This window comes from Micromonospora sp. NPDC049230 (genome assembly GCF_040647875.1).
In the GTDB taxonomy this organism is placed as follows: domain Bacteria; phylum Actinomycetota; class Actinomycetes; order Mycobacteriales; family Micromonosporaceae; genus Micromonospora.
Genome location: NZ_JBEZCZ010000037.1, coordinates 1 through 56,768, shown reverse-complemented (window position 1 = coordinate 56,768; position 56,768 = coordinate 1). Strand labels below are relative to the sequence as shown.

The window sequence follows — 56,768 nt, the reverse complement described above, 5'->3', positions numbered from 1 at the left end:
TGGCGCAACGTATTTCCTGCTCAGTGCGGCCCGCGTCGACCGTTTTATGATCATTTTTCAAGTATCGGCGACGTGGCGGGCAACTAACGGCTTGATAACGGCACCTTCACGGAAGAGGCCAGTTGGTGTCACAGTGGCAGCACCTCACCATCGGTGTGTGGCACTCCGTACGGCCCATGGCCATGTCCCCGCCCTTCGCGGCGGCTCGTGGTCGTGCCTTCTGCGTCGTGTCGCGCCTCGTTGGCGGGGAGCCCGGCGGATCGGAACATCAGGGGTGTCCCCAACTTCCCTGTGGTCCCGGCGACCCGCGCCCCGGGGTGGTCGGGCGGTGTCACCCCCAAACGTGCGTGAAACCCACGACGGAACCTGGTTAGAAAGAGGAGGCCCCTCGGAATGAGAGTCTCGAAGCGGGCGACGAGCGCGATCGCGCTCAGCGCGGCTGCCGCGCTTGTCGCGAGCGGTTGCTCGAGCGGTGGCGACGGCGACAATGCCGCCAGCGGCGACGGCGCGATTGTCATCCACGGTGTCCAGCCGGAGAACCCGCTGGTCCCGTCGAACACCACGGAGACCGGCGGCGGCAAGGTCGTCGACTGGCTGTGGACCGGCCTGGTCGAGTACCCGAACGACGGTGGGGCCCCGCGTAACGCTCTTGCGGAGTCCATCAACACCACGGACTCCAAGGTCTTCACCATCAAGATCAAGAAGGGTACCAAGTTCCACGACGATACCGAGGTGAAGGCGAAGAACTTCGTCGACGCCTGGAACTGGGCCGCCTACTCGCCGAACGGCGCGCAGAACGGCAGCTTCTTCTCCGACATCCAGGGCTTCGACCAGACCTACACGACGGACCCGGATGGCGCGGACGGCCCGAAGAAGGCCCCCGCCCCGACCGCCGAGAAGATGTCCGGCCTGAAGGTCATCGACGAGCAGACCTTCGAGGTCACCCTGGCGGCGCCGACCGCGGTCTTCCCGACCAAGCTCGGCTACGCGGCCTTCATGCCGCTGCCGGACGCCTTCTTCACCATGAAGGCCGACGAGTTCGGCAAGAAGCCGATCGGCAACGGCCCGGTGAAGTTCGTGTCGTGGGATGACAACGTCCTCATCAAGCTGACGCGCTTCGACGACTACAACCTTCGCGACAAGATGAAGGTCAAGGACGTCGACGTCAAGCTGTACCAGGACGAGACGGCCGCCTACGCCGACCTGCTGTCGAACACGCTCGACTTCATGGAGGTCATCCCCACCTCGGCGCTCGCCGGCGACAAGTGGAAGACCGACCTCGGTGAGCGGGGCCGCAACACGGTCACGCCGTCGACCGCGCTCATCGCGTTCCCGCTCTACGACAAGCGCTTCCAGAACCCGAAGCTGCGTCGCGCCGTGTCCCTGTCGATCAACCGGCAGGAAATCTCGGACAAGATCTTCTTCGGCACCCGTAAGCCGGCCGACAGCTGGGCGAACCCGCTGACCCCGGGCGCCAAGCCGGGCAACTGCACCGCCTGCAAGTTCGACGTCGCCACGGCCAAGACGCTGCTGACCGAGGCCGGTGGCTTCTCCGGTGAGATGGTCTTCTACTACAACTCGGACTCCAGCCACAAGGACTGGATGGACGCCGTTGCGCAGCAGATCAAGACCAACCTCGGCATCAACGCTCGGGCCGAGGGCGTGCCGACCTTCGCGGTCTTCCGCCAGAACGTGAACGCCCACTCGATGAAGGGCCCGTACCGCGCTGCCTGGCAGCAGGACTACCCGGACGTCGAGAACTGGATCAACCCGCTGTACGTCACGGGTGGCTCCTCGAACGACGGCCTCTACAGCAACAAGGAGGTCGACGCCCTGGCGAAGCAGGCCAGCGCCGCGCCGAGCCTGGAGGCTTCGCACGAGGCGTTCGTCAAGGCCGTCGAGAAGGTCGACCAGGACGTCCCGAGCATCCCGATCTACTTCTACGGCCAGCAGTCCGGCCACTCGGAGAAGATCAAGAAGCTCGAGCTGAACAACGTCGGCGAACTCGACATCACCTCGGTCGAGCTCTGATCCGAACGGTCTGACCCCGGGTCGGGCTCGCCACATCCGGTGAGCCCGACCCGGGGCCGTTCCGCGATCGGGTGTTACAACATCCGATGCGCACGTTGTCACCACCGTGTCGGCCGTCCGACGCGCCCCCTGTCTGGAGGACCACCCCATGGGCCGTTATCTGTTGAGACGGCTGCTCCAACTCGTGCCCGTCTTCATCGGTACGACGTTCTTGATCTACTGGCTCGTCTGGGCCGTCCCCGGCGATCCGTTCGCCGGCAAGTGCGGTGAGCGCCGCTGCCCGGACCAGTACATCGCCTTCATGACCGAGAAGTACCACCTCGACCAGAACGTCTTCGTGCAGTACGGCAACTACATGAAGAATCTGCTCCAGGGTGACTTCGGTCAGACGTTCTCGCAACGCGACATCGGCGACATCATCGCCACGGCGTACCCGAACACGCTGAAGCTGGCCCTGGTGGCGCTCGCCATCGAAGCCGTGATCGGCCTGGGCGCCGGCGTGCTGACCGGTCTGCGCCGCAACGGCTTCCTGGACAACCTTGTCCTGGTCTCCACGCTCTTCCTGATCGCGCTGCCGGTCTTCGTCGTCGGCTTCGTGCTCCAGTGGCTGCTGGGCGTGCAGTGGGGCATCGTCAAGCCGACCGTCTCCTCCGAGATGCGGTTGTCCGAGCTGATCGTGCCGGGCTTCGTGCTCGGCAGTGCGTCGGTCGCCTACATCGCCCGCGTGGCGCGAACCAGCATCGCGGAGAACCGCCGCGCCGACTATGTGCGCACCGCGATCGCCAAGGGTCTGCCGATGCGTCGGGTGGTGGGCGTGCACCTGCTGCGCAACTCGCTCATCCCGGTGGTCACCCTGCTCGGCACCGACCTCGGTGCCCTGATGGGCGGCGCGATCGTCACCGAGGGGATCTTCGGCATCAACGGTATCGGCCGTGCGGTCTACCGCGCGATCGTCACCAAGGAGAGCGCTACCGTGGTAGGGATCGTGGTCGTCCTCGTGCTGGTCTATCTCGTGATGAACCTGCTGGTTGACCTGCTCTACGCCGCCCTGGACCCGAGGATCCGTTATGAGTGACCCAAGCACCGCATCGATCGTCAGTACCCCTGGCGCGCACCCGACCGACTCCGCCGCCCCCGCCACCGCGGGCGCGCCGCAGAGTAACGAGAAGCCCCGGGGTCTGCTCGGCGACGCCTGGCGGGACCTCCGGCGCAAGCCGCTGTTCTGGATCTCGTCCACGCTGATCGTGGTCTTCGTGCTGATGGCACTCTTCCCGGCCCTGTTCGCGCCGGGCGACCCGATCAACGGGTCGCTGTCCCGCAGCCTGGGCAAGGCGTCCGGGGACGCCTGGTTCGGGTACGACCTACAGGGCCGCGACGTCTACGCCCGGGTCATCTACGGCGCCAGCGCCTCCATCCAGGTTGCCGTGCTCGCCGTGCTCGGCACCCTGCTGGTGGGCGGCACCATGGGCATCATCTCCGGCTACCGTGGTGGCTGGGTGGACGGGCTGCTGAGCCGGATCGCCGACGTGTTCTTCGGCCTGCCGTTCGTGCTCGGCGCGATCGTCATCCTGACCACGTTCAACGGCTCGGGCTCCGGCAACAGCAAAGTCAAGATCATGGGCCTGGTGACCATCTCCCTGATCGTGCTGAGCTGGCCGGTCGTGATGCGACTCATGCGTTCCTCGGTGCTCGCCACCAAGGAGGCCGACTACATCGTCGCGGCCCGCGCGCTGGGTGCCGGCACCGGCCGCATCATCCTCAAGCACCTGCTGCCGAACTCCCTGGCGCCACTGCTGGTCTACGGCACGATCATGGTCGGCTCGTTCATCGGCGCCGAGGCCACCCTGTCCTTCCTGGGCGTCGGCCTGAAGTCGCCGGTGGTCTCCTGGGGCATCATGATCAGCGACGGTAAGGACTTCCTCCGGGTCGCGCCAGGGCTGGTCTTCTTCCCCGCCGCGTTCCTCGTCACCGCAGTGCTGAGCTTCGTGATGCTCGGTGAGGCGGTCCGCGAGGCCCTCGATCCGAAACTCCGCTAGGGGATATCCAGTGTCCGACATTCTCGTGTCCGAGCAGTCCGCGCCGGGACCCGGCGGGTCCGGTCGCCCCTCCGGCCGCCTGCTCGAGGTCGACGACCTGCGGGTGGAGTTCCGCACCCGGGACGGCGTCGCAAAGGTCATCAACGGAGTCACGTACCACGTCGACGCGGGGGAGACCCTCGCCGTGCTCGGCGAGTCCGGCTCCGGCAAGAGCGTCACCGCGCAGACCATCATGGGCATCCTCGACACGCCGCCCGGGTTCGTCACCGGCGGTCAGGTGCGCTTCCACGGCAAGGACATGCTCACCATGTCCGACGAGGCGCGTCGCCGCATCCGTGGCGAGGGCATCGCGATGATCTTCCAGGACGCGCTCTCCGCCCTGAACCCCGTCTTCACCGTCGGGTTCCAGATCGCCGAGCAGTTCCGGGTCCGGCGGGGTATGGGTCGCGCCGAGGCCAAGAAGCGCGCGATCGACATGCTCGACCAGGTCAAGATCCCGAACGCCAAGGGCCGGTTCAACAACTACCCGCACCAGTTCTCCGGTGGTATGCGGCAGCGCGCGATGATCGCGATGTCGCTGGCACTCGACCCGGAGGTGCTGATCGCGGACGAGCCGACCACCGCGCTCGACGTGACAGTGCAGGCCCAGATCATGGACCTGCTCGCCGAGCTCCAGCGGGAGCGGCAGATGGGCATGATCCTGATCACCCACGACCTCGGCGTGGTCGCCGACGTCGCGGACCGGATCGCGGTCATGTACGCGGGCCGGATCGTCGAGGAAGCCGACGTGTACGAGCTGTACGCCAAGCCGGCGCACCCGTACACGATCGGTTTGATCGACTCGATCCCGCGCCTGGACGAGAAGGGGCAGCAGCTCCGGACGATCAAGGGCCTCCCGCCGAACCTGATGAACATCCCGCCGGGCTGCCCGTTCAACCCGCGCTGCCCCATGGCTCAGCCGGTGTGCCGGGAGAAGGTCCCGCCGCTGCTGCAGGTGGGTCCCGCCCGGGCCAGCGCCTGCCACTTCGCCGAGGAGCTGGTGAACCGTGTCTGAGAACATCCTCGAGGTCCGTGACCTGGTCAAGCACTACCCCGTCACGCAGGGCGTGGTGTTCAAGAAGACAGTTGGTCAGGTCAAGGCGGTGGACGGCGTCTCGTTCGGTCTGCGCGCCGGTGAGACGCTCGGCGTGGTCGGCGAGTCCGGCTGCGGCAAGTCGACCCTCGCCCGGGTTCTGATGAACCTGGAGAAGCCGACCGCCGGCAGCGTGATGTACAAGGGCCAGGACACCTCGAAGCTGTCCGGCGGGGCGCTGCGGCGTCTGCGTCGGCAGATCCAGCTGGTCATGCAGGACCCGTACACGTCGCTGAACCCGCGGATGACGGTCGGTGACCTGCTCGGTGAGCCGTTCGAGATCCACCCGGAGGTGGCGCCGAAGGGCAGCCGTCGGGCCAAGGTCCGGGAGTTGCTGGACCTGGTCGGGCTCAACCCGGAGCACATCAACAGGTACCCGCACCAGTTCTCCGGCGGTCAGCGGCAGCGCATCGGCATCGCCCGCGCGCTCGCCCTGCGGCCCGAGATCATCGTCTGCGACGAGCCGGTGTCGGCCCTGGACGTCTCCATCCAGGCCCAGGTGATGAACCTGCTGGAAAAGCTCCAGAGCGAGTTCGGGCTCTCGTACGTCTTCATCGCGCACGACCTGTCAGTGGTGCGCCACCTCTCGGACCGGGTCGCGGTCATGTACCTCGGCAAGGTCGTCGAGATCGGCACCGAGGACGAGATCTACGAGCGGCCGACCCACCCGTACACCCAGGCTCTGCTCTCCGCGGTGCCGGTGCCGGACCCGACGCAGCGGAACAACAAGACGATCATCCGGCTCACGGGTGACGTGCCGTCGCCGATCAGCCCGCCCTCGGGCTGCCGGTTCCGGACCCGCTGCTGGAAGGCACAGGACATCTGCGCCGAGCAGGTGCCGCTGCTGGAGGTCCGACGGGACTCGGACCACCCGAGCGCCTGCCACTTCGCGGAGCGGCGCGAGATCGTCGCCACCCACGAGGCCTGAGTCACCCGAGACCGCCTGCCGACGTCACCACGACGACGGCAGGCGGTCTCGTCTGTGCGTGACCGGCCGGGCCGGCTCGGGCTCGCCAGCAGTCAGACGGCTCAGAGCGGGCCGCGGCCCGCTCTGAGCAGCAGCAGGGCCAACTGGGTGCCGTCGGCCCCGAGCGCGACCCGGAACCGCTCCAGGATCTTCCGCTCGCGCGAGAGCACCAGGCGCGTTCCGCCGGAGGCCATCCGGGTCGCCCCGACCTCCTGGGACAACGCGGCCCGTTCCTGCCAGAGCGCGATCATCGCGTTGTCGATCTCGTCGATCCGTTGCCTGATCTGCACGATCCGCGCGGAGGCGGTTGGTTCCTCGGTGCCGGTCCGTGCCTCGACCGGCCCGGCGTCGACCATCGGGGGTGCGGACACCGCCGGCTCGGTCCGGTTCGGCACAGGCCGCTCCGCCTCGGGTCGGGTCGGGCCGCCGCTCTGCTCCATCACGTCTGTCATCATCGGGTACCTCTCGCACTGTGGTGCCCGGTGCCCGGAACCCGGGACGGAAAAAGCCCCGGACTCCAGGAGCCCGGGGCTTTTACAGGTCTGAACCGATCAGGCGCGACCCACGGCAGCCGGACTCCCGGTGCCATAGTAAAAGTGGTAGCGCGCAGCGATCACGTTGACGAGTATGCCCACGTGCGCACCCGCCGCGCAAGGATCCAGCGGCTCTTCCTCGCGTCGCGGCGCAGCGGGGCGGGGCAGTGTCTGACCGGCGGCATAGACTTGTCGGGCGATGCATCCTCTCTTCGACATTCCCGCGTCCCCGCCTGCGCCGGAGTCCGCGCCGGCCCGCCCGCACCGACCCGGGCCGGCCCCCGCGCGCCTCGATCCGCAGCAGCTGCTCGCCGGGCTGAACGGGCCACAGCGCGACGCGGTCAGCCACGCCGGCTCGCCGCTGCTGATCGTTGCCGGCGCCGGGTCCGGCAAGACCCGGGTGCTCACGCACCGGATCGCCTACCTGCTCGCCGCACGGGACGTCCATCCCGGTGAGATCATCGCGATCACCTTCACCAACAAGGCCGCCGGCGAGATGAAGGAGCGCGTCGCCGCTCTGGTGGGCCCCCGGGCCCGCCTGATGTGGGTGTCGACGTTCCACTCCGCGTGCGTCCGGATCCTGCGCGCCGAGCACGAGCACGCCGGCCTCAAGTCGACGTTCTCGATCTACGACGCGGACGACTCCCGCCGGCTGATGCAGCTTGTCACCCGCGAGCTCGATCTCGACCCGAAGCGCTACCCGGCGCGCGGGCTTGCCGCCCAGGTCTCCAACCTCAAGAACGAGCTGGTCGACCCGGAGCAGTTCGCGGCGCGGGCCACCGGGCCCAACGAGCGGGCGTTGGCCGAGGCGTACACGCTCTACCAACGCCGGCTGCGTGAGGCGCACGCACTGGACTTCGACGACCTGATCATGACCACTGTGCACCTGCTCCAGTCGCACCCGCACGTCGCGGAGAGCTACCGGCGGCGGTTCCGGCACGTGCTGGTCGACGAATACCAGGACACCAACCACGCCCAGTACGTGCTGATCAAGGAGCTGGTGTCCGGCACCGACGGGTTGGAGCCCGCCGAGCTGTGCGTGGTCGGCGACGCCGACCAGTCGATCTACGCGTTCCGGGGCGCGACGATCCGCAACATCCTGGAGTTCGAACGGGACTTCACCGACGCGCGGACGATCCTGCTGGAGCAGAACTACCGCTCCACCCAGACCATCCTCAACGCCGCCAACGCGGTGATCGACCGCAACACCTCCCGCAAGCCCAAGCGGCTGTGGAGCGAGGCCGGGGCCGGCGAGCAGATCGTCGGCTACGTGGCCGACACCGAGCACGCCGAGGCCGACTGGGTGGCCCGGGAGATCGACAGGCTCGTCGACGCCGACGAGACGCGCCCCGGCGACGTCGCGGTCTTCTACCGCACCAACGCCCAGTCCCGCGTCTTCGAAGAGGTGTTCATCCGCGTCGGCCTGCCCTACAAGGTGGTCGGCGGGGTGCGCTTCTACGAGCGCAAGGAGGTCCGCGACGCCCTGGCGTACCTGCGTTCGGTGGTCAACGACGACGACACGGTGAGCCTGCGGCGGGTCCTCAACACCCCCCGCCGGGGCATCGGCGACCGGGCCGAGGCGTGTGTCGAGGCGCTCTCCAGCCGCGACCGGATCTCGTTCGGCGCGGCGCTGCGCCGGGCCCGGGAGGCGCCGGGCATCTCCAGCCGGGCGGCCAACGGCATCGGCGACTTCGTGGCGCTGCTCGACGAGGCCCGGGAGTTGGCCGAGACCGGCACCCCGGAGGAGGTGCTGGAGGCGCTGCTGACCCGCTCGGGCTATCTCACCGAGCTGGAGGAGAGCCTGGACCCGCAGGACGCCGGCCGGGTGGACAACCTCCAGGAGCTGGTCAGCGTCGCCCGGGAGTACACCGAGCGGATCGAGGCGCTGGGCGAGGAGGGGGAGCGGGCCACCCTCGCCGGCTTCCTGGAGCAGGTGGCGCTTGTCGCCGACGCCGACCAGATCCCCTCCGACGACCCCGACCACCAGGGGGTGGTCACGCTGATGACGCTGCACACCGCCAAGGGCCTGGAGTTCCCGGTGGTGTTCCTGACCGGGCTGGAGGACGGCGTCTTCCCGCACCTACGCTCGCTCGGCGACACCCGCGAGTTGGAGGAGGAGCGCCGACTGGCGTACGTGGGCATCACCCGCGCCCGACAGCGGCTCTACCTCTCCCGGGCGGTGACCCGCTCGGCCTGGGGGCAACCGTCCTACAACCCGCCGTCGCGGTTCCTGGAGGAGCTGCCGACCGAGCTGGTGCACTGGGAGCGCACCGAGGGGTCGTACACCTCGTGGGCTGGCGGGGGCGGCGGCGTCGGCGGCCGCGCGGACCGCGCGCCCGGCGCGCGTGGCAACTTCACCGGGGGTACGCCGAAGGCGGCCCAGTTGGCCCAGCGGCTCGGTGTGGACGCCAGCCGGCTGACCACGGCCAGTGAGCTGCCGCAGGGGCCGAAGGTGTCGGCCGGCGACCGGGTCAACCACCAGCGGTACGGGCTGGGGCGGGTGCTGGCCGTGGAGGGGCACGGCCCGGGTGCCCGTGCGCAGATCGACTTCGGCGACCAGACCATGTGGCTGGTGCTCCGGCACGCCCCGGTCGACAAGCTCTGACCGGCCCCGGGTGAGGTCAAGGGTGGCCTCCGGCGCACCGGAGACCACCCTTGACCGGATGTCGCGCTGGCTCAGCAGCCCAGGTCCACGCCGTGCGCCCGCATGAACGGGGCCGGGTCGATCTGGTTCCACATGCCCTGGTGCACCTCGAAGTGGAGGTGCGGGCCGGTGGCATCGCCGGTGGCACCCTCGTACCCGATGACCTGGCCGGCCTTGACCTTCTGGCCGACGGTGACCGCGATGCGGCTCTGGTGGGCGTAGTGGGTCAGGTACCCGTTGCCGTGGTCGATGAAGACGGAGTTGCCGTACCCGTCGGCGGCGTCACCGGCCTGGGTCACGGTGCCGGCGGCCGCGGCGCGGATCGGCGTGCCGGAGGGCAGCGCCAGGTCGATGCCGGCGTGCAGGGTCCCCCAGCGTTGCCCGTAGCAGGAGGTGACGGCGGCGCCCGGCATCGGGTTGACCCAGGCGGGCGTGGGCCTAGTGGTCTTCTTCGGCTTCGGCTTGGCCTTCGCGGCGGCCGTTTTCGCGGGTGCCGGGCTGGCGCTTGTCGCGGCCGGGCTCGGCGTGGGGCTGACCGAGGGGGTGACCGGCGTGCTCGACTCGCGAGTGGAGCGGTCGGCCCGGCTGGCGGCCTCGTCGCGGGCCTGCGCGTCGAGGGAGACGGCGGCGGGTGTCGGGCGGTCGCTTCCGGTGGTGGCGACGACGACGCCACCGAGGCCGAGGGCTACCAGAGCGGCGGCACCGACCACGATGAGGCGGTTGCGCCGGCCGGAGCGCCGCGGCTGCTCGGCCTGGGCGGTGTCGGGGGTGTTCTCGTTCTGGACGGGGCTGTCTTCCTGCACGGCGGACCTTCACAGTCGAGGGGCACTTGACCTCGAAATACTGGTGTCGCGCCGGGTCGGGGGCGGGATGGGGATCTGGTGGCCCGGCGTTGGGCGGCGACTTACCTGCCCGGATATGACCGGCTCTGCGGCAGTACGACCGGAAAAGTGATCATGCGGCGTGGTGGCGCCGCTCACAATCTCCGCTGTGACCTGGAAGACATCGGCTCACGAAAAACCGCCCGGATCGACAGATCCGGGCGGTCAACGGTCGGTACGCAGCGTCAGGAGCCGGCTACCTCGCTGTAGATTGCCTCGACTTGCAGCTTGATGTCCACTCCGCGGTCCTGGAGGAACGGCACCGGGTCGATCGGCTTGCCCTTGACATGGATCTCGAGGTGCAGGTGGGTGCCGTAGGCGTGACCGGTCTGGCCGACGAGGCCGAGCTGGTCGCCGGCCTTGATCTGCTGGCCTTCCTTCACACTGACCGCGGAGGAGTGGCCGTAGATGGCCTCGCTGCCGTCGGCGTGCTGCACGATCACGGCGTTGCCGTACCCACCGAACCAGCCGGCCTTGGTGACCAGGCCGTCGTGGATCGCGACGTAGGGCGTGCCCTCGCCGGCGACGAGGTCCACGCCGGTGTGCATCTTGCCCCAGCGCATCCCGTAGGGGGAGTTGAAGTCGTAGCCCTGGAGCGGCAGCAGCCACACCTCGGGCTCGGCGCTGTCCTTGTTGCGGCTGTCCCGCGAGGCGCGCTCGGCGTTGTCGGCACGGGCCGCGGCGTCCTGGCTGGTGACCGACGCCTGCTTGAGCTCGTCGAGCACCGTCGGGCTGACGTCCTTGGCGTCCGGCAGGGCGCTCGCGCCGAGCGCGACGATGCCGGCTCCGACGAAGGCGGTGGTGACGACAGCGGCGTAACGGCTGCGCGGCGGGGTGGGCACGCGGCGACGACCGCGATATCGATCGGGCTCAGACGACAGGCGCTGGCGCACGCACACCCTCCGTTGTCGGGGTTCCGAAGCGGCCGGTGGACGTTCGTGAAGCTCCAGTGAACGTCCGCTGACCGCGTCGTCACCCGTCCATGGACCTGATGACAACCGTGGACACGTTAGCCAACCACCAGGCGAGTCACAAGCTAGAGCGAGAAATTGGCGTGTCGATCTGTCCGTTTGCGTCCGTGATTGTCATGCATCGTGACGCCGAACGGTGCCCCCGTTGCTGCCCGTTCGTCGCCGAGCGTGACCGGTCCGGCGGAGTCGTCCGACTTGACTGCGGGCCGTGCCGCAACGCGCCGGGTGGCGTCGAATCGCCACGTCGCGCGGCATCGCGTGGCCGTGCCGGACGGTTGTCGGCTCGCCGTGCCGGGCGGTGCCGGATCGCCGCGGCGGGCCTCTTCGGGCTGCGCGGTGATCGCGCTGCGTGATCGACTGGTCACGGAGCCGGGTTCCGGCCCGGATTTCCCGGGCCGGGCCCGCCGGGTTACCGTTCGTTCAGGTGAAAGCCGTGGAGCCGGTGAAAGGTGTGCGCTGATGAGCTCTCGTATTCGGGTCGTCGTCGCCAAGCCCGGCCTGGACGGCCACGACCGGGGCGCGAAGGTCGTCGCGCGTGCCCTGCGCGACGCCGGGATGGAGGTCGTCTACACCGGCCTGCACCAGACCCCCGAGCAGATCGTGGAGACGGCCATCCAGGAGGACGCCGACGCGGTCGGCCTGTCCGTCCTCTCCGGTGCGCACATGACGCTCTTCCGGCGGGTGCTGGAGCTGCTCGGTGAGCGGGACGCCCGCGACATCGTCGTGTTCGGTGGCGGCATCATCCCGAACGGCGACATCCCCGAGTTGGAGAAGCTGGGCGTCGCCAAGATCTTTACGCCGGGCGCCACCACCCAGGCGATCGTCGAGTGGGTCCGCGAGAACGTGGCGCAGCCGGTTTCCTGAGTCGCGCCGCGGTTCGGCGCGACGGCCTCTTCGGCGACTGGATTTGGGCACGGGGGAGGGGCCGGACGCACCCCTCACACGTCCGGCCCCTCTATGCACGATGCCCCGCCGCCACCCCTCGACCGACAGGGCATCGGCCGTCTCCCGTCTTTGCGCTGTTCAGCGCTCCGACATCTGACTCAACGAGGCCCCTACGACCGGGTTACGCAACCAGGGCAACATCGCCCGGACGGTGGATGCGGCAGGCGTGACGGCCGGAAACCGTCTGCTGGAGATGGGCGGTTGTGTATTACCGCACACCGCGCACCCGCTCGGTTGCCGGCGGTGCCGACCTCGCTAGGCTGCGGCCAATGGCCTGTTTCAACTGATGACAGGCGTCAAACTGTTTTTCGAACGCTGGTGGCGGCGCGACGGCGCGCCGCGGAGACGGGACGGGACGCGCAATCGTGGACCTGTACGAGTACCAGGGGCGGGACCTGTTCGAGCGGCACGGCTTGCCCGTGTTGGCCGGCGGCGTCGCCACTACCCCGGAAGAGGCCCGTGCGATCGCCGAACGCCTCGGCGGTCGCGTGGTCGTCAAGGCGCAGGTGAAGGTCGGCGGCCGAGGTAAGGCCGGCGGCGTCAAGCTGGCCGAGGGCGCCGAGGAGACGGTGGCCCGCGCCACCGACATCCTTGGCATGGACATCAAGGGCCACACCGTCCACAAGGTCATGATCACGGTGACCGCGGACGTGGCCGAGGAGTACTACTTCTCGTACCTGCTCGACCGGGCCAACCGCACCTTCCTCTGCATCGCCAGCGTTGCCGGCGGCATGGACATCGAGCAGGTCGCCGCCGACACCCCCGACCAGGTGGTGAAGGCCCCGATCGACGCCGTGCAGGGCGTGGACGAGGCCAAGGCCCGCGAGATCGTGACCGCCGCCGGTTTCCCGGCCGAGGTCGCCGACCAGGTGGTCGAGATCGCCGTGGGCCTGTGGCAGGCGTTCGTCGCCGAGGACGCCACACTGGTCGAGGTCAACCCGCTCGCCAAGAACGGCGACGGCCGGATGCTGCTGCTCGACGCCAAGATCAGCCTCGACGAGAACGCCGCGTTCCGGCACCCGGACCACGAGGCGCTGGTCGACCAGGCCGCTGTGGACCCGCTGGAGCAGGCCGCCAAGGCCAAGGACCTCAACTACGTCAAGCTCGACGGCGAGGTCGGCATCATCGGCAACGGCGCGGGTCTGGTCATGTCGACCCTCGACGTCGTCGCGTACGCCGGTGAGCGGCACGGCAACGTCAAGCCGGCGAACTTCCTCGACATCGGCGGCGGCGCGAGCGCCGCGGTGATGGCGAACGGGTTGGAGATCGTGCTCTCCGACCCGGCCGTGAAGAGCGTCTTCGTCAACGTCTTCGGCGGCATCACCGCCTGCGACGAGGTCGCCAACGGCATCATCCAGGCGATGGCCCTGCTGGAGCAGCGCGGCGAGCAGGTCACCAAGCCGCTCGTCGTCCGTCTCGACGGCAACAACGCCGAGGCCGGCCGGGCGATCCTGGACCGCGCGAACAACCCGCTCGTGCAGCGGGTGGACACCATGGACGGTGCGGCCGAGCGGGCCGCCGAGCTGGCAGCTGCGGGGGTCTGAGCATGGCTATCTGGCTGACCAAGGACTCGAAGGTCATCGTTCAGGGGATGACCGGTTCCGAGGGTTCCAAGCACACCCGGCGGATGCTGGCCGCCGGCACCAACGTGGTGGGTGGCGTCAACCCGCGCAAGGCGGGCCAGACTGTCGACTTCGACGGCACCGAGCTGCCGGTCTTCGCCTCCGTCGCGGACGCGATGGCCGAGACCGGGGCCGACGTCACTGTCATCTTCGTGCCGCCGCAGTTCACCAAGGCCGCCGTGGTCGAGGCGATCGACGCCGCCATCCCGCTGGCCGTGGTGATCACCGAGGGTGTCCCGGTGCACGACACCGCGTCGTTCTGGGCGTACAACGTGGCGAAGGGTGAGCAGACCCGGATCATCGGGCCGAACTGCCCCGGCATCGCCTCGCCCGGCGCGTCCAACGCCGGCATCATCCCGGCCGACATCACCGGCTCCGGCCGCATCGGCCTGGTCAGCAAGAGCGGCACGCTGACCTACCAGATGATGTACGAGCTGCGTGACATCGGCTTCTCCACCTGCGTCGGCATCGGCGGTGACCCGATCATCGGGACCACCCACATCGACGCGCTGGCGGCCTTCGAGGCCGACCCGGAGACCGACGCCATCGTGATGATCGGTGAGATCGGTGGTGACGCCGAGGAGCGGGCCGCCGAGTTCATCAAGACCAACGTCACCAAGCCGGTGGTCGGCTACATCGCCGGCTTCACCGCTCCTCCCGGCAAGACCATGGGTCACGCCGGGGCGATCATCTCCGGCTCGGCCGGCACCGCCGATGCGAAGCAGGCGGCGCTGGAGGCGGTCGGCGTCAAGGTCGGCAAGACGCCGACCGAGACGGCGAAGCTGATGCGGGAGATCATGTCCGGCAGCTGAGCCGGCCAGGCAACACCGAAGGGGGTCGACCGCAGCCGGTCGGCCCCCTTCGGCGTACGCGTGGCGGGTTGGTCAGTCGTTGTTCCAGAACGGGTAGTTGCCGGTGGCGCGCAGGATCGCCCCGCCGATGATGTTGATCACGCCGAACACGATGGCGAGGTAGCCCAGCACCGGTGACTGCCCGTTGCGCCGGGCGTCGCGGATGGACAGGTAGCCGAAGATGATGCCCAGGATGCCGCAGCAGATCAGCCCCAGCACGATGCCCAGCACGCCCCAGAGCGTGGTCCGGTCCCGTCCCCGGGCCGGTGGTGGCGGTGGTGGCGGGTATGGCGTCGTCACAGCGCCCTCCGGGCGTTCGTCGGCGATGGGCCGGCCGGACCGCGACCGGCGGACCCGACCCGGGCGGCGGCGACTCGCGCCCCCTTCGGCCGAGGCTAGACCGGACGGGGTGGCCGGGGCCCGGGTTCGGTCAACTCGCCGCCCTTCGGGCGGGTTATCGGACTGCCACGGCCCGCGCGACGTGCCAGAGTAGAGCGGATGTCCCCCGTCACCCCTGACCGTCCCAGCCGTCCCGGCGGTGTGCCCGCCGACGACCGGCCGGCGGATCGTGCCGCACCGGCCCGACGGGTGCCCGCGCCCCGCGCGGCTGGGTCGCCACGCGGGCGAGCGCCGTTGCCCGTGGCCGCCGGGGTGGCAGCCGGTTGGGCTGCCCTCACCTCCTACCTGCCGGTCGCCATCGTCCTCGGCCTGGTGCACCTCGGCACGGATTCCAGCACCCTGACCAGCACTCTGCGCACGGCGCTTGCCGGCTGGCTGCTCGGGCACGGCGTGGGGCTGCACACCGAGTCCGGTCCGCTCGGGCTCGCCCCGCTGGCGCTGACCGTGCTCGCGCTCTGGCGGCTGACCCGGGCCGGCGTGCACGTCAGCCGCGCGATCGGCGCCCGCGACACCCGCTCACCGCGTCGGGCGCTGCTCGCCGCGGGCGCGGTCGGCATCGCGTACGCGCTGCTCGGCGCGCTCGCGGCGGTGCTGATCGGCGCCGACGGGCCGGACGTGTCGGTGCTCCGGGCGGGAGCGACCTTCGCGGTTGTCGGCACACTCGCCGCACTGGTCGGCGCCACCCGCATCACCGCCGTGACCCAGGTTGCCGTCGGCTGGCTGCCGGGCCCGGTGCGCGACGGCGTGCGCAGCGGTCTGGTGGCCGGGCTGCTGCTGCTCGGCGCGGGTGCCGGCGCGGCCGGCCTGGCGGTAGCCACCGGCGGCGGCGACGCGGCCGACATGATCGGCGCGTACCGGACCGGGGTCGCCGGGCAGGCCGGGGTCACCCTGGTCAGCGCCGCGTACGCGCCGAACGCGGCGGTCTGGTCGGCCAGCTACCTGCTCGGGCCGGGCTTCGCGGTGGGCACCGACACCGCGGTCCGCACCAGCGAGGTGTCGGTCGGCGCGTTGCCGGCCGTGCCATTGCTCGCCGGCCTGCCGCGAGGCCCGGTGGACGGCTTCGGTGCTCTCCTGCTCGCGGTGCCGGTGCTGGCCGGGATGGTCGCCGGCTGGTTACTCGCACGCCGGCTGGCTCGACTGGCCGGGTCGGAGCGGGCCCCGCAGCGCTGGGCCGAGGTGTTGGTGCCGGCGGCGCTGGCCGGGCCGGTGGCCGGGGTGCTGCTCGGCGTGGCCGCCGCGGTGTCCGGGGGGCCGCTCGGTGCCGGTCGGCTGGCGCAGGTCGGGCCGGTGGGCTGGCAGGTCGGTGCGGTGGCGGCAGGTGTCATAGCGGCCGGCGCGCTGCTCGGTGCCGCGGCCACCCGAGCACTCACCCGCGCCCCCACCCAGCAGACCGCGATGCCACCGCGTGTGCCCTCGCGCTGAACGAGCGCGGGACACCGCGCGGGTTGCCCCGGAGCGTGTCCTCGCGCTGGACGAGCGCGAGGCTCCGCACTGGACGAGCCCTGGACGAGCGCGGGGCGCCCCGGACGAATCCGGAGCGCCCCGTGGACAACCGCCCGGTCAGGGCTGGGTGGGCAGGCTGACCTGTGCCACCACGAACAGGATGATCAGCAGGATGCCGAGCGCGACGCCGACGGCACCGCAGATCAGGCCGGCCTTGGCCTGCCCGGCGTTGTTGGCCAGGCCCTGGGCGACCTTCTGCTTGCCGAGGTAGCCGGTGACCACTGCCGCGATGCCGACCGGGATGCCCAGGTAGAAGCAGCACAGCAGCGGGATCGACGCGATACCGAGGATCATCGACACCAGGCCGAGGGTGTTGTTCTGCCCCTGCGCCTGCGGGTACCCGGCGTTCGGGTACGTCGGGCCGCTGCCGTACTGCGGCTGCTGGCCGTACGGGTCCTGGTACGCCGGCTGCTGACCGTACGGCTGACCCGAGGTGGGCTGCTGGCCGTACGGGGCCTGCGGTGCCGCGTACGGGTCCTGCTGGCCGTACGGCTGGCCGGAGGTGGGCTGCTGGCCGTACGGGGCGGCGGGCGGCGGGGGGGCGGTCGGGTCCTGGTTGGGCTGCTGGCCGTACGGGTCCTGACCGGGGTTACCGGGCTGCATTCGAAAAGCTCCTTGGACTGGTTCCGTCAGTTACTGCTGTTGTTTCCATCCATGATCGCGGTCAGTCCTCCCAAAGCCCAGTGCCGCAGCCGGAGGACATCTCTCCCAAAGCGCGGGAAAGGGCCCTTCATTGCCAGTTCCGCGTGTCGGGACGGTGACGGGCGTGGGTCGTGACGACGTTCGGCCCGAGCGAGCGGCAGCGTACCGGGTCGATGCTCGTCAGCACCGTCGACGATCGGCGCACCGCCCAGCGGAAGGGCATCCTGACCTGCCCGATAGGGTGGCCCGGTGACCGAGCCCGCGCCTGTCGCCCGCATCGTCGTCCTCGTCTCCGGCTCCGGAAGCAACCTCCAGTCGTTGCTGGATGCCGCCGCCGATCCCGCGTACGGCGCACAGGTCGTCGCGGTCGGCGCGGACCGCGACGGCATCGCGGGCCTGGACCGGGCCGCCGCGGCCGGCGTGCCGACGTTCGTCGAACGGGTCCGCGACCACGACACCCGGGAAGACTGGGATGTGGCGCTCACCGCGCACGTCGCGAAGCACCAACCCGACCTGGTCATCTCCGCCGGTTTCCTCAAGTTGGTCGGCCCGCACTTCCTCGCGGCCTTCGGCGACCGCTACCTGAACACGCACAACACGCTGCTGCCGGCGTTCCCCGGCATCCACGGCCCCCGCGACGCTCTCGCCTACGGCGTGAAGCTCACCGGGGCCACCCTCTTCTTCGTCGACGCCGGCATGGACACCGGGCCGATCGTGGCGCAGGTCGCGGTGCCGGTCCTCGACGACGACGACGTGGACACGCTCACCGAGCGCATCAAGGAAGCCGAGCGGCGCCAGCTCGTCGAGCAGGTCGGTCGCCTGGTCCGCGAAGGCTGGACCATTACCGGAAGGAAGGTCACGGTTCCGTGAGTCCCACTCAGGACGGGCGCCGCCCGATTCGGCGGGCGCTGGTCAGCGTCTACGACAAGACCGGGCTGGTCGAGCTGGCTCAGGCCCTGCACGCCGCCGGCGTGGAGATCGTGTCCACCGGCAGCACGGCGGGCACCATCGCCGCCGCCGGTGTGCCGGTGACGCCGGTGGAGACGGTGACCGGTTTTCCCGAGGTGCTCGACGGCCGGGTGAAGACCCTGCACCCGAAGGTGCACGCCGGTCTCCTCGCCGACCTGCGCAAGGACACACACGTCGCGCAGCTCGACGAGCTGGGGGTGGCGGCGTTCGACCTGCTGGTCTCCAACCTCTACCCGTTCCAGGCGACAGTCGCGTCCGGCGCCGGCGTCGAGGAGTGCGTGGAGCAGATCGACATCGGTGGCCCGGCCATGGTGCGGGCCGCCGCCAAGAACCACGCCTCGGTCGCCGTGCTCACCGACCCGGCCGGTTACCCGGCGCTGCTCGGCGCGCTCGGTGAGGGTGGCTTCACCCTGGCGCAGCGCCGCGCGCTGGCCGCCCGCGCGTTCGCGGACATCGCCGAGTACGACGTGGCGGTGGCCCAGTGGTGTGCCCGGGAGTTGGCCCCGGCCGACGACTCCTGGCCGGCGTTCGCCGGGTCGGCACTGCGCAAGTCGACGGTGCTGCGCTACGGGGAAAATCCGCACCAGCCGGCCGCGCTCTACACCGACCCGGACGCCCCGGCGGGGCTGGCCCAGGCCGAGCAGTTGCACGGCAAGGAGATGTCGTACAACAACTACGTCGACGCGGACGCCGCCTGGCGGGCCGCGAACGACTTCGCCGACCAGCCGGCGGTGGCGATCATCAAGCACGCCAACCCGTGCGGCATCGCGGTGGGCGCGGACGTCGCCGAGGCGCACCGCCTGGCGCACGCCTGCGACCCGGTGTCGGCGTTCGGCGGCGTGATCGCGGTCAACCGGCCGGTCTCGGTCGAGCTGGCCCGGCAGGTCGCCGACATCTTCACCGAGGTGGTGGTCGCCCCCGGCTTCGACAAGGGCGCGGTCGAGGTGTTGCAGGGCAAGAAGAACATCCGGCTGCTGCGGGCGCCGGCCTGGACCCCGGCGTCGATCGAGTGGCGGCCGGTGACCGGCGGCGTGCTCACCCAGGTCGCCGACCGGGTGGACGCCCCCGGCGACGACCCGGCCAACTGGCAGTTGGCGACCGGCGAGGCCGCCGACGAGGAGCTGCTGCGGGATCTGGCGTTCGCCTGGCGGGCGGTGCGCGCGGTGAAGAGCAACGCGATCCTGCTCGCCAAGGGCGGCGCCACCGTCGGCGTGGGCATGGGCCAGGTCAACCGGGTCGACTCGGCGCGGTTGGCTGTCGACCGCGCCGGTGCCGACCGGGCGAGGGGTTCGGTCGCGGCGTCGGACGCGTTCTTCCCGTTCGCCGACGGCCCGCAGATCCTCATCGACGCCGGCGTCCGCGCCATCGTGCAACCCGGAGGCTCCATCCGCGACGAAGAAGTAATCGAAGCGGCAAAGAAGGCAAACGTAACAATGTACCTAACCGGCACCCGCCACTTCTACCACTAACCACCCCCACCCCCACCCCACCACCCGCGTTGATCATGGAGTTATAGCGCCGACATGCCGGTCGGACGGGCAATAACTCCATGATCAACGCGCCGTGGGGGTGGGTTAGGGGAGTGGGCGGAGTTCGGCGAAGTGGCAGGCGGAGGGGTGGGGGTCGGCTGCTCTGGGGACCGTTTTCGGGTCCTCTACCGCGCAGATGTCCTGGGCCTTCCAGCAGCGGGTGCGGAAGTGGCAGCCGCTCGGCGGGTCGGCCGGGCTGGGCACGTCACCGACCAGCCGGATCATGTTGCGCTGGTGGCGGGCCTCCGGGTCGGGCACCGGCACCGCGGAGAGCAGAGCCTGGGTGTACGGGTGGGTGGCTCGCTCGTAGATCTCGTCCTCGGTGCCGATCTCGACGATCCGGCCGAGGTACATCACGGCGACCCGGTCGGCGATGTGCCGCACCACGGACAGGTCGTGGGCGATGAAGATGTACGACAGCCCCAGCTCGTCCTGGAGCTGCTTGAGCAGGTTGATCACCTGGGCCTGGATGGAGACGTCCAGGGCCGACACCGGCTCGTCGCAGACGATCACCTCGGGCCGCAGGGCGAGCGCGCGAGCGATGCCGATGCGCTGCCGCTGACCGCCGGAGAACTGGTGCGGGTACCTGTTGATGTGCTCCGGGTTGAGCCCCACCAGGTCGAGCAGTTCCTGGACCCGCTTGGCCTTGCTGCCCTTCGGGGCGGCATCCGAGTGGATCTCGAACGGCTCACCGATGATGTCGCCGACGGTCATCCGCGGGTTCAACGACGTGTACGGGTCCTGCATCACCATCTGCATGTTGCGGCGTACCCGACGCAGCTCGCCCCCGGAGGCCTTGAACAGGTCCCGACCTTCCAGGGTTGCCCGGCCGGAGGTGGGCGTCTCCAGCCGCATCAGCAGCCGGGCGAGGGTGGACTTGCCGCAGCCGGACTCGCCGACCACGCCCAGCGTCTCGCCCCGACGCAGCTCGAAGCTCACCCCGTCGACGGCCTTGACCGCGCCGATCTGCCGCTGGAACAGGACGCCCTGCGTGATCGGGAAGTGCTTCACCAGGTTGTCGACGGAGAGGATCGTCTCGCCGCGGACCTTGGCGGGACTAGCTGGCGACGCTGTCATCACGGACCTCCTGCGCGAAGTGGCAAGCGCTGGTCCGGCCGTCGCCGAGGACCAGGTCGTGGGGTACGACGTCCACGCAGACCTGCTGGACGTACGGGCACCGGGGGTGGAACGGGCAGCCGGACGGGATGCGCATCAGGTTCGGCGGCAACCCCTTGATCGTCGACAGTTCCTCGCCGCGGACGTCCAGGCGCGGGATCGACTCCAACAACCCCTTGGTGTACGGGTGGGCGGGCGCCTTGTAGAGCGAGCGGACGTCGGCGTGCTCGACGATCCGGCCGGCGTACATGACCGCGATCCGGTCCGCGACACCGGCGACCACACCCAGGTCGTGGGTGATCAGGATCATCGCCATGTCGCGTTCCCGGCGCAGGTCGGCCAGCAGGTCCATGATCTGGGCCTGGACCGTCACGTCGAGCGCCGTGGTGGGCTCGTCGGCGATCAGCACCTTCGGGTCCAGCGCCAGGGCCATGGCGATCATGACGCGCTGCCGCATGCCGCCGGAGAACTGGTGCGGGTAGTCGCCGAACCGCTTGGCGGCTCCCGGGATCTTGACCAGGTCCATCAGCTCGATGGCACGCCGCCGGGCGTCGGCCCGGGACAGGCCGGCGCGCTGGCGCAGTGTCTCGCCGATCTGCCAGCCGACCGGGAAGACCGGGTTCAGGGCGGACAGCGCGTCCTGGAAGATCATCGCGATCTCCTTGCCGCGCACCTGCCGGCGCTGCTCCTCGGAGCGGGTGAGCAGGTCCTGACCCTGGTAGAGGATCTGGCCGGAGCGGACCAGCGCGGGCGGGGTGTCCAGGATGCCCATGATCGCCTGGGCGGTGACCGACTTGCCGGAGCCCGATTCGCCGAGCACGGCAAGTGTCTCGCCGGCGTCCAGGTGGTACGACACGCCGTTGATCACCCGGGCCACGCCCTCGTTGGTGCGGAACTCGACGTGCAGGTCCCGCAACTCCAGCAGGTGGCCGCCCTCGGGCGTGGTGGAGGCGGGTGTGGGTTGGACGGTCATGAGTGTCTCACCGCAGCTTCGGGTCGAAGGCGTCACGGATCGCGTCGCCGAGCATGATGAACGCCAGCACTGTCAACGCGAGGAAAGCGGACGGGACGATCAGCGGTGCGGCCGCCTCCCGCATGTGGATGCGGCCGGTGTCGATGTCCTGGCCCCAGGAGATGGTCGGCGCCTTCAGGCCGATGCCCAGGAACGAGAGCGTCGCCTCGGCCGCGATGAACGAGCCGAGCGCGATGGTCAGCACGACGATGACCGGGGCCAGCGAGTTCGGCAGGATGTGCCGCCACATGATCCGCCCGTTGCCCGCGCCGAGCATCCGGGCCGCCGAGACATAGTCCTGTTCCTTGGCGGTGATCACCGACGAGCGGACCACGCGGGCGGCGGTGGTCCAGCCGAGCAGGGCCAGCACGAAGACCACAGCACCGATCCGCGCCCACTGGCTGTCGCTGGAGACCCGCTTGAGCAGCACGATCGCGGCCAGCAGCAGCGGGATGCCGAGCACCACGTCGATCACCCGGGACAGCACCGCGTCGATCCAGCGGCCGAAGTAACCGGCCAGCATGCCGATCACCAGCGCGATGATCCCGGTGCCGAGCGCGGCGAGCGCGCCGACCAGCAGCGAGGCCCGGGTGCCGTAGACCGCCCGGGAGTACGTGTCGCAGCCCTGGAAGTCGTACCCGAAGATGGCCCCGCCGGACGGCCCGGCGTGCTGTCGGGAGAGCAGGCAGTCATTCGGGTTGTTGGCGGTGAACACACCGGGGAACAGCGCCATCAGGGTGAAGATGACGACAAGCGCCAGCGAGATCCAGAAGATCGGGTTGCGGCGCAGGTCGCGCCAGGCGTCTCCGGCCAGGCTGCGGGGCTTGTTCGCGGCGCCGACCTGGTTGGGTGTGCCCGGCTCGCCCGAGGGCCCACGCCGCGCGGCCTGGTTCTCGCTGGCCGCCACCGTCTCGAAGTCACTCATGCCTGCACCTCGCTGCGCTCGGCGCCGGCACGGTCGCTGCGCTCACTCATAGCGGATCCTCGGGTCGAGTACGGCGTACAGGACGTCAACCACCAGGTTCGAGACCAGGTAGACCACGACGAGCACGCTGACGATGCCCACCACCAGCGGGCCGTCCTCGGTGCGGATGCCGCGGAAGAGGTTGAAGCCCACGCCGGGGATGTTGAAGACGCCCTCGGTGATGATCGCGCCGCTCATCAGGTTGCCCAGTTCCACACCGAGGAAGGTGACCACCGGGATCAGTGAGTTGCGCAGCACGTGGACGACGACGATGCGGCGCTTGACCAGGCCCTTGGACCGGGCGGTCCGGACGTAGTCGGCGCGCAGGTTCTCCGCCACCGAGGCCCGGGTGAGTCGCAGGGCGGTGGCCAGCGACAGCGAGCCGAGCACGATGCCCGGCAGCAGGAGCGCGTAGAACGTCGGGTCGGAGCCGGCGGTGGGTGGGAAGAGTTGCCACTTCACGCCGAGGAAGTACTGCGCCAGAGGCGCCAGCACGATGGTCGGGATGCCCAGCACCAGCAGGGTCAGCACCAGCGTGGAGTTGTCGAAGATGCTGGCCCGGCGGATGCCGGCGAGCACACCGGCGGTGACACCGAAGATGATCGCCACGGCGAGCGCGATGAGCGCGAGTTGGACGGTGACCGGCCAGGCCTGCTGGAGGATGTCGCCGATGTTCCGACCGGTGAGCGACTCGCCCAGGTTGCCCTGGAGCAGGTTCTTCACGTAGTCGAAGTAGCGGTAGAAGAAGCCACCGACGCCTGTCGCGTCCAGGTGGTACCTCTCGGTCAGGTAGGCCCGTTGGGCCGGCGTCACCGGCCGCTCACCGGCGAGCGCCTGGATGGGGTCGCCCTGCCCGGCGAATGTCAGCGCGTAGACGATCAGGGTGGTCCCGAAGAACGCCAGGACCATCTGCAGTAGGCGCCGCAAGATGTAGCGGAACATGCTTAGCAGTCTCTCCGGAAATGTGCGAAAGGGTCGCAGGACGGCATCTCTGGTCGTACCCGAAATATCCGAGACGTGCCGTCCGGCCCGGGGAAGCCGGCACCACCGACGCCGGGTCCGCTACCGCGACCCGGCCCGGTGGTGCGGTCGGGCCACCCGCGCGTCGTCGCCCGGGTGGCCCGCACCATGGTCAGCTCAGCTGGCCGCTTCGATCTTGATGAGGTTGACCCGCTGGAACAGGTCCATCTGCACGTTCTTGACCTTGGACGAGTGGCCGAACACGTTCTCGCCGAAGCGGAGCGGGATCACCGGCATGTCCTTGGCCAGGAGGTCCTCCGCCTGCTGGTACTTGGCGATCGCCTCGTCCTGCGTCTTGGCGGCGGCACCCTCCTTGACCAGCTTGTCGAACTCCTTGTTGCTGTAGCCGTAGTAGTTCGACGAGCCGTTGGTGCTGTACAGCGGGCCGAGGTAGTCCTCCATGGTCGGGTAGTCCATGACCCAACCCATCCGGAACGCGCCCACCGGCTGCTTCTTCTCGATCTTGGTGAGCAGGTCGGCGAACTTCGGCTCGGCCGCGCCGACGGCGTCCACACCCAGGTTGGCCTTGAGCTGGTTGACAGTGGCGTCGACCCAGTCCTTGTGCCCGCCGTCGCCGTTGTAGGAGATGACGATCTTCGACGGGCCGCCGGCGGCCTGGTAGAGCTTCTTGGCCTCGGTCGGGTTGAACTCGCCCGCCTTGCCGGTGGTGTTGTCCCGGTAGCCCGGCAGGACCGGCGAGACGAAGGAGCGTGCCGACGTCTGCGAGCCCTTGAAGACCGACTTGGTGATCTCGTCACGGTCGATCGCCATCGAGATGGCCTTGCGCACGTCCGGGTTGCTGTAGTCCTTGTCGAACGTCGGGAACGCGAGGAACTGGAACGACGACATCGGGCTGGTCTGGTACCTGTCGCCCAGGTCGCTCGGCGCGGTGCTCAGGCTCTCGGTCGGGATCGTCGGCAGCACGTCCAGGTTGTCCGCCTGGACGTCCGCGTAGGCCGCGGTGAGCTGCTGGTAGATCCGGAACTCAACGTCCTTGACCTTGGGCTTCTCGCCCGGGTACGCGTCGTAACGCTCGACGTCGATCTTGCTGTCGTGCTGCCAGGTGCCCTTCATCTTGAAGGGGCCCTGCCCGATCGGCGCCTGCTCGTAGCCGTCCTTGAGCACACCCGGGGCCGAGAACGCGGCCTTCGGCAGTGGGAAGAACGCGTTGTAGCCGAGCGTGGTCTTGAAGTCGATGTACGGGTCGGACAGCGTCACGGTGAACGTGGCGTCGTCGACCTTCTTCAGCCCGGACATCTCCTTGGCCTTCGGCGCCTTGCCCTGGAGGTCCGCGTAGCCAGCGATCTTGTCGAAGAAGGCGTTGGCGTCCTGGCCGTTGGGGGCGTACGCGCCGTAGTTCCAGGCGTTGATGTAGTCCTCGGACGTGACCTTCTCACCGTTGTGGAAGGTGAAGCCGTCCTTGAGCTTGATCGTCCAGACCTTGTTGTCGGACGAGGTGATCGACTGCGCGGCGACCTCGTACGGCTTGTTCTGGGCGTCGTAGTCCACGAGCGGGCTGAACAGGCCGGCGAGCACCTGCGACCCGGACGTCTCGGTGGTGTTCGTGGGAACCAGGTGCTTGGGCTCGGCGATCTGAATGCTGACCGCCGAACTGCCGCTGCCGCCGGATCCACCGTCTCCGCCGCTGCCGCAGGCCGCGAGGCCCAGCGTCACCGCGAGCGGGAGGGCGGTCCAGGCGGCGAGTCTACGAACTCGCATTGTGCCTCCTCATCTCCTCACGCTGCGCAGTCAGGCCCGACGCTGGGTTACGCTGCGCAACAAGCGGCAACGGTAGGCCGGCGACGGGTCTTCGGCAACGACGCGGTTGCGGGTGGGTAACGGTCCGGCACCTCCGGGCTTGCCGAGGGTCGGCGGATCTGCTAGCGGAATTCCACCAGAATGCTCATAACCTGCATATATTCCAGCGGTCTCGGCGCATGCACTGCCGTCCTGGGCGCTGCTGGCGCTCTCTTGGGCGGTCGTCCTGTGTCAACCGCGCTCCTCCGCCGTGTCTGGTTCGGCGGTGACCGAATCCACAAAAGATGACGCAGAGTGACTAGCGCCACGTGACAGAAAGTCACAGGTGGTTGCCACCGGCCAGCCGGTGGCAGGCCGCCGCGAGCGAGGTCCTCGAAACGGCGGGCGATGGCCGTGAGACGATCTGGTCGTGACGGCGACGCTTCTGGACGGCAAGGCAACCGCGGCGGAGATCAAGGACGAGCTGCGGATACGGGTCAAGGCACTCGCGGAACGCGGCATCACCCCCGGGCTCGGCACGGTCCTGGTCGGGGCGGACCCGGGCAGCCAGGCGTACGTCAACGGCAAGCACCGCGACTGCGCCGAGGTCGGCATCGCCTCGATCCGCCGCGAGTTGCCGGCCGACGCCACCCAGCAGCAGGTCGACGACGTGCTGGCCGAGCTGAACGCCGACCCGGCGTGCCACGGCTACATCGTCCAACTGCCGCTGCCGGCGCACCTCGACACCCAGCGGGTGCTGGAGTTGATCGACCCGGACAAGGACGCCGACGGTCTGCACCCGGTCAACCTGGGCCGGCTCGTGCTCGGCTACGACGGCCCGCTGCCCTGCACCCCGCGCGGCATCGTCGAGCTGCTCCGCCGGCACGACGTGGCCCTGCGCGGCGCCACGGTGGCCGTGGTGGGTCGCGGCAACACCGTCGGCCGGCCCCTCGGCCTGCTGCTCACCCGCCGCAGCGAGAACGCCACTGTCACCCTCTGCCACACCGGCACCCTCGACCTCGCCTCGCACACCCGGGCCGCCGACATCGTCATCGTCGCGGCCGGCGTACCGGGCCTGCTCACCGCCGACATGATCAACCCCGGCGCGGTGGTGGTCGACGTCGGCATCACGCGCGTGATCGGCGCGGACGGCAAGGGCCGCTACACCGGTGACGTGGACCCGGAGGTGGCCGAGACGGCCGGCGCGTTGGTCCCCATGCCGGGCGGCGTGGGCCCGATGACCCGGGCCATGCTGCTCACCAACGTCGTGGAGCGCGCCGAGCGCGGCTGACCCGCCCGTCGGGCATCGAACCGGAACGACGGTGACGTTCGCCCCATCCCGGCGATGGCCGCCGCCCCTGGCCGGATGGGTGCCAGGATGACTGATACGGTCCGGAAAACCGACTGGTATCAGGGAGTGGGACGACCATGGGTAAGAAGGTCACTGTCGTCGGGGCTGGCTTCTACGGCTCCACCACCGCACAGCGCCTGGCCGAGTACGACGTCTTCGACACCGTAGTGATCACCGACATCGTGGAGGGCAAGCCCGCGGGTCTCGCACTCGACCTCAACCAGTCCCGGGCCATCGAGGGCTTCGAGACCAAGGTGGTCGGTGTGACCACCGGTGCCAACGGTGAGGGCTACGAGGCCATCGAGGGCTCCGACGTCGTCGTGATCACCGCTGGTCTGCCGCGCAAGCCCGGCATGAGCCGGATGGACCTGCTGGAGACCAACGCCAAGATCGTCCGGCAGGTCGCCGAGAACGTCGCCAAGTACGCGCCGAGCGCCGTCGTCATCGTGGTCTCCAACCCGCTGGACGAGATGACCGCCCTGGCGCAGCTCGCCACCCAGTTCCCGAAGAACCGGGTCCTCGGCCAGGCCGGCATGCTGGACACCGCCCGGTTCAGCAACTTCGTCGCCGAGGCACTGAACGTGCCTGTCGCGTCGGTACGCACCCTGACCCTGGGCTCGCACGGCGACACGATGGTCCCGGTGCCCTCGAAGAGCACCGTCAACGGCAAGCCGCTGCGCGAAGCGATGCCGGCCGAGCAGATCGAGGAACTGGTCGTCAAGACCCGCAACGGTGGCGCCGAGGTGGTCGCGCTGCTCAAGACCGGTTCGGCGTACTACGCCCCGTCCGCCGCCGCGGCCCGGATGGCGAAGGCCGTCGCCGAGGACTCCGGCGAGGTCATGCCGGTCTGCGCGTGGGTCGACGGCGAGTACGGCATCTCCGGTGTCTACCTCGGTGTCGAGGCGGAGATCGGCGCCGAGGGCGTCAAGCGGGTCGTCGAGACCGACCTGGACGCCGACGAGCGCGCCAGCCTCCTGGAGGCCGCCGAGGCCGTCCGCGCCAAGCAGGGCGACATCTCCAGCATGTAGTGCCCCCGAACCACCGCTTGCGAAAGGGCGTGCCGACAAACCGGCGCGCCCTTCGCCGTCCACCCCCCACCCCAGACCCGCGTTGATCATGGAGTTATTGCCACCCCGCGCGGCGTGTCGCGGCGATAACTCCATGATCAACTGGGGGTGGGTGGGGGCTGCCGACCCAATTGCAGTACGCTCGTACTGCTTGAGCACGTGTCCCTCGAGAGGAGCGCCGGCCGATGGCGAAGATCAAGGTAAACAACCCGGTCGTGGAGCTCGACGGCGACGAGATGACCCGGATCATCTGGAAGCAGATCCGGGAGCAGCTGATCCTGCCCTACCTCGACGTCGACCTGCACTACTACGACCTGTCGATCCAGCACCGCGACGAGACCGACGACCAGGTCACCATCGACGCCGCCAACGCCATCAAGGAGCACGGCGTCGGCGTCAAGTGCGCGACCATCACCCCGGACGAGGCCCGGGTGGAGGAGTTCGGCCTGAAGAAGATGTGGCGGTCGCCCAACGGCACCATCCGCAACATCCTCGGCGGCGTCGTCTTCCGCGAGCCGATCATCATGTCCAACGTGCCGCGGCTGGTCCCCGGCTGGACCAAGCCGATCATCATCGGCCGGCACGCCCACGGTGACCAGTACAAGGCCACCGACTTCGTCGTCCCCGGCCCGGGCACGGTGACCATCACCTACACCCCTGCCGACGGCGGCGCGCCGATGGAGATGGAGGTCGCCAACTTCCCCGGCGGCGGCATCGCCATGGGCATGTACAACTACGACGAGTCGATCCGGGACTTCGCCCGGGCGTCGTTCCGGTACGGGCTGGACCGCAACTACCCGGTCTACCTGTCCACCAAGAACACCATCCTCAAGGCGTACGACGGCCGGTTCAAGGACATCTTCGCCGAGGTGTTCGAGGCCGAGTTCAAGGACGAGTTCGCCGCCGCCGGCATCACCTACGAGCACCGGCTCATCGACGACATGGTCGCCGCCGCGCTCAAGTGGGAGGGTGGCTACGTCTGGGCCTGCAAGAACTACGACGGTGACGTGCAGTCCGACACCGTCGCGCAGGGCTTCGGCTCGCTGGGTCTGATGACCTCGGTGCTGCTCTCGCCGGACGGCCGGACCGTCGAGGCCGAGGCCGCGCACGGCACTGTCACCCGGCACTACCGGCAGTACCAGAAGGGCGAGAAGACCTCGACGAACCCGATCGCGTCGATCTACGCCTGGACCCGGGGCCTGGCCCACCGGGGCAAGCTGGACGGCACCCCGGCGGTCACCGAGTTCGCCAACACCCTGGAGCAGGTCATCGTCGACACCGTCGAGGGCGGCCAGATGACCAAGGACCTCGCGCTGCTCATCTCGCGTGACGCCCCGTGGCTGACCACCGACGAGTTCATGAACGCGCTCGACGAGAACCTGGCCCGCAAGATCGCCGCCTGATCCAGGTGTACCGCGTCATCGGAGCCCGCCGGCGTCTCAGCCGGCGGGCTTCGGCGTGTCCGGGGCTGACGCGCCGGTCGGCGTCACTGCTGTCGGCGCGCCTCGTTGACCAGGATGGACGAGATGCCAGTCGCGTCCGAGGAAGGTTGACCACTGTCGACCCGCGGCACCCGTGCGCCGATCAGCCAGCCTTCCCGGCTGTGCCGTGCACAGCCAGCCGTCCCTTCCCTGCGGGGGGCCCTGTCCCGGGCCCCCCGCGCCCTGTTCCCACGAAGGCGACGGCGCGCGGCAAACCGCTCAGACGGCGCGCAGCAGGTCGGCGGCGCGCTCGGGCGCGATGTCGTTGATGAAGACACCCATCCCCGACTCGGAGCCCGCCAGGTACTTCAGCTTGTCCGGGGCCCGTCGGATGCTGAACAGCTGTAGGTGCAGGTAACCCAACTCGCGGTCGACGCGCACCGGCGCCTGGTGCCAGGCCGAGATGTACGGCATCGGCATGTCGAACAGGCCGTCGAAGCGACGCAGCAGATCCAGGTAGAGCGGCCCGAAGGCGTCCCGCTCGCTGTCGCTGAGCGCCGGGATGTCCGGTACCACCCGGTGTGGCGCGACGTGCACCTCGAACGGCCAGCGGGCGGCCGCCGGGACGAACGCCGTCCAGTGCTCGTTCTCGGTGACCACCCGGTCGCCGGTGGCGCGCTCGGCGGCCAGCACGTCCGCGTACAGGTTGCCCCCGCCGGTCCGTTCCGCGTGCCGGCGTGCCGCGGCCAGCAGCGCGCGGGTGCGCGGCGTCACGAAGGGGTACGCGTAGATCTGCCCGTGCGGGTGGTGCAGCGTGACGCCGATCTCGACGCCCCGGTTCTCGAAGCAGAAGATCTGCTCCACGCCGGGCAACTCTCCGAGCACCTCGGTGCGGTCGGCGAGCGCGTCCAGGACGGTGCGGACCCGACGCGGCGGCAGGCTGGCGAAGGAGGCGTTGTGCTCCGAGGTGAAGCAGACCACCTCGCAACGGCCGACGCCAGGTCGAACAGGGGTGAACGGGGTGATCTCGCCGGGCTCGTCCGCCACCCGCCCGCTGAGCGACGGGAACCGGTTCTCGAAGACCACCACGTCGTAGTCGGGCGCGGGGACCTCGGTCAGCCGGTCGCCCACCGACGGGTCGAGGGGGCACTCGTTCGCCGGCGGCAGGAAGGTGCGGGTCTGCCGGTGCACGGCCACCGCCACCCACTCGTCGGTGAGCGGGTCGTAGCGCAGTTGGGACGCGGGGGGCGGCGGCGGCAGGTCGCGCCGGTCCGGCTGGTCGCGGACGGCGTCGTCGCGCTCGTCGAAGTAGATCAGCTCCCGGCCGTCGGCCAGGTCGATCGCGGTGCGTTTCACTGCGCCGCCCCCTCACTCGTCGGCGTGCGCGTCGCGCGGCCCGCCCCTGTCGCTTCAACCATGATCAATTCGCCCACGTGTTCGCCGAGTACCCGTCGTGCGGGTGGAGGCAACCGGTCGTCGCTGACCAGTACGTGTGCTGCTGCCAGCTCGACGATCGAGGAGATGCCCACAGTGCCCCACTTGGTGTGGTCGGCGAGCACCACCAACCGGTCCGCCGCGGCCACGAGCGCCCGGTCGGTCTCGGCCTCCATCAGGTTCGGGGTGGTGAACCCGGTCCGTTCGGTGATGCCGTGGACACCCAGGAAGAGCAGATCCAGGTGCAGCGACCGGACGGCCCCGACCGCGAGCGGGCCGACAAGCGCGTCCGACGGCGTGCGTACACCCCCGGTGAGCACCACCGTCTGGTCCGGTCGACCCGCGGCGTGCAGGATCTCGGCCACCGGCAGCGAGTTGGTCACCACGGTCAGGCCGGGCACGTCCACAAGCCTGCGGGCCAACTCGGCGGTGGTGGTGCCGGCGGAGAGCGCGACCGCCGCGCCCGGCCGGACCAGGTGGGCGGCCCGGTCCGCGATGGCGGCCTTCTCCGCCAGTTGGCGGACCGACTTGGCGTGAAAGCCCGGCTCGTCAGTCGAACTCGGCTCGGCCGCCGTGGCGCCGCCGTGCACCTTGGCCAGCAGGCCACGCTCGTGCAACGACTCCAGGTCACGGCGGATGGTCATGTCGGAGACACCGAACTCGCCGGCCAACTCGGTGACCCGGACACCGCCGGTGGACCGGACCCGCTCCAGGATGGCCGCCTGCCGCTGCTGAGCGAGCATTCGCCGTGCCTCCCCCGGGGGTCCCCCGACTCTCACGCGGTCAAACGTGTTCCAACAAAGACGAACACTAGCGCGTGGTGAGCGGAGCCCGAACGGGGGCTACGGAAACGACTCAGCTGGCAGCGATCTTCAACTCCACCCAACCGGTCTCGGTCAGGTGATGCAGCACGGCCTGCACCGCGTCCGCGACGCTGAGATCCGTGGTGTCCAGCACCAGGTCGGCGTCGGTCGGCTCCTCGTACGGGTCGTCGATGCCGGTCATCCCGGTGAGCAGGCCGGCTCGCGCCCGCGCGTACAGACCCTTGCGGTCCCGGCGCTCACACACCTCCAGCGGGGTGGCGACATGCACCAGCACGAAACCCGCCCCGGCCGCCAGGGCCATCTCGCGGGCGGTGGCGCGGGCCGCCGCGTACGGGGCGATCGGGCAGCAGATGCCCACCCCCCGATGCCTGGCGATCTCGGCGGCCACCCACCCGATCCGCCGGACGTTGGTGTCCCGGTCGGCCTTGCTGAAGCCCAGCCCCGCGGTGAGCTCCCGGCGCACCACGTCCCCGTCGAGCAGGGTCACAGTGCGGTCGCCGCTCTCCCGCAACGCGTCGGCCAGCCCGCGGGCGACTGTCGACTTGCCGGAGCCGGAGAGGCCGGTCAGGAAGACCACCAGCCCACGGTGCCGACGCGGTGGCCGGGCCCGGGCCAGCTCCCTCGCCACGGCCGGCGGGGTGTGCCACTCGGGCAGGGGAAAACCCCGGTCGAGCAGGTCGTCGATCTCCTGCTGGGTCAGCGCGAGCCGACGGTTGCGCGGTGGGATGTCCTCCCGCCAGCGCCACTGCCCGTCCCGGTTGTCGTACGCGAGTTCGCGCGGCACCAGCACCCGCAGCCCGGCGCCGGAGAGCATCTCGCCGGTGGAGAGCAGGTGGGTGACCCCGTACGCGGCGGAGACCCGGGCGCGCAGCAGCGCGTCGCTGATCTCCTCCCGTCGGTGCGACAGCGGCACCGCGATCACGGTGGCCGGCGGCATCCGGTCCCGGGCGGCGAAGATGGTCCGCACCAGTGCCTCCGGCGGAAGCCCACCGACGCCACCCTCACCGACCGGGATCATCACGAGCAGGTGCGCGGCCAGGGTGCGGGCGGCGTGGGCGATCTGCGCGAGCTGTGGACGGTGCAGCGGTCGGTCGGCGATGACTCCGAGCACCCGGCCCGGTGGGAGCAGCGCGCGGACCTCCTCCGGGCTGCGGCGCAGACGCTGGAACGGGCCGTGCCCACCGTCGCCGAGTCGCCGGACCTGGCCGCCCACCCCGGCCACGCCATCGCGCACCGGCCAGACGTCCGCCACGTCCAGGGCCGCCGCCGGTGCGCCCTCGCCGTCGGTCAGCACCAGCGCCCGGCGGGCCGGGTCGCGCGGATCGAAGCTCTGGGCCAGCGCGGCCGGCACCTGGAGGGTCACCGCCACCTGCCACGGGGTGCCGTCGGCCAGTTGACCCCGCCGGCTGACCGACACCAGGTCGGCGCGGGTCATGAAACCGCTCAGTGGGGCGTACGCGCCGGTCAGCAGCAGCTCCAGATCAGCCAGCTCACCGGGGCGCGGCGTGTACGCCGGCGCGTCCCGCAGCACCTCGTCGGGCAGCACCCAGCCGTTGCTCATCCACGCCCCCCACTCGCTGACCGGCACACAGTTTCGCAGCCGACCGTCGATCGGTCGAGGCCGCCACTCCACGACTCCCGCGGGCGGCGATCCTCGGATCGCCGGCCCGTCGTCGACCACACCGGCTCGCCGCCGGGACCAACTGTCGTCGGCGCGGCGGACCTCCTCGGTGCACCGGAGCGCGACGCCCAGGTGACGTGGGCGCGAGGACCAGCCGGCCGGGAGATGAATGGTGTCATCTCCAAGGGCCGTTTCCGCAGGCGGGGTCGCGCCACGGAGACGCCGTCCCACAGACCCTAGGGGTCCGTCGGGGCAAGGATCAGGGGAGCACGGGGGGCGAGCCGCTGTCCGCGACGGGTGTCGACTCCCTACGCTGGCAGCGTGACACTGATCGCGACCCAGTCGCTCACCAAGACGTACGGAGGTCGGGTCACCGCGCTCGCCGACCTCACCGTCGCCGTCGAGCCCGGGATCATCGGCCTGGTGGGCGCGAACGGCGCCGGAAAATCCACGTTGATCAAGATCCTGCTCGGCCTGATCCCCCCGACCAGCGGTCAGGTCTCGGTGCTCGGCATCGACCCGTCCGCCGACCCGGCGGCGGTCCGTGCCCGCGTCGGCTACATGCCCGAGCACGACTGTCTCCCACCCGACCTGTCCGCCGCCGAGCTGGTCACCCACCTCGGCCGGATGAGCGGCCTACCCCGCACCGCCGCCCGCGAACGGGCCTCGGAGGCCCTGCGGCACGTCGGGCTCTACGAGGAGCGTTACCGCCCGGTGGGCGGCTACTCCACAGGCATGAAGCAGCGTGTCAAGCTGGCCCAGGCGCTGGTGCACGACCCCGACCTGCTGCTGCTCGACGAGCCGACCAACGGCCTGGACCCGGCCGGCCGGGACGCCATGCTGGCGCTGGTGCACCGGATCGGCACCGAGTTCGGCATCTCCGTGCTGGTCTGCTCGCACCTGCTCGGCGAGGTGGAGCGGATCTGCGACACGCTGATCGCCATCGACGGCGGCAAACTGCTGCGCGCCGACCACATCTCCGCGATGACGTCGGCCACCGACGTGCTCGCCGTGGAGGTCAGCGAGGGCACCGAGGAGCTCGCCGCCCGACTCACCGAGCTCAAGCTGCCGGTGGCGCGGGACGGGCGACTGCTCCTCGTGCCACTCGCCGACGACGCCACCTACGACCTGATCCTCGGCGCGGTCGCCGAACTGGACCTGCCACTGCACCGACTGGACCAGCGCCGGCACCGGGTGGCCGAACTCTTCGCGACGAGGGAGCTCTCCCATGCCTGAGCCGACCGCAGCCGCCGTGCGCCAGACGCCGACAGGCGTCATCCACGACATCGGCTACCAGCGCTACGAGGGCCCGAGGCTGGGCCGCCGCCAGGTCTTCGGCGCCCTCTACGGGCACGGGCTGCGCACCGCGTTCGGGTTCGGGCGCAGCGCCAAGGCCAAGATCTTCCCGTGGCTGGTGGTCGGCATCGTCTCCCTGGTCGCGGTGGCCCTGGCCGCCGTACGCAGCCAGATCGGCGAGCCGGTCGCCACGTACGCCCAGTTCGCCGACGCGATGAGCTGGCTCGTCATCTTCTTCGTCGCGGTCGTCGCTCCGGAGTTGGTCTCCCGCGATCTGCGCAGCGGTGTGCTGCCGCTGTATTTCTCCCGGCCGCTGCCACGCGCCGACTACGCACTGGCCAAGCTGTTGGCGCTTGTCACGGCGCTCTGGCTGCTGCTCGGTGGGCCACAGTTGCTGATGTTCCTGGGTGCCGCGTTCACCACCAAGCAGGGCATGCGCGGGGTGTGGAACGAGCTGCTCGACCTGCTGCCCGGGCTGCTCTACGCCGGGCTGTGGGCTGTGGTCTTCGCGTCGGTCGGGTTGCTTGTCGCCTCGCTGACCGGCAAGCGTGCCTTCGCCGCCGGTGGGGTGGTGGCGGTCTTCCTGATGACCACTCCGATCGTCGGGGTGCTGAGCATCCTGCCGTCGCGCGCCGCCAACGAGCTGGCCGGGCTCGCCTCGCCCTCCACGCTGGTGCAGGGGGTGGGCATCTGGTCGCTGGGTGACCTGCTTGTCGAGGGCGATCCGGGCGAGATGATGATCGGCGGGTTCGGCCCGGTCTACGCCCTGGCCGCGGTGCTGTTGGTCGCCGGCGCGACCACCCTCCTGCTGGTCCGCTACCGGAAGGTCGCCTCCTGATGAGCACGCTGAGCCTGACCGGGGTGTCCCGGTGGTACGGCAACGTGGTTGCGGTCAACGACATCAGCATGGCCCTGGGGCCGGGCGTGACGGGCCTGCTCGGCCCGAACGGCGCCGGCAAGACCACCCTGCTGCACATGATGGCCGGTTTCCTGTCCCCGTCGCGCGGCACCGTCACCCTCGACGACCAACCGACCTGGCGAAATCCCGACGTCTACCGGCGGCTGGGGCTGGTCAGTGAACGGGAGGCGGTGCAGAGCTTCCTCACCGCGTACGAGTTCGTGTTGGCCAGCGCGAAGCTGCACCGGCTGCCCGACCCGGCGGCGGCGGCCCGGCGGGCGATCGACCTGGTGGAGCTGGAGTCGGCGCAGGACCGCCGGATCGGCACGTACTCCAAGGGCATGCGGCAGCGGGCCCGGGTGGCCGCCGCGATGGTGCACGACCCGCAGGTGCTGTTGCTCGACGAGCCGTTCAACGGGATGGACCCGCGCCAGCGGCTGCACATGATGCAGCTGCTGCACACGCTGGGCGACGCCGGCCGGACGATCCTGTTCAGCTCGCACATCCTGGAGGAGGTCGAGCAGGTCTCCGGGACGGTGCAGGTGATGGTGGCCGGGAGGTTGGCGGCCTCCGGCGACTTCCGGACCATCCGCCGGTTGATGACCAACCGCCCGCACGTGTTCGCGGTGCGGTCGACGAACGACCGGGCACTGGCGGTCGCGCTGATCGCCGAGCCGTCGGTCAGTGGCGTCGAGTTGGACCCCACGGGCCTGACCGTGCGGGCCGGTGACTACGGCGCCTTCACGCGGGCACTGCCCCGGCTCGCGCTCAAGCAAGGCATCCGGGTGCGCCAGCTGGTGCCGTCCGACGAGTCTCTGGAGAGCGTCTTCTCCTACCTGGTGGAGGCCTGACATGTCGACAATTACCTGGATCACCGCACGCGGGCTGTTCGGCCGGCGTCGGTTCCTGCTGCTGCTCCCGCTGCCGTTGGTGCTGCTCGGGCTGGCCGTGCTCTGCCGGTCCCTGGGCGTCGACCCGGGCGAGTGGGGGCCGCCGGTGCTCGTCGGCCTCGGGTTGGCCGTGGTGCTGCCGGTGGTCGCGCTGATCATCGGCACTGGCGTGTTGGGCGCCGAGATCGACGACGGCACTGTCGTGCACATCCTGACCAAGCCGCTGCCGCGCTGGCAGATCGTGCTGCCGAAGCTCGCGGTGGCCGCCGGGGTCAGCGCCGCCACCGTCGCGCTGCCGCTCTACGTCGCGGGCGTGCTCGCCGATTCGGTACGCCTCGGTCTGGCGCTGGCGCTCGCGGCGGCGCTCGGCGCGCTGGCGTACTCGGCGTTGTTCCTCGCCCTCAGCCTGGTCACCAGGCGGCCGGTGCTGCTCGGCCTGGTCTACGTGTTGATCTGGGAAGGGCTGCTGGGCAACTTCGTCAGCGGCACCAAGGTGCTCTCCATCCAGCAGTACGTGATCGCCCTCGCCGACCGGCTCGCCCCCACCGGGCTGTTGGAGACCACCGTCTCGGTGCCGGTGGCCTCGGTGATGACCGCGCTGGTCAGCGTCGGCTTCACAGTGCTGGCCATCGACCGTCTGCGGTCGTTCAGCGTGGCCGGCGAGACGAGCTGAGACCGGTGCGCGGCGGTGTTCCGGCCAGCCACCCTCCGGCGGTAGGGCTGGCCGGATGGACCGGTTGCCCCACCTCGGGCCAGTCTGGTGGGCGTGAGCGTCGAAGCGGAACGAACGTCGTTGGCTGAGCCGTACTCCCGGAGCAGCCGGCCGTGGCTGACCAGCCTGGCCGTCGCCGGGCTGGCCTGCGCCACGGTCGCCACTGCCGCGCAGGGCACCGGCCAGTTCCACTGGTGGGCGGTGTTCATCCTGATCCCGGGCGCGTTGCTGGGGGCCAGTGGCGGGCCGTTGCTGGCCCGGGGTGGTGGCCGGGCCTTCGGCGGTTACCTGCTCGCCTGCGTCGGGACCCTGGTGTTCACAGTGGGTGCGCTGCTGATGTTCGGCGTGATGGGGCGGGGTTGGCCGCTGATGGTGGTGCTGCCCTGCCTGGCGGTCGCCGGCACCTACGGCTGGCGGGCGGCCCACCCGCTGGCCCGCGGCCTGCACCGGGCGGTGGCCCTGCTCGCGCTGACCGGCGCGTTGCTCGGCCTGACCCTGCAACTGATCCGACTGGACGTGATCGACCTGGAGACCGGTTGGTGGGGCGCGTTCCTGATGCTGGCCGGGGCCATCGTGCTGGGCAACGCGGGTGAGCTGACCCGGCACCGGATGCCGTACCGGCTCCAGGCGATCACCCTGCTGGTGGGGCCCTCCGTGATCGCGATCCTGCTCGGGCTGCGCTTCCTGCGCGGCTGGTGACTCCCGTCCGCCGCCGCCGGAGGGGGGTGGCGGCGGCGGACGGAAGTCAGAACGCGCAGGCGATGACCAGCTCCGGGGTGCGGTCGGGGAGCATGTCGAGCTTGCCGATCCGGCCCGCCGCCCGCAGGTCGTCGGCGACGAGGGTGAGCTGTTCCAGGAGCGCCGCCGGGCCGAGCGCCTCGGCCAACGGCACCTCGGCCTTCATCGACAGCTTCCGCTCCGACTTGGCCCGCCGCACCTGGCTCAACGCGTCGCCGGCGAGGCGCAGCAGCGCCGGCTCACCCGACCCCTCGATCGTCCGGGCCACCTCGTGGGTGGTGGGCCACGGCGCCCTGTGCACCGAGCCGTACCGCCACCACGACCAGACCTCCTCGGTCACGTAGGGCAGCACCGGGGCGAACAGCCGCAGCTGCACCGAGAGCGCCGAGGCCAGCGCCGCCCGCGCCGAGTCGGCGCCCGCTCCGGTGCCGTACGCCCGCTCCTTGACCAACTCGATGTAGTCGTCGCAGAACCGCCAGAAGAACGCCTCGGTCACCTGCAACGCCGCAGTGTGGTCGTACGCGGCGAGGGCGGTGCTCGCGGCGGTGACCACGGTGGCCAGCTCGGCGAGCATGGCCCGGTCCAGCGGGGCGGTCGCCGACACCTCCAGGTCGCGGCGCGGCGTCGGACGCGCCGAACTGGAGTTGTCGTACGAGGCGCGCAGCGCGTCCGCCGCGCCCAGCCCGAGAGCGAACTTGGACGCGTTGAGCAGTTTGGTGGCCAGCCGGCGGCCAATCTTGATCTGCGCCGGGTCGAAGGCCAGGTCCATGCCGGGCTTGCCGCTTGCCGCCCAGTAGCGCACCGCGTCCGAACCGTGCTGCTCCAACAGCGCCAGTGGGGTGACCACGTTGCCCTTGGACTTGGCCATCTTCTTGTGGTCCGGGTCGAGGATCCAGCCCGAGAGCACGGTGTCCCGCCAGGGCAGCACCCCGTGCTCGAAGTGTGAACGGACCACTGTGTCGAAGAGCCAGGTCCGGATGATCTCCTGCCCCTGCGGGCGCAGGTCCATCGGGAAGACCTGTGCGAACAGCTCCGGGTCGGTCTCCCAACCACCGACGATCTGCGGGGTCAGCGACGAGGTGGCCCAGGTGTCCAGCACGTCCGGGTCACCGATGAAACCGCCGGGTCGGCCGCGCTGCGACTCCTCGTAGCCGGGCGCCGGGTCACTGGATGGGTCGACCGGCAGCGCGGACTCTTCCGGCGTGAGAGGGTGGGACCAGTCCGGCTCGCCAGTGTCGTCGAGCCGGTACCACACCGGCACCGGCACCCCGAAGAAACGCTGCCGACTGACCAGCCAGTCCCCGGTCAGGCCGCCCACCCAGTTGTCGTAGCGGTGCTTCATGTGTGCCGGCACCCAGTGCAGCTCCCCGCCCCGGGCCAGCAGCGTGGCCCGCAGGTCGGCGTCCCGGCCGCCGTTGCGCAGATACCACTGTCGAGTCGAGACGATCTCCAGTGGGCGGTCACCGCGCTCGTAGAACTTGACCGGGTGGGTGATCGGGCGCGGCTCGCCGATCAGGTCACCGGTGTCGGCCAGCATCCCGACGATCTCCCGACGGGCGCCGTTGACGGTCTGCCCGGCCAGCGCCGCGTACGGCTGTGCCGGCACCCCGGCCGGCGGCTCCGCGAGCAGCCGACCGTCGCGGCCGATGACCACCCGGGTGTCGAGGTCGAGATCCCGCCACCAGGTCACGTCGCTCAGGTCGCCGAACGTGCAGACCATCGCGACGCCGGTGCCCTTGCCCGGGTCGGCGAGCGGATGGGCGCGCACCGGCACCTCGACGTCGAACAGCGGGCTGCGCACCGTCGCACCCACCAGGTCGGCGTACCGCTCGTCGTCGGGGTGGCAGACAAGCGCGACGCAGGCCGGCAGCAGCTCGGGGCGGGTGGTGTCGATGAGCACCTCGCGCCCGCCCGGCCCGGCGAACCGCAGCCGGTGGTAGGCGCCGGGGCGCTCCCGGTCCTCCAACTCCGCCTGGGCGACCGCCGTGGCGAAGCCGACGTCCCAGAGTGTCGGCGCCTCCGACTGGTACGCCTCGCCGCGCAGCAGGTTGCGCACGAACGCCCGCTGACTCGTGGTGCGGGCGATCCGGCCGATCGTCGTGTACGTCAACGACCAGTCCACCGATAGCCCGAGCCGCCGCCACAGCGCCTCGAAGGCCTGCTCGTCGGTGACCGTCAGCCGTTCGCACAGCTCGATGAAGTTGCGCCGGGAGATCGGGGTGGGGTCGCGGCGTGCGGCATCGTCGACCGGGGCGGTCGGTGGCCGCCACACCGGGTCGTACGCCAGCGCCGGATCGCAGCGCACCCCGTACACGTTCTGCACCCGACGCTCGGTGGGCAGGCCGTTGTCGTCCCAGCCCATCGGGTAGAAGACCACCTTGCCGCGCATCCGCTGGTACCGCGCGACGATGTCGGTGTGCGTGTACGAGTACACGTGCCCCATGTGCAACTCGCCCGATACGGTCGGGGGCGGGGTGTCGATCGCGTACACGTCCTTGCGGCGACCATTCCCGCTCGGCGCGTCTGACGCCGCGCCGCGACCGGGAACAGTCGCCTTCGAGCGGTCGAACGCGTACGTGCCCTCCTCTTGCCAGCGGCGTGCCCAGCTCTCCTCGAGCCCGTCCAAACTCGGACGCTCGGGAACGCCGGCGCGGGCCGTCCTCGCCGTATCGGTCATCCAGCGATCCTAGGCATCTTCGGGGGGACGGACCACGCAGTTGCGGATCGCCGGCTCAGATCAGCGAGTCGCGCCACTGCCGGTGCAGGGCCGCGTACCGGCCGTCGGCCTCGGCCAGCACGGCGGGTGGACCGTCCTCGACCACCTTCCCGTCGTCGAGGACGAGCACCCGATCGGCTGTCTCCACTGTGGAGAGCCGGTGCGCGATCACCAGGGCGGTGCGGTCGCGCAGGATGGTGCCGAGTGCGCGCTGCACCAGCCGTTCGGTCGGCACGTCCAGCGACGACGTCGCCTCGTCCAGGATCAGCACTGTCGGGTCGGCCAGGAACGCCCGGGCGAACGCGACGAGTTGGCGCTGCCCGGCGGAGAGTCGGCCGCCGCGCCGGTGCACCTGGGTGGCGTACCCCTCGGGCAGGGCGGCGATGAAGTCGTGCGCGCCGATCGCCCGCGCGGCGGCCTGGACCGTCTCGTCGTCCGCGCCCGGGCGGCCGAACCTGATGTTCTCCGCGACGGTCCCACTGAACAGGTGATTTTCCTGGGTCACCAACACCACGGCCCGACGCAGGTCGGCGTCGCTGACGTCGCGCAGGTCGACCCCGTCCAGTCGGACCGTGCCGGTGTCCGGGTCGTGGAAACGGGCGACCAGCTTGGCGATCGTCGACTTGCCCGCCCCGGTCGGCCCGATCAGCGCCACCGTCTGCCCGGCCGACACTGTCAGCTCCAGCCCGCCGAGGATCGGGGTGCCGGCCCGGTAGCCGAAGGAGACCGCCCGGAAGGTCACCTCGCCGCGACCGGGGCCGGTCGGCAGCGGTGTGGGCCGGGCCGGCTCGGCGACGGCTGGCCGTTCGTCGAGCACCCCGGCCAGCTTCTCCAGTGCCGCGGTGGCCGACTGGAGCGAGTTGTAGAACTGGCTCAGCTCCTGCATCGGCTCGAAGAAACGACGCAGGTAGAGCAGGAACGCGGCGAGCACGCCCACCTCGGTCTGCCCGTCGAGCACCCGCCAGCCGCCGTAGCAGAGCACCACCGCCACAGTGACGTTGCCGATCAGCTTGATCGCCGGCGAGTACGTGGCGATCAGGCGGAACGTGTGCAGGCTGCTGCGCCGGTAGTCGTCGCCGAGCGCCACGAAGATCCGTTGGTTGCGCGGTTCCCGGCGGAACGCCTGCACCGCCCGGATGCCCCGCATCGACTCGACGAAGTGCACGATGACAAGCGCGACAGCGTCGCGGGTCCGCCGGTACGCGCTCGCCGACGACCGGGCGAACCAGCGGGAGAGGAAGAACAGGAACGGGAAGGCGAGCAGCGTCACGGCGGCGAGCGGCAGGTCCAGCCAGAGCAGGATGGCGGCCACCGACAGCATCGACAGCCCGGCCATCACCAGGTTGTCGATTCCACCGTCGACAAGCTCGGCGATCGAGTCGAGGTCACTCGTGAGCCGGGAGACCATCCGTCCTGAGGTGTACCGCTCGTGGAAGCCCACTGACAACCGCAGGAAGTGCCCGAACACCCGCTGTCGCAGGTCGAGCAGGACGGCCTGGCCGATGCGGGCCGAGAGGGTGAGGAACCCGCGCCGGGCCGCGTACTCGATGAGCGAGGCGACCACGAACGCCGCGGCGACCGCGACCAGCGGGCGGGGGTCGCCGGCGCGCAGCGGCGCGATGGCCCGATCGATGCCGATCATCACCAGGTAGGGGCCGGCCATCGCGGCGGCGTTCTGGGTCAGCAGCAGGCCGACCGCTGCGGCGAGTCGCCCCCGGTGTGGTCGCAGCTGTTCGGCGAGCAGGGCCCGGCTGAGCCGGCGCAGCCGGGCCACCGCCTCCGGTGCGGTGTCCTCGGCGCGACTCCGGTCGGCCTCCGGGTCGGTGGCGGTCCCGCGCCAGCGGGTCAGTTCCGGTTCCTCCTCCGGCGGTGGGTCGGCCTGCTGCGGCACTGTCACGAGCGCACCAGCCCCCGCCCGTCGGGGGCGGACGGGCGGGGGCCCGCGCCGTCGGCCGCCGGTGGATGCCCGGTGGGTGGGTCGGCGGCCAGCATCGCCCGGTACGCCGGAACGGTGGCCAGCAGGTCGGAGTGCCGGCCCACGGCGGTGATCCGCCCGTCCTGGAGCAGGGCGACCCGGTCGGCCAGGACGATCGTCGACGGCCGGTGCACCACCAGCAGCGCGGTGCTGTCGCGCAGGACCTGTCGCAGCGCCCCCTCCACAAGCGCCTCGGTGTGCACGTCGAGCGCGGACAGGGGGTCGTCGAGCACCAGCACCGCCGGTCGGCCGAGCACTGCCCGCGCCAACGCGAGTCGCTGCCGCTGCCCACCGGAGAGGGAGATCCCCTGCTCACCGACCCGGGTGGCCAACCCCCACGGCAGCTCGTACGCGAAGTCGGCCTGGGCCAGCGCGAGGGCCGCCCGGACATCGTCGTCGTCGGCGTCCGGACGCCCCAGGGTGAGGTTCTCCCGCACCGACATGGAGAAGAGCGTGGGCTCCTCGAACGCCACCCCGACCAGCCGGCGCAGCGAGGCCAGCCGTAGTTCGCGCAGGTCGTGCCCGTCCAGGGTGATCCGGCCGGCGGTCACCTCGTAGAGCCGGGGCACCAGCGAGAGCAGGGTGCTCTTGCCGGAGCCGGTGGCACCGACCAGGGCGAGCGTCTCGCCCGGCTCGATGACCAGATCGATCTCGCGCAGCACCGGCGCGGTGCCGCCCGGGTAGCTGAACGAGACCCGCTCGATGCGGAGCTGGCCGTGCACGGCGTCGCGGGTCAGGGCGAGCGCACCGGGGGAGTCCACGATCTCCGGTGGGGTGTCCAGCACCTCCTGGAGCCGGTCGGCGGCGGTGGCGGCCTCCTGGCCGTTGGCGATGATCCAACCCAGTGACTGCACCGGCCAGATGAGCATCAGTTGCAGGCTGACGAACGCGACAAGCTCGCCGATGGTCAGCGCACCCTTCGCGGCGGCGGCAGCCCCGGCCACCAGCACCACGCCCAGTGTCACGTTGGGCACCAGGTCGAGCAACGCCGAGGTGTTGGCCAGCAGTCGCGCCTTTCCCACACCCGTGTCGTGCAGCCGCTGTGCCCCCACCGCGAAGCGGGCGGCCAGTTCCGGCCCCCGGCCGTACGCCTTCATGGTGCGCAGACCCTGCGCGGTCTCCTCGACCACTGTCGCCACGTCGCCCTGCTGGTCCTGCATCCGCCGGGACGCGGCGTGGTAGTGCCGCCCGAACCGGCGGCTGATCAGCAGCAGCGGCACCGAGCTGGCCGCGACCAGCGCCCCGAGCGGCGGGTGCAGGTTGACCAGCAGCACGACCACGACCACGTAGGTGGTCAGGTTGAGCAGCAGGAAGAACACGCCGAAGGAGAGGAACCGGCGGATCACCGACAGGTCGCTGGTGATCCGGGAGAGCAACTGGCCGGACTGCCAACGGTCGTGGAAGCTCGTCGGCAGCCGTTGCAGGTGGGCGTAGACGTCGGCGCGCAGCGCCGCCTCCATGCCCACGGCCGAGGAGGACTGCACCCAGCGACGGATGAAGATGAGCACCGCCTCGACCACGCCGAGCAGCAGCGCCAGGCCGCCGAGCTGAAACAGCCCGGCCGGTTCGTGTCGGGCCACCGGCCCGTCCACCACCCGCTGCACGACAAGCGGCACGGCGATCCCGGCCGCCGTGCCCGCCAGGCCCGCGACGAGCAGCCAGGCGAACTCGGCGGCGTACGGGCGCAGGTAGGGACGAAGCCGCCAGAGGTTGTGCAACGGGTGCCGGGGCGCGGCGACCGGGGTGGCCGGGTCGCCGTCGCTCCGCAGAGGCATACCAGACGGTAGCGTCAATGGCGGGCGACGCCGGTGTCAGCTTGCTGTCAGGCGCCGCTCATGACCGAGAAGCCACTTCTTCACGTCCAGCCCCCAGCGGTATCCGCCGAGCGTGCCATCGGTGCGCAGCACCCGGTGGCACGGCACGAACAGTGCCGCCGCGTTCCGGGCGCACGCCGCGGCGGCGGCCCGCACCGCCGGTGGCCGACCGGCCAGTGCCGCGTACCCGGTGTAGGTGACCGGGGTGCCCGCCGGCACCTCGCGCAGCACCTGCCAGGCGTGCGCCATGAACTCCCCGCCGGTGCGCTGCCGTACCGGCACCGCGTCGATGGCGCTGAGGTCGCCGTCCAGGTAGGACCGGACCGCCGCGCTGACCGGGCCGAGGTCGGCCCGTTCGCGCACCGGCGCTCGCAGGGTCGGGTGGACCAGGGGCAGCAGCGCCGCCGGGTCCGCTGTGAAGCCGGCCGCTCGTACGTCGCCGTCCGGGCCGGCGAGGATGCTCAACGGGCCGGCCGGGGTGCTCAGTACGGTGCTGTCGATGCTCATGCCGCTCTCCAGAGTCTCATCGTTGCGTAGGACCGCCAGGGACGCCAACGCTCGGCGTACCGGTCGAGGGTTGTCGGGTTGTCGGGCAGGCCGAGGGCGGCGGCGCCGCGCCGGACCGCGAGGTCGGTGCTGAGCAGGATGTCCGGGTCGCCGAAGGCGCGCATGGCCAGGTAGTTGGCGGTCCACGGACCGACACCAGGCAACGCGAGCAGCCCCCGAACGGCCTCCCCCCGATCCACCGAAGCCGCCAGATCGACGGACCCGTCGACCACAGCCCGAGCCAACCCCCGAAGGGTCTCCCGCCGCCCCACCGGCATCCCAAATCCCGAATCCGGCAGGGCCAACAGCTCCTCCGCCCCCAAAAACCCCCGGTGATCATGGAGTTGTTGTCCCGACACGCCGGAGCCGGTGGCAATAACCTCATGATCAACGGGCTCATGGGCGGTGAGGAGGCGGGTGAGGGTTTTTTTCGCGGAGGCTAGGGAGACCTGTTGGCCGATGATGGCTCGGACGGCCATTTCGAAGCCGTCTACCGCACGGGGGACGCGGACGCCGGGTTCCGCCGCCACCGCCGGGGCCAGCGCCGGGTCGGCGGCCAGTGTGGCGTCGATGGCCGCCGGGTCCGCGTCCAGGTCGAGCAGCCGGCGACACCGGGCCACCGCGGGTGCCAGGTCACGGACGTCGGTCAACCGCAGCGTCGCCGCCACGTGCCCGGCCGCCGGGGTCAGCGCCACCTCGCCGGTGCCGTGCGGCAACCGCAAACCCCTGTGGTACGTCCCATCGCGCACCTCGTCCACCCCGGGCAGCGCCCGCACCGCGAAGAAGTCCAGCAGCGCGCCGGCGTGCAGCGGCGGACGGTACGCCAGCCGGAGCGCGATGGTCCCCGCACCGGTCGAGGGCTGCTGACCACCGCGAGCCGTCCGCAGGTCGGACGGGGCACTCGCGTACACCTCGCGGAGCGTGTCGTTGAACTGTCGGACGCTGCCGAAGCCGGCGGCGAACGCGATCTCCGCCATCGAGAGGTTCGTGGTCTCGATCAGGATCCGGGCGGTCTGCGCCCGCTGGGCCCGGGCCAGCGCGAGCGGCCCGGCACCCATCTCGGCGCGCAGCATCCGGTGCAGGTGCCGTTCGGTGTAGCCCAGCCGGGAGGCCAACCCCGGTACGCCGTCCCGGTCGACCACCCCGTCGGCGATCAGCCGCATCGCGCGGCCGACCACGTCCGCGCGGACGTCCCACAGGGGTGAGCCCGGCGCGGCGTCCGGCCGGCAGCGGCGACAGGCACGCAGCCCGACACCCTGCGCGGCGGCGGCGGACGGAAAGAACCGGACATTCTGCCGCTTGGGTGTGATCGCCGGGCAGGACGGCCGACAGTAGATGCCGGTGGACGTCACGCCCGTGTAGAACCAGCCGTCGAACCGCTGGTCACGACTGTCCACGGCCCGGTAACACCGCTCGAAGTCCAGCTCCATGTCACAGATGATGCCCCGCTCGACCCGCCGTCGGCTGGCGGGAATCGGACCTTGCCGTGCCGGTGAGCAGGGGCCCGTCAACGGGGACGGCGGCGGCGCCGATGAGGTTGGCCGGCCCCGGTGGGCTGGCCGGAACGGCTGGGCTGGCCGGAACGGCTGGGCTGCGCGGCACGATTCGGCTGCGCGGCACGATCGGGCTGGCCGGAACGACTCGGCTGGGCCGATCGACTCGACTGGGTGGCGCGGTGTGGTTGGCCGGTCAGCAGGGCGGGCCGGAAGACGCCGTCCGGGTCGTACCGCTTCCACAGCCGCCGCACCCGCGCCCCGGTCTCGCCCGGGTAGATCCGGGCGAACGCGGCCGGGTCCGGTCGGCTCTCGAAGTTGACGTACGCGCCGTCGGCCCGCACCCCGACGGACCGCCAGGCGGCGTCCAACGCGGCACCGCCCTGCGGTGGGAACACCGAGGCGATGACCAGGGTGTCCTGGTGGCGATGGGAGTACGCCGTCGCGTCGGGAGCCACGTCGTTGACCGCCCCGCCCAGCGAGCGGAGCTGGACCACCGCTCGCCCGGGGCCGGTCACGGCTCGCATCACGGCCCGTGCCCCCGCGTCGTTCAGCCCGCTGAACAGGCCGTTGGTGGTGGTGCCGCGCTGCTGGCCGACGTTGGGGTTCAGGTGCGCGGTCGGCACCAGGGCCGGGTAGGGCAGCAGGTCGCTGCGGTGTTCGAGCACCTTTCCGATGGCGAGCAGCGGCTCCACCGCGGGCCGGGCCCGACGCAGGCTCTCGGCGGCCACCACTGCGGTGATGGACATGAGGGCCGCGCGTCCGTCCGCGAACACCATCGCCGCCGCGGACAACTCCCGTGGGGCCTGCGCGAGGTAGGCCGTCCACTCCCGGATGGTGCGCCCGTCCGGCTGCGCCTCGACGACCAGCTGCGTCACCGCGACGTTGCGTTGCTCGACGGCCTCGATCTCGAAGGCCACCACGATCCCCGCACCAGCTCCGGCGCCACGGACCAGCCAGAACAGCTCCGGCTCGTGCGCGGCGTCCGCGCGTACCAGCGTCCCGTCGGCGAGCACCACCTCGACGGCGCGGACGCGGTCGATGGTGAGGCCGTGGGCGCGGACCAGCCAACCGACACCGCCGCCGGTGGCCAGACCGCCGACCCCGACGCCGCCGTAGTCACCCGAGCTGACCACCAGGCCGTACGGTGCCAACGTCTTCGCGACGTTCGCCCAGCGGGCACCGGCCTCTACCCGGACCAGCCCGGCCCGCTCGTCGAGCACCTGCACGCGGTTGAGCATGGACAGGTCGACGACCACGCCACCGTTGTTGGAGGAGGCCCCGGAGAAGCCGTGCCCGCCGCTGCGGACGGCGATCGGCAGCCGTTGTTCCCGCGCGTAGCGCAGCGCGTCGACCACCTGGGCGGTGGTCTTCGGCAGCAGCACGGCGGCCGGCGACGCGGTGGTGGTGTACGTGGAGCGCAGCTGCGCGTACCGGCGGTCGCCGGGTGTGACGATCTGCCCGGTCAGCGAGGCGGGCACCCGGGGCATGGCGGTGCTCATCGTCGCCCCCGCGCCACGCACGTCGGGTGCCCGAGATCGGTCATGGCCCAAGGATGGGCGGGCTTACCGGCCTCGGCAAACCCGGTGGGCCGGCGCCCGCTGGTCCCGGCGGCGCACCGCGCTCGCCGGTGCGGGGGAGGTGACAGGTATCTCCCGGCGACCCCGGCTCTGGCGCTGCCGCCGGCGCCGGCCGCCGTCGGCCGGTCAGGTCGGGGCGGGGAGGCCGCCGGCCTGACCGGTTCTGCTCAGCGCGACACAGTCGGGGTGGTCATCGGCTCGCCCGGCACGCCGGGTGCGGTCATCGGCGACGGGTCACCGGGTCCTGCTTCGCGCCGCCGGGGCTCGGTACGACCGTCGGCACCACGGTCGGTGCGGACGACTCGGGTGCGGGCGGGCCGGGCACGTCCGCCGGACCCGCCGGGCTGGGTGCGGCCGGTGGGGCCTCGTTCGAGCCGGTCGAGGCCAGAGCGAGCGGAGTGCCGATGAGGATCGCCGCGAGGGTGCCGACCGGTTTCGTTGGCACAGACACAGACGCCGCAGGTCATCGTGGCTATCCGCGATCTGCCGGGTTTTTTCGCCCCGGAAGTGTCGGTCCTGGCGGGTAACGTCCGGCCACCAATTCAAGAAGGGGTGACACGACATGGCGAGCGTGGCGGGTTGGGCGGCGGCGTCGACACCGGGCACGTTCCCGCCGCTGCCCCGCGCGGTGGCGCAGTCCCTCTACCGCCGAATGCGGGCCGTCGCGCCCGCCGCCCGGGGCGCCATCGACCGGGATCGGACGACCGACTCCGAGCGGGCCTTCGCCGACACCGCCTGCGGCAGGTTGGTCGGCTCCCTCGACGACGCGGGCCTGCGGGCGCTCGGCATGTGGACGCACCACTGGTGCATGCGCTTCTACGACGACGACACCCGGGCCGGCCGACGGTTGGTTCGCGAGATCGCGGCCCGGCAGGGGCTGGGCTGGACGGCCGACGAGGTCCGCTGGATGCTGCGTGAGTCGTTGTCGGCCGGCCCGGCCGCAGCCGACCGGTTCACGCTGCCCCGGGCCGCCGCAACCCAGCTACCCGAGGCCGACCGCCCACTCGCCGAGCTGCCCCCGGTCGCCCGCCCGCTCGCCGAGCTGCCCCCGGTCGCCCGCCCCGAGGCCCGCGTGCCGCACCAGCGCCGGCCCGAACCCTTGCGTTGATCATGGGGGTTCGGTCGACAGGCGGCCCGCCGACCCCCTGATCACCGTTTGGGGCCGACGGTGTGCGGGCGGGCGGCTGCGGCAGGATGGGCGGCGGACCACCGACGGAAGGACGCCCGATGCCAGCCAGCGCACCGACCATCGTCGCCACCAGCATGGGCTTCTTCCGCGGCGACCGCGGCCCCTACAACCTGCGTCCCGGCCCGGTCTTCGAGTTGGCGGCCGAGCTGGCCGAGGTCGGTCCGCAGCCACGGGTCTGCTACCTCGGTCAGGCCATCGGGGACCAGCCCACAGTGCTGAGCGCCATCTACGGCGCGTTCGCCGACACCCGGTTCCGGCTGTCGCACCTCGCTCTGTTCCCCATGCCGAACATCGAGGACATCCGTGCCCACCTGCTCGCCCAGGACGTGATCTGGGTCGACGGTGGCAGCGTGGCCAACCTGGTGGCCGTGTGGCGGGTGCACGGGCTCGACGAGATCCTGCGCGAGTGCTGGCAGGCCGGCGTGGTGCTGGCCGGGGTCTCCGCGGGCTCGATCTGCTGGCATGTCGGCGGCGCCACCGACAGCTTCGGCCCGCGCCTGCGCGGCTTCACCGACGGTTTGGCCTGGCTGCCGTACGGCAACGGGGTGCACTACGACAGCGAGGGGCAGCGGCGGCCGCTCATACACGAGCTGGTCGGCAACGGGACGCTGCCGACCAGCCACTGCACCGACGACGGGGTCGGCCTGGTCTACCGGGGCACCCAGCTGGTCGAGGCCATCGCGGACCGCGAGGGCGCGTCGGCGTACGAGGTCAGCCGCGGCGCGGACGGCAGCGTCCGGGAGGCGGTCATCGCCCCACGCCTGCTCGGCTGAGCGTCACGCCTGCCCGGCTGAGCGTCACGCCTGCTCGGCAGGCGTCCGGCGTCGGAGCACCGCGTCGAAGACCTGTGCCAGCTCGGCGGCGTCCTCCCCGGCGTGGTGCGTGTGCGGCACGTCGTGCAGGCCCAGCTCGTGCTTGATCTTGCTCTTGCGGGTCTGGACCCACTCGCTGCCGGTCAGCCCCATCCAGTAGCTGCGCAGGTCGACACCCGAGCCGGTGGCACCGAACGGGCTGTGGCCGACGAAGCGGACGAAGTACCAGTGCACGAACATGCCGTCCCAGACGGCCGGGGCGGCCAGGAAGACCGGGCGGCCGATCCGGCGCAGCCCGTTGACCCAGGCGGCCGCGGCGGACATCGCCTCCTGCGCGGTGGGTGCCTCCCGCAGCAGGCGGTCCCGGTCCAGGCCGGAGACGGCCAGCGCCTTCGGGACGAACTCGTCGGAGATCGGACGTAGCTCGGTGTAGAAGGTCAGGTCCGGGTGGCCGGCCACGGCCATGCCCAGCGAGATCATGCTGTACGGCCCGGGGATCGGGCCGTCCGCCTCCACGTCGACGGCGATGTACAGCTCGGGCAACGTCGAGGTCATCCCACCTCCAGCAGCGAGACATCGAATTGGGCAGAGTAGCAACGCCTGCCGGGTCCCGTCGCGACATAAACCGTACGCCGCGTAAGCTGGCTGGTCGTGAGTCTTTCCATCGGCATCGTCGGCCTGCCCAACGTCGGCAAGAGCACGCTGTTCAACGCGTTGACCAAGAACGACGTGCTGGCGGCGAACTACCCGTTCGCCACCATCGAGCCCAACGTCGGCGTGGTCGGGCTGCCCGACGAGCGGCTGGGCAAGCTGGCCGAGATCTTCTCCTCGCAGAAGGTGCTGCCGGCCCCGGTGTCGTTCGTCGACATCGCCGGCCTGGTCCGCGGCGCGTCGAAGGGGCAGGGTCGGGGCAACGCCTTCCTGGCCAACATCCGCGACGCCTCGGCGATCTGTCAGGTCGTCCGCGCCTTCTCCGACCCGAACGTGGTGCACGTCGACGGCAAGATCTCCCCGGCCGACGACATCGAGACGATCAACACCGAGCTGATCCTCGCCGACCTGCAAACCCTCGACAAGGCGCTGCCCCGGTTGGAGAAGGAGGCCAAGCTCCGCAAGGACCGCTTGGCCGCGGTCGCCGCCGCGAAGGCGGCCATCGAGGTGCTCGACGGCGGCACCACGCTCTACTCCGGAGCCGCCGCCGCCAAGATCGAGCTGGAGCACCTGCGCGAGCTGCACCTGCTCACCACCAAGCCCTTCCTGTACGTCTTCAACGTCGACGAGGCCGAGCTGGCCAACGAGACGTTCCTCGACGAGCTGCGCGCACTGGTCGCCCCCGCCGAGGCCGTCTTCATGGACGCGAAGATCGAATCCGAGCTGGTGGACCTGCCCGAGGAGGAGGCCCGCGAGCTGCTGGAGTCGATCGGGCAGAACGAACCCGGCCTCAACCAGCTCGTCCGGGTCGGCTTCCGCACGCTCGGCCTCCAGACGTACCTCACGGCCGGCCCCAAGGAGGCACGTGCCTGGACGGTCCCGGTCGGCGCCACCGCGCCGGAGGCCGCGGGTGTCATCCACAGCGACTTCCAGCGCGGCTTCATCAAGGCCGAGGTGGTCTCCTACCACGACCTGGTCGAGCACGGTTCGATGGCGGCGGCCAAGGCGGCGGGCAAGGTCCGCATCGAGGGCAAGGAGTACGTCATGCAGGACGGCGACGTTGTGGAGTTCCGCTTCAACGTCTGAGTCTCGGCGGTCAGCGGGGCCCTCGACGACACGATCGCCTCGGCTTCATTGACGTCGCGGTGTCCCGCCGACCTCGACAGCGCGGTATTCAGGAAGGCGAGTGGATCTAGGTCGACCGGCGCGGCCGTGGGAAGGCACGCCGGACGTCGCGTCCCGGCTTCACCGGTGACCGGTGATGAGGACGGCGGCGGCGTCGAGCCGCTCCCGCTCAGCGGTGGTGAGCGCAGGGTCGTTCCGCCGTAGCGCCAGAGCCCGGTCCAGCACGGTGAGCGGGCTGCCGCCGACGCAGTCCAGGAACGCGGCCAACAGCGTCGCGGCCGGCGCTGCCAGGGGATGCCCGGCATCGGCCGCCACCTGGGCAAGGATGACAGCGGAGAGCGCGACGTCGAGGTCCGCCGGTCCCTCGCTCGCGTTGCGCCAGTCAATGAGGACCGGCCCTCGTGACGTCAGTATGACGTTGTCCGGGTGCAGGTCGAGATGCAGGATCCGGGCGTCGTCGCGCGCGTTGAGCCGGGGTGGCAACGCGTGGAGTCGGTGATGCAGGTGTGCCAGGCAGGTGGCCGCCGCCGGGGCATCGAGGTCACCCGCGATGAGTGCCGACAGCATGGTGGGCCCGTCCAGTCGTTCCATGACGAGATCGGCCCCACGCGCTTGGTACACGGTGGGAACCGGAAAACCAAGACTGCCCACGTACGCCATGACTGCCGCCTCGGCGGCCACGTCTCCACCGTCGCGGTAGCGCCGAAGGACGCGCCGATCGTCGATGGCGAAGACGTCGGCGTCTTGGCCCGAGGCCAGCGGGACCGGATCCACCACGCCCCGACGGTAACCGAGGTGGACGTCCGCGTGGTGCCGACCACCCGGCCACCGGCCCCTGTGCGCCGGGAGCCGCGGGTCGCCCGCTTCGGGGGACAGCACTCGGCGACCCACCCCGTGCGGAACGCTTGCGGACGTCAGCGGTTTCGCATTGCTGAATACACTCGCCAATCGTGACGTCACAAGCTCTGCGAAGATTCAGTGGCGGCTATCTGGCGCTCTGGTTCGTACTCTTCGGCGGCAGCATCCTCATCGGCGACCACCTCACGGTCGGGCTGGTCGACGGGCTGTCAGCGGTGCCGCTGCCTCTGGTCGTCATGCTGGGTTGGCTGCCCTGCGGGTTGATCGTCCCCGTCCTCCTCGTCGGCTCGGCGCGCTTCGCCGAACCGCCGATGCGGCGGCCCTGGCTCATCCTGGCGGCGGTGTGTGGGCTCGTCTTGGCCGTCCAGGTGCCGATGCTCCTGCGGAGGGACCGGTATTCCTCGCAGGCCTGTCGGCTGGCCGCACAGACCCCCACCGGTGAGGCGCTGACCGCCGGATTGCTTGGTTCGTTCGGTGCCGTGCTGCTCTGGGCCCTGCTGTTCCAGATCTCGAACTGGCTGCTCGGCAGGATCCGCGGTGAGAGGGTGTCGTTCTCGGACAACACCTGGGGATTGCGGCCCCGGAGCAGGCGGGTGTTCGCGGTCGGCGCCGCCGTTTCGATGTTGATCGGCCTCGGGGTCGCGCTCGTCATCTGACTGACCGGGCTGTTCTCACCCACCTCGCTGGCGACGGTGGAGTGGTCTGAGGTCGTGCCGCAGCGGACCGGCCAGCTCAGGGCCGGCACCAGAAAGACCGCGCGGTCGCGCGGTCCTGGTTGTTAGCGTCACCGGATGCGCAGTGGACTTCGAGCGGCGGTCGACAACCTCTACGTGGTATTCGGTCCGTACCCGCTGATCGAGGATGTCGAATACTGTACGCACTGCGTCGACCCGGAGCAGGTTGTCGCGCTGCACCGATCGCCGCTTCGGCAGATCACTGCTGATCAACTTGGTCCGTTGCTGTTCAACTCGACGACGACGTGGGGTGATCAGAGGTACCTCAACCACTTCCTGCCGCGCCTGCTGGAATTGGTGGTGGCCGGCGACATGGACGACTGGAGCTACAACGTCTTCCTGCCAGGTCGACTCAAGGACCTGTGGTGGTCGGGTTCGGACGATGAGCGCAGCGCGATCCGCGACTTCGCGTGGGCCTGGTGGCAAGAGACCATGTCGACGTGGCCCAGCGCGTGTGAGGTAGGGGACGTGCTGGACACGATCGTCGGTTGTGGAGCGGACGTTTCGCCGTACCTCACCGAACTTCAGGGACAGGTCGGCGAACCCGTGGCTCGGCAGCTTGCCGAACTCGTCAGCGGCCTGCTCTTTCACGCCCGGCAGGACAACGACTTCTGGCGTGAGGTCGACGATTGGCTGGCCGGCCCGATACCCGCGAATGTGCTCGTCGCCGGAGTCTCGGCCACCGCCGATCCCGATGTGGCCCGGCAACTGAGCGACGCATACGACAGCCTGGCTCTGTGGCGACAGACCCGGTCGGCCGCCGCCGGGCGGTGACCGGGCCTTCCGGCCCGTCCGGGTGGCCACGACCCAGCCGGGTGTGACCCCGCTAGCGCGCGTCGAGCGGTACGGAGACGGCGACGCGGATCCGCGCCACGGCTTGATCCACCGCGCGCACAGTGGCCCGGGAGTCGTCCTGACTCCGGTTCCGTGAAGTCGGGGGGTCAAGGAGACCTGGACACCCCGGATTCCCGGAACCGGAGTCGACCAACCGCTGTTACTCCGCCCGGTAGACGGAGATGTGCGATGGGCTGTCGGCGGTGAACGGCCGCCGGTGCCAGTCGGCGTACCGCTCGGTGAGCCGGAGCCCTGCCTGCTGGGCCATCTCGTCGATCTGGTGCGGCCAGGCATACCGCATGGCGAACGGCTTCAGGTGCACACCGTCAGCGTCGAAGGTGATGGTCTGCCGGATGAAGGACTGCGCCGGTCGGTCGTACCGATGCAGTCGGATCGTCGCGGAGTCCTCGGTGACGGCCCGGACCTGCACCCGCTCGTCGGCGTCGAAGGTGCGCGGGTCGGGCACGAACGTCTCGATGACGAACGCCCCGCCCGGCGACAACACCCGGGCGACGTTGCGGAAACAGTCCGCCTGCCGCTCGGCGTCCACCAGGTTGAACAGCGTGTTGAAGACCAGGTACGCGAGCCGGAACTCACCCGTCACCGGTACGTCCGCCATGTCGGCGACGACCACCGGGATCCGGTCGCCGCCGGGCTTGGCCCGCAGCTGCGCCACCATCTCCGCGGACGCCTCGACACCGTGCACGTCGAGCCCGCGCTCGGCCAGCGGCAGCGCGACCCGGCCGGTGCCGATCGCCAGTTCGAGAACCGGCCCACCGTCGGCCAGGTCGGCCAGGAAGTCCACAGCCGGCACCGGGTCGGGGTTGCCCGGGCTGTCGTAGCCGGCGGCCCACAGCCGGCCGAAGAGGCCGGGATCGTCGAAGACCGACATCAGCGGCCTCCGGGGTTGGTCAGGGGGTCAGTGGCGCGCTCCCGCGCCGGGGGAGTCGGAGCAGATCTGCTCACGAAGCCTCGATTCCTCAAGTCGGATGACGTTCGGTCGGAGGGGCTTCGTCGTGTTCGGCATGGTGGCTGCTCCCTTCGCGCGGCTGTGGACCGAGCAGACCAGAGACGGCGGTGGCCCGGCAAGGCATATCTGCCGGGCCGGGCCACGGTGCTCGGGCGGGTCAGGAGATGTGGTGCAGGATCACGTTGTGCACGTGGTGGCTCTTCTGCGCGCCACGGAACTCCACCTCGTAGGTGTGCGTCCCCACGTGGATCGCTATCGCACCGGTGGAGAAGAACGAGCCACCCCAGGACTTGTTGCTGACCACACTCACGCTGGTGATCTTCGAGTACGGGATGCTGGTGATCGCGAACCGCTTCCCGATGAACGAGCGGTCCTGGATGATCACGCGACGGTCCGTCAGCCCGATGAACCCGGTGCCGGTGCCGACCGCGTCGTAGACGGCGATGATCTGCTCACCGTCGAGGAGGCCGCTCTCGATCTGCTGGACCTGCTCCTTGCGGTCGTACGCGATGTTCGCCATGGGTCCAAGGCTAGAAAACCGGTGCCAGCCCGCCGACGGGAGCGACGGGCGTCAGGACTCGGTGACCGCCCGGTACGCATCCTCGATACGGGCGGCCAACAGGACCTCACCCTCGGTCAGCGGCTCGCCGTTGCCGTGACCGACCCGGATCTGGGTGCTGTCGGGCAGGCGGCTGATCTCGGGACGCAGGTGCAGTGCGTCAGCGACGACCTTGACCCGTTCCGTCAGGGCGGCGTGTTGGCTGTCGTCGATCGCGAGCGTCCGTCGGATCTGCTCGCCTTCGCGCGTCCAACCAGATAGCAAGGTCAACGCGTCGGAGAGATAGTCGTGCTTGGCCCTGCTGTTGAACAGCACGCGCATCACCGCACCCCCCAAGCGCCGTTGTCGGCTCGTGGCCAAATCGCCGCCATCCCGTGTCTTGTCGGTGTCCTCTAGTCTGTCGCCGCTCGGAAGGGGTGTCCACGCCCACACTTCCGTGTTCTGTTGGCCTAGCGGACGGCTACGGTACCCAAACCGCCGATTGATCTGGCACCCTGGACGCCCGTGCGGACCGAACGGGCGAATGACGGCGGGCAGACCGAACGACGAGACCTCAAGGTGATCGTCGGTGCGGCGATCATCCGGGACGGGCGGGTGCTCGCGTGTGCGCGTGCCGCCCCGCCGGAGGTGGCGGGGATGTGGGAGTTTCCCGGCGGGAAGGTCGAGCCGGGGGAGACCGAGACCGACGCGCTGATCCGGGAGTGCGCCGAGGAGTTGGCCGTACGCGTCGAGATCGGCGACCGGGTCGGCCGCAACGTCAAAATGGCGCACGGCCGTTCGGTGCTCAAGGTGTACGCCGCACGACTGCTCGACGACGACCAGCCGCAGGCGCTGGAACACGAGGCGCTGCGCTGGCTCGCGGCGGACGAGTTGGAATCGGTCACCTGGCTCCCCGCCGACACCCCCATAGTCGCCACCCTCCGCCGACTCCTCAAAACCCCCTAAAACCCCTCGGCCCGGCCCCCGCCCCCAGCTCCCCCTCCCCGCCCCCCAGCTCCCGTTGATCATGGAGTTCTTGTCGCGACACGCCGAGCGAGCGGGCAATAACTCCATGATCAACCGGCCGGGGCCGGGGGGTGGGGCCGGGGGGTGGGGTGGGTGGGGCGTACGGGGTGGTCAGGACTCTTGTTGGCGCCGGGCGGCCCGCCAGGAGCGG

At 70.5% G+C, this 56,768-nt stretch carries 51 protein-coding genes; 26 read left to right on the top strand and 25 right to left on the bottom strand.

Going from position 1 to position 56,768, the window contains the following annotated elements:
- Positions 1–393: 393 nt before the first annotated feature.
- The 5 genes from AB0A95_RS26445 (at position 394) to AB0A95_RS26425 (ending at position 6,127) form a co-directional block, all read left to right on the top strand.
- Positions 394–2,031, top strand: coding sequence for an ABC transporter substrate-binding protein (locus AB0A95_RS26445; RefSeq protein WP_357558444.1), 1,638 nt, complete (start codon positions 394–396; stop codon positions 2,029–2,031).
- Between the two features lie 148 nt (positions 2,032–2,179).
- Positions 2,180–3,106 carry an ABC transporter permease gene (locus AB0A95_RS26440; protein ID WP_357558443.1) on the top strand — a complete coding sequence of 309 codons (927 nt, stop codon included), beginning with the start codon at positions 2,180–2,182 and terminating at the stop codon, positions 3,104–3,106.
- Positions 3,099–4,067 (top strand): ABC transporter permease, encoded by a 969-nt coding sequence (locus AB0A95_RS26435; protein ID WP_357558442.1) that lies wholly within the window; start codon positions 3,099–3,101, stop codon positions 4,065–4,067. Before AB0A95_RS26440 ends, AB0A95_RS26435 begins: the two co-directional genes overlap by 8 nt.
- A 25-nt stretch (positions 4,068–4,092) precedes the next feature.
- Positions 4,093–5,121 (top strand): ABC transporter ATP-binding protein, encoded by a 1,029-nt coding sequence (locus AB0A95_RS26430; RefSeq protein WP_357558459.1) that lies wholly within the window; start codon positions 4,093–4,095, stop codon positions 5,119–5,121.
- Positions 5,114–6,127: a dipeptide ABC transporter ATP-binding protein gene (locus AB0A95_RS26425; RefSeq protein WP_357558441.1), complete on the top strand. Its 1,014-nt coding sequence runs from the start codon at positions 5,114–5,116 to the stop codon at positions 6,125–6,127. The genes AB0A95_RS26430 and AB0A95_RS26425 overlap by 8 nt, the downstream gene beginning before the upstream one ends.
- Before the next feature lie 101 nt (positions 6,128–6,228).
- Here AB0A95_RS26425 and AB0A95_RS26420 read toward each other — a convergent pair whose 3' ends face one another.
- Positions 6,229–6,522 carry a chorismate mutase gene (locus AB0A95_RS26420; protein ID WP_357558458.1) on the bottom strand — a complete coding sequence of 98 codons (294 nt, stop codon included), beginning with the start codon at positions 6,520–6,522 and terminating at the stop codon, positions 6,229–6,231.
- A 376-nt stretch (positions 6,523–6,898) separates the two neighbouring features.
- On the opposite strand from AB0A95_RS26420, the gene pcrA reads away from it, so the two are divergent.
- On the top strand, positions 6,899–9,304 hold the full coding sequence (gene pcrA / locus AB0A95_RS26415; protein WP_357558440.1) for a DNA helicase PcrA: 2,406 nt from the start codon (positions 6,899–6,901) through the stop codon (positions 9,302–9,304).
- Between the two features lie 71 nt (positions 9,305–9,375).
- Here the strand turns inward: pcrA and AB0A95_RS26410 are convergent, their stop codons facing one another.
- Positions 9,376–10,146 carry a M23 family metallopeptidase gene (locus AB0A95_RS26410; protein WP_357558439.1) on the bottom strand — a complete coding sequence of 257 codons (771 nt, stop codon included), beginning with the start codon at positions 10,144–10,146 and terminating at the stop codon, positions 9,376–9,378.
- 263 nt (positions 10,147–10,409) lie between these two features.
- On the bottom strand, positions 10,410–11,117 hold the full coding sequence (locus tag AB0A95_RS26405) for a M23 family metallopeptidase (RefSeq protein WP_357558438.1): 708 nt from the start codon (positions 11,115–11,117) through the stop codon (positions 10,410–10,412).
- Positions 11,118–11,654: 537 nt separating this feature from the next.
- On the opposite strand from AB0A95_RS26405, the gene AB0A95_RS26400 reads away from it, so the two are divergent.
- The 3 genes from AB0A95_RS26400 to sucD all read left to right on the top strand — a co-directional run bounded on the left by AB0A95_RS26400 (position 11,655) and on the right by sucD (position 14,574).
- On the top strand, positions 11,655–12,059 hold the full coding sequence (locus AB0A95_RS26400) for a cobalamin B12-binding domain-containing protein (protein WP_088987674.1): 405 nt from the start codon (positions 11,655–11,657) through the stop codon (positions 12,057–12,059).
- A gap of 446 nt (positions 12,060–12,505) precedes the next feature.
- On the top strand, positions 12,506–13,684 hold the full coding sequence (gene sucC / locus AB0A95_RS26395; protein ID WP_357558437.1) for an ADP-forming succinate--CoA ligase subunit beta: 1,179 nt from the start codon (positions 12,506–12,508) through the stop codon (positions 13,682–13,684).
- Positions 13,685–13,686: 2 nt separating this feature from the next.
- Complete coding sequence (gene sucD, locus AB0A95_RS26390) at positions 13,687–14,574, top strand: succinate--CoA ligase subunit alpha (protein ID WP_357558436.1); 888 nt, start codon at positions 13,687–13,689, stop codon at positions 14,572–14,574.
- Positions 14,575–14,646: 72 nt separating this feature from the next.
- Here the strand turns inward: sucD and AB0A95_RS26385 are convergent, their stop codons facing one another.
- Positions 14,647–14,913, bottom strand: a complete 267-nt coding sequence (locus tag AB0A95_RS26385; protein WP_357067663.1) for a DUF4190 domain-containing protein — start codon at positions 14,911–14,913, stop codon at positions 14,647–14,649.
- Positions 14,914–15,111: 198 nt separating this feature from the next.
- On the opposite strand from AB0A95_RS26385, the gene AB0A95_RS26380 reads away from it, so the two are divergent.
- A complete protein-coding gene (locus AB0A95_RS26380) occupies positions 15,112–16,434 on the top strand; it encodes a DUF6350 family protein (protein WP_357558435.1) in 1,323 nt (440 codons plus the stop codon).
- Between the two features lie 138 nt (positions 16,435–16,572).
- On the opposite strand, the gene AB0A95_RS26375 is transcribed toward AB0A95_RS26380, so the two are convergent.
- Positions 16,573–17,118 (bottom strand): DUF4190 domain-containing protein, encoded by a 546-nt coding sequence (locus tag AB0A95_RS26375; RefSeq protein ID WP_357558434.1) that lies wholly within the window; start codon positions 17,116–17,118, stop codon positions 16,573–16,575.
- Between the two features lie 288 nt (positions 17,119–17,406).
- On the opposite strand from AB0A95_RS26375, the gene purN reads away from it, so the two are divergent.
- The gene (gene purN, locus AB0A95_RS26370; RefSeq protein ID WP_357558433.1) at positions 17,407–18,027 is read left to right on the top strand and encodes a phosphoribosylglycinamide formyltransferase; all 621 of its coding nucleotides are present in this window, start codon (positions 17,407–17,409) and stop codon (positions 18,025–18,027) included.
- Positions 18,024–19,595, top strand: a complete 1,572-nt coding sequence (gene purH / locus AB0A95_RS26365; RefSeq protein WP_357558432.1) for a bifunctional phosphoribosylaminoimidazolecarboxamide formyltransferase/IMP cyclohydrolase — start codon at positions 18,024–18,026, stop codon at positions 19,593–19,595. Before purN ends, purH begins: the two co-directional genes overlap by 4 nt.
- 105 nt (positions 19,596–19,700) lie before the next feature.
- On the opposite strand, the gene AB0A95_RS26360 is transcribed toward purH, so the two are convergent.
- The 5 genes from AB0A95_RS26360 to AB0A95_RS26340 all read right to left on the bottom strand — a co-directional run bounded on the left by AB0A95_RS26360 (position 19,701) and on the right by AB0A95_RS26340 (position 25,486).
- A complete protein-coding gene (locus tag AB0A95_RS26360; protein ID WP_357558431.1) occupies positions 19,701–20,732 on the bottom strand; it encodes a dipeptide ABC transporter ATP-binding protein in 1,032 nt (343 codons plus the stop codon).
- On the bottom strand, positions 20,713–21,744 hold the full coding sequence (locus AB0A95_RS26355; protein WP_357558430.1) for an ABC transporter ATP-binding protein: 1,032 nt from the start codon (positions 21,742–21,744) through the stop codon (positions 20,713–20,715). Before AB0A95_RS26355 ends, AB0A95_RS26360 begins: the two co-directional genes overlap by 20 nt.
- A 7-nt stretch (positions 21,745–21,751) precedes the next feature.
- A complete protein-coding gene (locus tag AB0A95_RS26350) occupies positions 21,752–22,708 on the bottom strand; it encodes an ABC transporter permease (protein ID WP_357558429.1) in 957 nt (318 codons plus the stop codon).
- A 42-nt stretch (positions 22,709–22,750) separates the two neighbouring features.
- On the bottom strand, positions 22,751–23,689 hold the full coding sequence (locus AB0A95_RS26345) for an ABC transporter permease (protein WP_357067679.1): 939 nt from the start codon (positions 23,687–23,689) through the stop codon (positions 22,751–22,753).
- 195 nt (positions 23,690–23,884) lie between these two features.
- Complete coding sequence (locus AB0A95_RS26340) at positions 23,885–25,486, bottom strand: ABC transporter substrate-binding protein (RefSeq protein ID WP_357558428.1); 1,602 nt, start codon at positions 25,484–25,486, stop codon at positions 23,885–23,887.
- Positions 25,487–25,934: 448 nt separating this feature from the next.
- On the opposite strand from AB0A95_RS26340, the gene AB0A95_RS26335 reads away from it, so the two are divergent.
- The 3 genes from AB0A95_RS26335 (at position 25,935) to AB0A95_RS26325 (ending at position 29,325) form a co-directional block, all read left to right on the top strand.
- Positions 25,935–26,795, top strand: a complete 861-nt coding sequence (locus tag AB0A95_RS26335; RefSeq protein ID WP_088950132.1) for a bifunctional methylenetetrahydrofolate dehydrogenase/methenyltetrahydrofolate cyclohydrolase — start codon at positions 25,935–25,937, stop codon at positions 26,793–26,795.
- A gap of 137 nt (positions 26,796–26,932) precedes the next feature.
- The gene (locus AB0A95_RS26330) at positions 26,933–27,883 is read left to right on the top strand and encodes a malate dehydrogenase (RefSeq protein WP_357558427.1); all 951 of its coding nucleotides are present in this window, start codon (positions 26,933–26,935) and stop codon (positions 27,881–27,883) included.
- A 224-nt stretch (positions 27,884–28,107) separates the two neighbouring features.
- Positions 28,108–29,325, top strand: coding sequence for an NADP-dependent isocitrate dehydrogenase (locus tag AB0A95_RS26325; protein ID WP_130404503.1), 1,218 nt, complete (start codon positions 28,108–28,110; stop codon positions 29,323–29,325).
- A 297-nt stretch (positions 29,326–29,622) separates the two neighbouring features.
- Here AB0A95_RS26325 and galT read toward each other — a convergent pair whose 3' ends face one another.
- From galT to cysC, 3 genes are all read right to left on the bottom strand, one after another.
- Positions 29,623–30,699, bottom strand: coding sequence for a galactose-1-phosphate uridylyltransferase (galT, locus tag AB0A95_RS26320; protein ID WP_357558426.1), 1,077 nt, complete (start codon positions 30,697–30,699; stop codon positions 29,623–29,625).
- Positions 30,696–31,520, bottom strand: coding sequence for a DeoR/GlpR family DNA-binding transcription regulator (locus AB0A95_RS26315; RefSeq protein WP_357558425.1), 825 nt, complete (start codon positions 31,518–31,520; stop codon positions 30,696–30,698). Before AB0A95_RS26315 ends, galT begins: the two co-directional genes overlap by 4 nt.
- A 112-nt stretch (positions 31,521–31,632) precedes the next feature.
- Complete coding sequence (cysC, locus tag AB0A95_RS26310) at positions 31,633–33,162, bottom strand: adenylyl-sulfate kinase (protein ID WP_357558424.1); 1,530 nt, start codon at positions 33,160–33,162, stop codon at positions 31,633–31,635.
- A 381-nt stretch (positions 33,163–33,543) separates the two neighbouring features.
- Between cysC and AB0A95_RS26305 the strand changes: the two genes are divergently transcribed.
- From AB0A95_RS26305 to AB0A95_RS26285, 5 genes are all read left to right on the top strand, one after another.
- On the top strand, positions 33,544–34,458 hold the full coding sequence (locus tag AB0A95_RS26305) for an ABC transporter ATP-binding protein (RefSeq protein WP_357558423.1): 915 nt from the start codon (positions 33,544–33,546) through the stop codon (positions 34,456–34,458).
- Entirely contained in the window at positions 34,451–35,356 is a 906-nt protein-coding gene (locus AB0A95_RS26300; RefSeq protein ID WP_357558422.1) for an ABC transporter permease, read from the top strand. The genes AB0A95_RS26305 and AB0A95_RS26300 overlap by 8 nt, the downstream gene beginning before the upstream one ends.
- The gene (locus AB0A95_RS26295) at positions 35,356–36,267 is read left to right on the top strand and encodes an ABC transporter ATP-binding protein (RefSeq protein ID WP_357558421.1); all 912 of its coding nucleotides are present in this window, start codon (positions 35,356–35,358) and stop codon (positions 36,265–36,267) included. Before AB0A95_RS26300 ends, AB0A95_RS26295 begins: the two co-directional genes overlap by 1 nt.
- 1 nt (position 36,268) lies before the next feature.
- Positions 36,269–36,979: an ABC transporter permease subunit gene (locus tag AB0A95_RS26290; RefSeq protein WP_357558420.1), complete on the top strand. Its 711-nt coding sequence runs from the start codon at positions 36,269–36,271 to the stop codon at positions 36,977–36,979.
- A 93-nt stretch (positions 36,980–37,072) separates the two neighbouring features.
- The gene (locus AB0A95_RS26285; protein ID WP_357558419.1) at positions 37,073–37,717 is read left to right on the top strand and encodes a hypothetical protein; all 645 of its coding nucleotides are present in this window, start codon (positions 37,073–37,075) and stop codon (positions 37,715–37,717) included.
- A gap of 46 nt (positions 37,718–37,763) precedes the next feature.
- Here AB0A95_RS26285 and valS read toward each other — a convergent pair whose 3' ends face one another.
- The 7 genes from valS to AB0A95_RS26250 all read right to left on the bottom strand — a co-directional run bounded on the left by valS (position 37,764) and on the right by AB0A95_RS26250 (position 48,325).
- On the bottom strand, positions 37,764–40,433 hold the full coding sequence (valS, locus tag AB0A95_RS26280; RefSeq protein WP_357558418.1) for a valine--tRNA ligase: 2,670 nt from the start codon (positions 40,431–40,433) through the stop codon (positions 37,764–37,766).
- Between the two features lie 55 nt (positions 40,434–40,488).
- A complete protein-coding gene (locus AB0A95_RS26275; RefSeq protein ID WP_357558417.1) occupies positions 40,489–42,369 on the bottom strand; it encodes an ABC transporter ATP-binding protein in 1,881 nt (626 codons plus the stop codon).
- A complete protein-coding gene (locus AB0A95_RS26270; RefSeq protein WP_357558416.1) occupies positions 42,366–44,222 on the bottom strand; it encodes an ABC transporter ATP-binding protein in 1,857 nt (618 codons plus the stop codon). Before AB0A95_RS26270 ends, AB0A95_RS26275 begins: the two co-directional genes overlap by 4 nt.
- 36 nt (positions 44,223–44,258) lie before the next feature.
- On the bottom strand, positions 44,259–44,768 hold the full coding sequence (locus AB0A95_RS26265) for a methylated-DNA--[protein]-cysteine S-methyltransferase (protein ID WP_357558415.1): 510 nt from the start codon (positions 44,766–44,768) through the stop codon (positions 44,259–44,261).
- Entirely contained in the window at positions 44,765–46,237 is a 1,473-nt protein-coding gene (locus AB0A95_RS26260) for an AlkA N-terminal domain-containing protein (RefSeq protein ID WP_357558414.1), read from the bottom strand. The genes AB0A95_RS26265 and AB0A95_RS26260 overlap by 4 nt, the downstream gene beginning before the upstream one ends.
- Before the next feature lie 77 nt (positions 46,238–46,314).
- Positions 46,315–47,802 carry an FAD-binding oxidoreductase gene (locus AB0A95_RS26255; RefSeq protein WP_357558413.1) on the bottom strand — a complete coding sequence of 496 codons (1,488 nt, stop codon included), beginning with the start codon at positions 47,800–47,802 and terminating at the stop codon, positions 46,315–46,317.
- A 298-nt stretch (positions 47,803–48,100) separates the two neighbouring features.
- Positions 48,101–48,325, bottom strand: coding sequence for a hypothetical protein (locus AB0A95_RS26250; protein WP_357558412.1), 225 nt, complete (start codon positions 48,323–48,325; stop codon positions 48,101–48,103).
- A 117-nt stretch (positions 48,326–48,442) separates the two neighbouring features.
- On the opposite strand from AB0A95_RS26250, the gene AB0A95_RS26245 reads away from it, so the two are divergent.
- Positions 48,443–48,988, top strand: a complete 546-nt coding sequence (locus AB0A95_RS26245) for a hypothetical protein (protein WP_357558411.1) — start codon at positions 48,443–48,445, stop codon at positions 48,986–48,988.
- 119 nt (positions 48,989–49,107) lie between these two features.
- Entirely contained in the window at positions 49,108–49,842 is a 735-nt protein-coding gene (locus AB0A95_RS26240; protein ID WP_357558410.1) for a peptidase E, read from the top strand.
- Between the two features lie 24 nt (positions 49,843–49,866).
- On the opposite strand, the gene AB0A95_RS26235 is transcribed toward AB0A95_RS26240, so the two are convergent.
- Entirely contained in the window at positions 49,867–50,436 is a 570-nt protein-coding gene (locus tag AB0A95_RS26235) for an exonuclease (RefSeq protein WP_357558409.1), read from the bottom strand.
- A gap of 96 nt (positions 50,437–50,532) precedes the next feature.
- On the opposite strand from AB0A95_RS26235, the gene ychF reads away from it, so the two are divergent.
- Positions 50,533–51,618 carry a redox-regulated ATPase YchF gene (gene ychF, locus AB0A95_RS26230; RefSeq protein WP_357558408.1) on the top strand — a complete coding sequence of 362 codons (1,086 nt, stop codon included), beginning with the start codon at positions 50,533–50,535 and terminating at the stop codon, positions 51,616–51,618.
- Positions 51,619–51,777: 159 nt separating this feature from the next.
- Here ychF and AB0A95_RS26225 read toward each other — a convergent pair whose 3' ends face one another.
- On the bottom strand, positions 51,778–52,434 hold the full coding sequence (locus AB0A95_RS26225) for a phosphotransferase (protein ID WP_357558407.1): 657 nt from the start codon (positions 52,432–52,434) through the stop codon (positions 51,778–51,780).
- A 173-nt stretch (positions 52,435–52,607) separates the two neighbouring features.
- Between AB0A95_RS26225 and AB0A95_RS26220 the strand changes: the two genes are divergently transcribed.
- Both AB0A95_RS26220 and AB0A95_RS26215 read left to right on the top strand, forming a co-directional pair.
- Positions 52,608–53,171 (top strand): hypothetical protein, encoded by a 564-nt coding sequence (locus tag AB0A95_RS26220; protein WP_357558406.1) that lies wholly within the window; start codon positions 52,608–52,610, stop codon positions 53,169–53,171.
- 135 nt (positions 53,172–53,306) lie between these two features.
- Entirely contained in the window at positions 53,307–54,023 is a 717-nt protein-coding gene (locus AB0A95_RS26215; RefSeq protein WP_357558405.1) for a hypothetical protein, read from the top strand.
- Positions 54,024–54,243: 220 nt separating this feature from the next.
- Here AB0A95_RS26215 and AB0A95_RS26210 read toward each other — a convergent pair whose 3' ends face one another.
- The 3 genes from AB0A95_RS26210 to AB0A95_RS26200 form a co-directional block, all read right to left on the bottom strand.
- Positions 54,244–54,975: a class I SAM-dependent methyltransferase gene (locus tag AB0A95_RS26210; protein ID WP_357558404.1), complete on the bottom strand. Its 732-nt coding sequence runs from the start codon at positions 54,973–54,975 to the stop codon at positions 54,244–54,246.
- Positions 54,976–55,210: 235 nt separating this feature from the next.
- Positions 55,211–55,573 carry a PH domain-containing protein gene (locus AB0A95_RS26205; protein WP_110563545.1) on the bottom strand — a complete coding sequence of 121 codons (363 nt, stop codon included), beginning with the start codon at positions 55,571–55,573 and terminating at the stop codon, positions 55,211–55,213.
- A 51-nt stretch (positions 55,574–55,624) separates the two neighbouring features.
- Positions 55,625–55,933, bottom strand: a complete 309-nt coding sequence (locus tag AB0A95_RS26200) for a 4a-hydroxytetrahydrobiopterin dehydratase (protein WP_357067759.1) — start codon at positions 55,931–55,933, stop codon at positions 55,625–55,627.
- Between the two features lie 183 nt (positions 55,934–56,116).
- Here AB0A95_RS26200 and AB0A95_RS26195 point away from each other — a divergent pair, with 183 nt between their 5' ends.
- The gene (locus AB0A95_RS26195; protein WP_357558403.1) at positions 56,117–56,557 is read left to right on the top strand and encodes a (deoxy)nucleoside triphosphate pyrophosphohydrolase; all 441 of its coding nucleotides are present in this window, start codon (positions 56,117–56,119) and stop codon (positions 56,555–56,557) included.
- Positions 56,558–56,768 lie beyond the last annotated feature (211 nt).

Coding starts and splice junctions, on each gene's coding strand:
- AB0A95_RS26445 (WP_357558444.1), top strand. CDS start 394: ATGAGAGTCTCGAAGCGGGCGACGAGCGCGATCGCGCTCAGCGCGGCT.
- AB0A95_RS26240 (WP_357558410.1), top strand. CDS start 49,108: ATGCCAGCCAGCGCACCGACCATCGTCGCCACCAGCATGGGCTTCTTC.
- AB0A95_RS26340 (WP_357558428.1), bottom strand. CDS start 25,486: ATGCGAGTTCGTAGACTCGCCGCCTGGACCGCCCTCCCGCTCGCGGTG.
- AB0A95_RS26265 (WP_357558415.1), bottom strand. CDS start 44,768: ATGAGCATCGACAGCACCGTACTGAGCACCCCGGCCGGCCCGTTGAGC.
- AB0A95_RS26200 (WP_357067759.1), bottom strand. CDS start 55,933: ATGCGCGTGCTGTTCAACAGCAGGGCCAAGCACGACTATCTCTCCGAC.
- AB0A95_RS26295 (WP_357558421.1), top strand. CDS start 35,356: ATGAGCACGCTGAGCCTGACCGGGGTGTCCCGGTGGTACGGCAACGTG.
- AB0A95_RS26245 (WP_357558411.1), top strand. CDS start 48,443: ATGGCGAGCGTGGCGGGTTGGGCGGCGGCGTCGACACCGGGCACGTTC.
- AB0A95_RS26360 (WP_357558431.1), bottom strand. CDS start 20,732: ATGACAGCGTCGCCAGCTAGTCCCGCCAAGGTCCGCGGCGAGACGATC.
- AB0A95_RS26235 (WP_357558409.1), bottom strand. CDS start 50,436: ATGACCTCGACGTTGCCCGAGCTGTACATCGCCGTCGACGTGGAGGCG.
- AB0A95_RS26300 (WP_357558422.1), top strand. CDS start 34,451: ATGCCTGAGCCGACCGCAGCCGCCGTGCGCCAGACGCCGACAGGCGTC.
- AB0A95_RS26375 (WP_357558434.1), bottom strand. CDS start 17,118: ATGCAGCCCGGTAACCCCGGTCAGGACCCGTACGGCCAGCAGCCCAAC.
- AB0A95_RS26205 (WP_110563545.1), bottom strand. CDS start 55,573: ATGGCGAACATCGCGTACGACCGCAAGGAGCAGGTCCAGCAGATCGAG.
- AB0A95_RS26440 (WP_357558443.1), top strand. CDS start 2,180: ATGGGCCGTTATCTGTTGAGACGGCTGCTCCAACTCGTGCCCGTCTTC.
- AB0A95_RS26325 (WP_130404503.1), top strand. CDS start 28,108: ATGGCGAAGATCAAGGTAAACAACCCGGTCGTGGAGCTCGACGGCGAC.
- sucD (WP_357558436.1), top strand. CDS start 13,687: ATGGCTATCTGGCTGACCAAGGACTCGAAGGTCATCGTTCAGGGGATG.
- AB0A95_RS26210 (WP_357558404.1), bottom strand. CDS start 54,975: ATGTCGGTCTTCGACGATCCCGGCCTCTTCGGCCGGCTGTGGGCCGCC.
- AB0A95_RS26420 (WP_357558458.1), bottom strand. CDS start 6,522: ATGGTCGACGCCGGGCCGGTCGAGGCACGGACCGGCACCGAGGAACCA.
- AB0A95_RS26290 (WP_357558420.1), top strand. CDS start 36,269: ATGTCGACAATTACCTGGATCACCGCACGCGGGCTGTTCGGCCGGCGT.
- AB0A95_RS26400 (WP_088987674.1), top strand. CDS start 11,655: ATGAGCTCTCGTATTCGGGTCGTCGTCGCCAAGCCCGGCCTGGACGGC.
- AB0A95_RS26345 (WP_357067679.1), bottom strand. CDS start 23,689: ATGTTCCGCTACATCTTGCGGCGCCTACTGCAGATGGTCCTGGCGTTC.
- AB0A95_RS26255 (WP_357558413.1), bottom strand. CDS start 47,802: ATGAGCACCGCCATGCCCCGGGTGCCCGCCTCGCTGACCGGGCAGATC.
- AB0A95_RS26435 (WP_357558442.1), top strand. CDS start 3,099: ATGAGTGACCCAAGCACCGCATCGATCGTCAGTACCCCTGGCGCGCAC.
- AB0A95_RS26355 (WP_357558430.1), bottom strand. CDS start 21,744: ATGACCGTCCAACCCACACCCGCCTCCACCACGCCCGAGGGCGGCCAC.
- pcrA (WP_357558440.1), top strand. CDS start 6,899: ATGCATCCTCTCTTCGACATTCCCGCGTCCCCGCCTGCGCCGGAGTCC.
- AB0A95_RS26215 (WP_357558405.1), top strand. CDS start 53,307: ATGCGCAGTGGACTTCGAGCGGCGGTCGACAACCTCTACGTGGTATTC.
- AB0A95_RS26330 (WP_357558427.1), top strand. CDS start 26,933: ATGGGTAAGAAGGTCACTGTCGTCGGGGCTGGCTTCTACGGCTCCACC.
- valS (WP_357558418.1), bottom strand. CDS start 40,433: ATGACCGATACGGCGAGGACGGCCCGCGCCGGCGTTCCCGAGCGTCCG.
- AB0A95_RS26315 (WP_357558425.1), bottom strand. CDS start 31,520: ATGCTCGCTCAGCAGCGGCAGGCGGCCATCCTGGAGCGGGTCCGGTCC.
- cysC (WP_357558424.1), bottom strand. CDS start 33,162: ATGAGCAACGGCTGGGTGCTGCCCGACGAGGTGCTGCGGGACGCGCCG.
- AB0A95_RS26350 (WP_357558429.1), bottom strand. CDS start 22,708: ATGAGTGACTTCGAGACGGTGGCGGCCAGCGAGAACCAGGCCGCGCGG.
- AB0A95_RS26380 (WP_357558435.1), top strand. CDS start 15,112: ATGTCCCCCGTCACCCCTGACCGTCCCAGCCGTCCCGGCGGTGTGCCC.
- AB0A95_RS26270 (WP_357558416.1), bottom strand. CDS start 44,222: ATGCCTCTGCGGAGCGACGGCGACCCGGCCACCCCGGTCGCCGCGCCC.
- AB0A95_RS26260 (WP_357558414.1), bottom strand. CDS start 46,237: ATGGAGCTGGACTTCGAGCGGTGTTACCGGGCCGTGGACAGTCGTGAC.